A 57,671-nucleotide genomic window follows, 5' to 3' on the forward strand; every position below is an offset into this window, starting at 1 on the left:
ACCGTTGCCGTCACCGGGCCCGCCTTTCGTTCGCGACTGCGGGGCTCCGCTTCGCTGCACTCCTCGCGCTCACCGGGCCCGCCCTTCGTTCGCGACTGCGGGGCTCCGCTTCGCTGCACTCCTCGCGCTCACCGGGCCCGCCTTTCGTTCGCGACTGCGGGGCTCCGCTTCGCTGCACTCCTCGCGCTCACCGGTCCACCTCGATTTCCAGGCCCGACGGCAAAGGCGCCACGTCGTCGTCGTACGAACTCTCCTGCGCGCGGTCGACCTCGGCCTGCTCGTAGGCGGTCACCAGGTCGACGTACCCCGGCACGGTGGCCAACAACTCGTTGTGGGTGCCCCGGGCGACCACCCGTCCCTGCTCCACGTAGATGACCTCGTCGGCGAGCGCGATGGTGGCCCGGCGGTAGGCCACCACCAGGATCGACGCGGCCGGGACACCCGCCTCTGCGGTCGACGACCGCAGCCCCGCCAGGATGGCCGCCTCCACTCGAGGATCGACAGCGCTCGTCGCGTCGTCGAGCACCAGCAGGCGCGGCCGACCGGCAAGCGCGCGGGCCAGGGTGAGCCGCTGCCGCTGACCACCGGAGAGGGAGGTGCCCCGCTCGCCGACCATGGTGTCCAGACCGTCGGGGAGCGCGGCGACGAAGCCGTCCGCCTCGGCCAACCGCAGCGCCGCCCAGACCACCTCGTCGTCGACGCCGGGCCGGTCGAGGGCGATGTTGGCGCGGACCGTGTCGTCGAAGATGAAGGGCACCTGGGCGACCAGGGCCACCGTGCCGGCCAGCGACGCGGAGGTCAGCTCCCGCACGTCCACGCCGTCCAGGCACACCGTGCCGGAGTCCGGGTCGACGAGGCGCACCGCAAGCGACGTGATAGTCGACTTGCCGGCGCCGGTGGGCCCCACCAGGGCCACCGTCCGGCCGGACGGCACCGTGAAGCCGACCTCGCCGAGGACCTGCGCGCCGGGCGGGTGTGCCTCGGCCGGCGGGTAGGAGTAGTGCACGTCGGCGAAGCTGAGCGTGGCCGGGCCGGAGCCGGCCGCGGCGAGCACCCGCTGCCCGTACGGCATCTCGCCGGTCGCGTCGAGGACCCGGCGGACCCGGTCCCAGCCGGCGACGCTGCGCGGCAACTCGGCCAGCACCCAACCGATGGCCCGCACCGGAAAGGCGAGCACGGTGAAGAGGAATGCCACGCTGACCAGCTCCGTCACGCTGATCGCGCCCTGCCGCAGCCGGAACGCCCCGACCACCAGGACGGCGAGGGTGCCGAGGCTGGGCAGTGTCTCCAGCAGCGGGTCGAAGATGCCGCGCAGCCGGCCGACAGCGATCAGCGAGTCGCGCAGCTCACCGGCGCGGCCCGCGAACCGGGCGGTCTCCTGGGCCTCGCGGCCCATCGTCTTGACCACCAGGGCGCCGTCGAAGCTCTCGTGGGCGATCCCGCTGACCTCGGCGCGCAGGCGCTGCGCGCGGGCCTGCCGGGGGGCCATCCGGCGGGAATAGACGACGTTGAGCGCGAACAGCGCGGGGAAGACCGCGAGGCCGACCAGGGCGAGCGCCCAGTCGGTGGCGAACAGCGACACGATCGCGCCGACGAGCATCACCAGGGTGCCGACGGCGAACGGTAGCGGCGCGATCGGGTACCAGGCCGCTTCCACGTCGGAGTTGGCGTTCGACAGCAGGGTGCCGGTGGAGTTGCGGTGGTGCCAGGACAGCGGCAGCTCCAGGTAGCGACGGGTCACCCGGCGGCGGTAGGAGGCCTGGAGGCGGTACTGCATGTAGCCGGCGCCGAGTCGGCGGCCGAAGATGCCTGCCACCCGCAGCACGCTGATCCCGAACAACGCGGCCGCGGCCAGCGCCAGGGTGCCCGCGCCCACCTCGCCGCGTTCGATCGCCGGAAGCGCCACCTCGCCGATGACCGCCCCGACGACCCGGGCACTGACAATGATCATCCCGCCGAAGAGCACGCTGCCGACGACCGCCACCGCGAAGATGCGGGGCTGCTCCCGAATCGCCTGCCGCAGGACCCCCAGCCCTCGACTGAGAACGTCCCGACTTGTTGTGCTCGCCACGCTCTCCCCCGCCGTAAGCCGCAATTATCTCCCTCATCCTTACTGGTCGGGGCCAGCGCCGCCGACCCCGACCGGATATGTCGACCATCACGTGCCGGCCGGCGGTGTGCCGGGGACGTCCGCCGCCGCGCGCCGACGAGCCACCGGGCCTACGATCGGGCCATGCCGCGGTACGCCCGAGCCGAGCGCGAGGCGCTGGCCGACCTTCTCCTGGCCCTCGGGCCGACCGCCCCGACGATCAACGAGGGCTGGGCGACCCGTGACCTGGCCGCGCATCTGGTGCTGCGCGAGCGCCGTCCGGACGCGGCGGGTGGCATCGTGCTGCCGGCGCTGCGCGGCTACGCCGAGCGGGTCCGTCAGCGGCTCGCCGCACAGCCCTACCCCGAGTTGGTGGCGCAGGTGCGACGACCACCGCTGTGGAGCCCGGTCAGCAACCCGGTGACCGACGAGGTGGCCAACACGATGGAGTTCTTCATCCACCACGAGGACGTCCGGCGGGCCGTTTCCGGATGGCAACCGCGCGACCTGCCCACCGGTCTGCAGAGCGCGCTCTGGAAACGTGCCACCCCGATGGCCCGGCTGGCGTTGCGCCGTTTCGCCGCGGACCTCTTCGTGCAGGCGCCCGGCCACGGTGAGGTCTCCGTCGGTCGCGGTGGTGAGCGGCTGCGCCTGGTCGGCGCCCCCGCCGAGTTGGTGCTGTTCTTCTCCGGCCGGCAACGGGTGGCCCGGGTCCAGCTGAACGGTTCGGTGGAGGCGGCTCGTCAGCTGCGCGCCGCCCACCTGGGCATGTGACCGTGTGTGCGTAAACGGTCACGGAATAGCTGTGGAATTTCCCACACCCAGCGAAACACGCTGATACCTCCTCCCGTACGCTTCAGCGCGCCGCTCCGCGCCGGGCGGCACGAAGTGGGGGCGCACTGTGCGAAGTTTCGCGATCTCGGCGCTGCGGGAGCCCCCGTTTCCCACGGGGCGCCATGGCGCCACGGAGCAGGTGGCGAGCGAGAGCGTCGAGTGGGCGCGCGCATTCGGTCTGGTCGACTCCAGTCAACGGGTGCACCGCCTGGAACGGGCCGACGCCGCCGGGCTGGCCGGCCGCGCCTGCCCGGACGGCTCGGTGGAGGGGTTGCGGCTCCTCACCGACCTGATCAGCTGGCTCTTCGTGATGGACGACGCCTGCGACGAGGACGGTCTCGGCGCCGACCCGGTCCGACTCGGCCCGGCGATCAGCACCCTGCTCGACGTCCTCGACAAGTGCGGTGACCCGGACATCGTGCCGCCGGCCGTCGGGCCGCTCGGTGACGCGCTGCACGACCTCTGCCGCCGGACCCGGCTGCACGACCACGCGGCACTGCTGCTGCGGTTCGTCAGCCAGATGCGGGAGTACCTGTTGGCGCTGCTCTGGGAGGCCGGCAACCGGGAACGTCGGCGGGTACCCGAGTTCGCGGAGTACCTCCAGCTACGCCGGCACATCGGCGGCGTGCACCCCTGCCTCACCCTGACCGACCTGGCGTCGACGCGACCCTCCGGGCCGACCCAGCGGGCCGACCCGGGGCTTGTCGCCCTGGACCTGCTTGCGGTCGACCTGGTCTGCTGGTGCAACGACCTCTTCTCCTATGGCAAGGAGAGCAAGGCCGACCCGGACGCGCACAACCTGGTGACGGTGATCGCCCAGGACAGCGACGCCGACGAGGTGACCGCGCTGCGGAGTGCGGCGCACCGGTTCAACCAGGGGTTGGCGACGTACCTGGACGCCGAGGAGGCGCTGTTGGCCGCCGGTGACGACGGGATCCGTGCCGCGCTGAGCGCCAGGCGCAACTGGGTCCGGGCCACCTACGACTGGTCAGTGGTGGCTGCCCGGTACGCCTGATCGGCCGTACCTGTTGGTGGGATGGGGCCGCCGGACGATCACCAGGTCTAGCCGATGCACGGGGACAGGCAATACTCTTCGGTAACCATCATGACGTGACGACCGTCACGCCACCACCCCCGAAGGCGGCTACAGCGATGGCTCTCGATGTACCGTACCGCTCCATCCCGGACATGTTCCTCAAGCGCGTGGCGGCCACCCCCGACCGACACGCGTTCGCGTCCCCTAACCCCGACGACTCGGGGCCCGTCTGGCTGACCTGGGCGCAGGTCGGCCAGCGCGCCAGGGCGGTCGCCGCCGGCCTGCACGGCCTGGGCGTCGGCCAGGAGGACCCGGTCGCGATCCTCGCCAACACCCGGCTGGACTGGGTGATCGCCGACCTCGGCATCATGTGCGCCGGCGGCGCGACCACCACCGTCTACCCGACCACGGAGCCGGCCGACGCGACCTACATCATCGCCGACTCCGGGTCGAAGGTGCTGTTCGCGGAGAACCCGGCCCAGGCGGCGAAGATCGCCGGGGCGACCCTGCCCGCGCTCACCCACGTGGTGCTGCTCGACGGCGATGTCGACCCGAGCGCCGGGGTTGCGCAGTTGACGCTCGCCGACCTGGAGGAACGCGGTGCCCAGGCGCTTGCCGCCGAACCGGATCTGATCGACATGCTGGTGGCCGGCATCGGTCCGGACCACCTGGCCACCCTGATCTACACCTCCGGCACCACCGGCCAACCCAAGGGCGTCGAGCTGCTGCACGGCGGCTGGTGCTGGGAGGCCGTGGCACAGGCGGAGGTCGGGCTGCTGCGCGACGACGACCTGCAGTACCTGTGGCTACCGCTGGCCCACTCGTTCGGCAAGACCCTGCTGTGCGGCGCCATCCACGTCGGCCTGCCCACCTACGTCGACGGTCGGGTGGACAAGCTCGTCGACCTCCTCTCGGTCATCCGTCCGACGTTGATGTGCGGTGCGCCACGGGTGTTCGAGAAGGTCTACAACAAGGCCGTGACCACCGCTCAGGACGCGGGCGGCGCGAAGGCGAAGATCTTCGCCTGGGCCGTCGGCGTCGGCAAGGAGAAGGTCACCCTGGAGCAGGCCGGCAAGCCGGTGCCGGGCGGGCTGAAGCTGCGCTACGGACTGGCCGAGAAGCTGGTGTTCAGCAAGCTCCAGGCCCGTCTGGGTGGCCGGATGCGGGTGCTGGTGTCCGGCGCCGCACCGCTCAGCCCGGAGATCGCCACCTTCTTCGCCGCCGCGAACCTGCCGATCTCCGAGGGTTACGGCCTGACCGAGACCAGCGCCGGCAACTTCGTCAACCCCCCGGACGGGCTGCGGATCGGCACTGTGGGCCGGGCGATGGGCGACCTGGAGTGCACGATCGACACCGACGGCGAGATCCTGGTGCGCGGTCGACCGGTGATGCGCGGCTACCACAACCTGCCGGAGGAGACCGCCGCCTCGTTCACCGAGGACGGCTTCTTCCGCACCGGTGACATCGGCACCCTCGACGAGCAGGGCTACCTCCGCATCACCGACCGCAAGAAGGACCTGGTCAAGACCTCGGGCGGCAAGTACATCGCGCCGTCGCACATCGAGGGCATGTTCAAGGCCATCTGCCCGTACACCTCGCAGGCGGTCGTCGTCGGTCAGGCCCGCAACTTCTGCACGATGCTCGTCACCCTCGACCCGGACGCGATCCGGGGCTGGGTCGCCGGCGGGCCCCTCGAAGGGCGCAGCTACACCGAGATCGTCGCCTCGGCCGAGGCGCAGACCATGGTGGAGGAGTACGTCGCCCAGCTCAACGCCAAGCTCAACCGCTGGGAGACGATCAAGAAGGTGGCGATCCTGCCGCGCGACCTGACGATCGAGGACGGCGAGATCACCCCGTCGTTGAAGATCAAGCGGCGTGGCGTGGAGAGCAACTTCGCCGCCGAGATCGACAAGATGTACGCCGGCACCCTCGCCGAACTCTGACGCGTCGCCGGTGGCCCCGCGCCCGTTCGGGCGCGGGGCCACCGGCGTTCGTGGCCGGCGTGGCGCTCAGGCGATGACTGCCGTCTCGCGCCACCGCTGGTGGCCGGTCCGGTCCAGGTCGTAGCGGATCGCCGCGATCCGCCCGACGGCCTCCACGAGGTCCGCGGCGGGCAGGGTGAAGGGCAGCCGCAGGAAGCGCTCCAGGGTGCCGTCCAGGCCGAACCGGGGGCCGGGCGCCAGTCGTACGCCGACCTCCTCGGCGGCCCGGGCCAGGGCGCTCGAGACCGGGCCGTCCAACTCGGCCCAGAGCGTCACGCCGCCCCGGGGCACGGTGACCCGCCACTCCGGCAGTCGGTGCGCCAGCGCGCCGAGCAGTGCGTCACGCTGGACGGCCAACTGGACGCGGCGGTCGGCGACGATGGCCTTGGCGTCGGCGAGCAGGTGCACCGCGACCAGTTGGTCAAGCACCGGGCTGGCCATGTCGACCCCGACCCGCACGGCGGCCAGCCGCTGCACCTGCGGCGCGGACGCGCGCACCCAGCCGATCCGCAGCCCGCCCCAGAAGGGCTTGCTCATCCCCCCGATGCTGACCACCCGGCTGTGCCGGTCGTAGGTGGCGACCGGGGGTGGCACCTCGGTGCCGTCCATCGACAGGTCCACGAAGGACTCGTCGATGATCAGGTCGGTGCCGACCGCGTGTGCGGCGGCCACCACGTGCTCGCGCAGCGAGGCGGGCATCAGGTGCCCGGTCGGGTTCTGGAACTCCGGGATCAGGTAGGCCAGCTTGGGTCGGGTCTGCCGGAGACTGCCAAGCAGCAGGTCGGGTTCCCAGCCGGCGTCGGCGGCCAGACCGTGGGTGGTGATCCGGGCCCGCCGACCGGCAAGCGCGGCGAGGGCGTTGGGGTAGGTCGGGGACTCCACAAGCACGGTGCCGCCCGGGGTCAGGGCGAGCCGCAGCACCAGGTCCAGTGCGTGCTGGGTGCCGCTGGTGACCATGATCTGGTCGGCCGAGGTGGGCAGCCCTCGGGCGGTGTACGCGTCGGCCACCGCCTCGCGCAGCTCGATGATGCCGGTCGGGTGGTAACCGGCCCCGCTCAGGTAGCGGGGCAGGTCCTCGGTGGCGGCCTGGGCGGCCGACAGCAACTGCGGCGGGGCGGCCAGCGCCGCGACGCCGAGGTCGAGCATCTCCCGGTCGTCCAGCGGGGTCCACAGCCCGGTGCTGGCCACCCGGTGGTTGCCGGGCAGCATCGTCCAGCTGCCGGCGCCCCGACGACTGGCCAGGTGCCCGGTCTCGCGCAGGTGCCGGTAGGCGGCGGTGACGGTGGTCCGGCTGATCCGGAGCGCCTCGGCCAGCTCCCGCTCGGCCGGTAGGCGGACGCCGAGCGGCAGCCGGCCGTCGGCGAGCAGCCCGCGCACCGAGCCGGCGAGCGCGGCGTAGTCGGGGCTGCGTCGGCGGCCCGGCAGGGCATGCCACTGCCCGAGCAGACGGGCCAATTGGACGCCGCGCACCTGCCCGTTCATAGCCACTCCCTGGATATTGGCTTCTTCCTCAAGGAGGATTGGCACCTAGGGTGGCATGCATGGCACTGCTTGGCAATCTGCGGCACCGGCCGGTTCGGCGGTTGGTCCAGCTCTACCTCGGGCTCGCGCTCTACGGCGTCAGCATGGCCCTGATGATCCGCTCCCAGCTGGGCCTCGACCCGTGGGACGTGTTCCACCAGGGGCTCGCCAAGCTGACCGGGCTCTCCTTCGGCACCGTCACCATCGGCGTCGGCGCGCTGGTCCTGCTGCTCTGGATCCCGTTGCGGCAACGGCCCGGCCTCGGCACGGTCAGCAACGTCGTGGTGATCGGCCTGGTCGTCGATGCCACACTGGCCCTGCTGCCCCCGGGTGGCCCGCTCAGCGTCCGGATCGCGATGCTCGTCACCGGGATCGTCGCCAACGGCGCCGCCACCGCCCTCTACCTCGGCGCCCGGTTGGGGCCCGGCCCCCGCGACGGTCTGATGACCGGGTACGTGGCCCGCCGGCCCGGCCGGTCGATCCGGCTGGTGCGCACGGTCATCGAGGTCACCGTGCTGGCGCTGGGCGCGCTGCTCGGCGGCACGGTCGGCGTGGGCACCGTCGCGTACGCGTTGGCCATCGGTCCGTTGGCCCAGTTCTTCATCCCGCTGTTCGCCGTACCGGAGGGCGTTACGCCCGACAGCGCCGCACCCCCGCCCGGTAGCGCCGCACCGGCCACCCCCACCGGCTGAACCCTCACCGACCGTCTGCGAACCAGTACGTGGCGGTGGTGCCACGCACCGGTTCGCGGGTGGGTGTTCCCTTCCGCGACGCGCGCCGTCATCATCTGTGCATGGGGGAGAACGGTTGGCGCTGGAACGACGCCTGGATCTTCGTGTCGCTCGTGATCGCGAGCGGGGCAGGACGGCACCGTCGGTCGGCGACAAGTCGACGGCCGGAGGGTGTCCGCCTGACCGACGTGCTCTCCACCGCCGACCACCTCAACCACGCGATCCCGCAGCGACACGAGGTGGAGGCCGCCGTCCAGCGGCTGGTCGGCGCAGGGCTGGTGAGCGTCGCCGACGGCTGGTTCCGGATCACCGCCGAGGGTGAGCAGCTGTGGCGTACCCGCCCGCGCGCTGGCGTGGCGACCATGGTGGACACCGTGCAGGGTGTGTTGACCCGGCGGCACGCGCCCGGCAGCGCGGACTGGATCCTGGACGAGGCCGACCACGCGGCCGCCGTCCAGGAGTACGCGGTCCGTTCGATCCCCAGCCCACGCCGGTCACCGGAGGGGCACTCCGGCGAGCGCTGAGCGGCTCAGCGCACCGGGTGGCCGCTGCCTCGCAGCGCGTCCTTGACCTCGGCGACGGTCAGCTCGCCGAAGTGGAAGACGCTTGCGGCGAGCACCGCGTCCGCGCCCGCGCCGATCGCCGGCGGAAAGTGGGCCACCTCGCCGGCGCCGCCACTTGCCACCACCGGCACGTCCACCACCGCCCGCACCGCGGCGATCAGCTCCAGGTCGAAGCCCGCCTTGGTGCCGTCGGCGTCCATCGAGTTGAGCAGGATCTCGCCGGCGCCCAACTCGGCGCTCCGGGCCGCCCACCGCACGGCGTCCATGCCGGTGCCACGTCGACCGCCGTGGGTGGTGACCTCGAAGCCGCTCGGCGTCACGCCGCTCGGGGCCCGTCGGACGTCGAGGGAGAGCACGAGCACCTGCCGGCCGAACCGGTCGGCGATCTCGGCGATCAGCTCCGGACGGGCGATGGCGGCGGTGTTCACGCCGACCTTGTCCGCTCCGGCGCGCAGCAGCGTGTCCACGTCGGTGACCTGCCGGACGCCACCGCCGACGGTCAGCGGGATGAACACCGACTCGGCGGTGCGGCGCACTACGTCGAGCATGGTGCCCCGGTCGCTGGAGGACGCGGTGACGTCGAGGAAGGTCAGCTCGTCCGCACCGGCCCGGTCGTACGCGGCGGCCAACTCCACCGGGTCGCCGGCGTCCCGCAGGTCGAGGAAGTTGACCCCCTTGACCACCCGCCCGGCGTCCACGTCCAGACAGGGGATCACCCGTACCGCCACCGTCATGCCGCGAGCCTATCCTCCGCACGCGCGACGACGGCCGACCTGTGAGGCCGGCCACCGCCGCGCGTCGGATCGGGATTCACACCTTGACGAGCATCTTGCCGAGGTTGTCGCCGCGCAGCAGGCCGAGGAACGCGGCCGGGGCGTTCTCGATGCCGTCCACGATCGTCTCGTCGTAGGACAGCGTGCCCTCGCGCAGCCAGCCCGCGACGTCGCGGACGAACGCCGCCCGCACGTCGTTGTGGTCGTTGACCAGGAAGCCACGCAGGGTGAGCCGCTTGCCGATGACAAGCGCCAGGTTGCGCGGCCCGGCCGGCGGCTCGGTGGCGTTGTACTGCGCGATCATGCCGCAGATGGCGGCCCGTCCGTGCAGGTTCATGGCCGAGATCGCGGCTTCCAGGTGGTCGCCGCCGACGTTGTCGAAGTAGACGTCGACACCGTCCGGGGCGGCCTCCCGCAGCCCCTCACGGACCCCGTCGTGGTAGTCGAACGCCGCGTCGAAGCCGAGCGCCCGCAGCCGCTCGACCTTGGCCGGCGAGCCGGCGCTGCCGACCACCCGGCCGGCGCCCTTGAGCTTGGCGATCTGGCCGACCAGGCTGCCCACCGCGCCGGCCGCGGCGGAGACGAAGACCGTCTCGCCGGGCTTCATCGCGGCCACCTCGAGCAGCCCGGCGTACGCGGTCAGCCCGGTCATCCCGAGCACGCTCAGGTACGCGCTGACCGGGGCGACATCCGGGTCGACCGGACGGGCGGCGGTGGCGTCGAGCAGCGCGTACTCCCGCCAGCCCAGCCCGTGCAGGACGGTGGCGCCGACGGCGATCTCCGCTGCCTCGCTGGCCACCACCTCGCCGATCGCGCCACCGTCGAGCGGCGCGTCGAGCGCGAACGGCGCCACGTACGACTTGACGTCGTTCATCCGTCCGCGCATGTACGGGTCGACGGACATGTACTGGTTGCGGACCACGATCTGGCCCGGTCCCGGCGTCGGGACGTCGGTCTCGACGAGTCGGAAATTGTCGTCGGTGGGCCAGCCCTGGGGGCGGCTGGCCAGGTGGATCTCGCGGTTGCTGGTCACGGGGTGGTCGTCCTCTCGTCCGCGGATGGGGGGCTGCGCCGCGGTGTCAGGCGGGCAGGGTCTCGCGAACGGTGAGCGTGACGTCGATGTTGCCGCGGGTGGCGTTGGAGTACGGGCAGACCTGGTGGGCCTGCTCGACAAGCTGCTCGGCGGCCTCGCGGGGCACGGCCGGCAGGTCGACGACGAGTTGCACGGTGAGCCCGAAGCCGCCGCTGCCGTTCGGGCCGATGCCCACCTCGGCGCCGACCACGGAACCGGTCACGTCGGCCTTGGCTCGCCGGGCCACCAGGCGCAGCGCGCCGTGGAAGCAGGCCGCGTAGCCGGCGGCGAAGAGCTGCTCGGGGTTGGCCGCACCACCCGCGCCACCCATCTCCTTCGGCACGGCCAGGTCGAGCGTGAACGTGCCGTCGGAGGTCTCGACGTGGCCGTCCCGGCCGTCGCCGCTGGCGGTCGCGGACGCGGTGTAGAGAACCTGCATGATGGTCACTGCTCCTTCTGTCGGTGGATGGTGTCGGTGACCCGGGTGAGGGTGTCGCGCAGCGCGACAAGCTCACCGAGACCCAGCCCGGTCGCCTGCGCGATCCGCAACGGGACGTCGCAGAGCTGCTCGCGCAGCGCCCGGCCCTGCTCGGTGAGGCCGACCTCGACCCGCCGCTCGTCGCGGGCCGACCGCCGCCGCACCACCAGGCCCGCCCCCTCCAGCCGCTTGAGCAGCGGGGAGAGCGTGCCGGAGTCGAGTCGCAGCTCGGCACCCAACTCGGACACCGTGGGGGCGTCGTCGGGGCGCTCCCAGAGCACCAGCAGCGCCAGGTACTGCGGGTAGGTCAGCCCGACCTCGTCGAGGATCGGCCGGTAGACGTCGGTGAGTGCGCGCGACGCGGCGTAGAGCGCGAAGCACACCTGCCGGCGCAGCACCAGGTCATCGGTCACCGTTGAACCGTAGCCCACAATTAAGTTGTGCACAATCTAATCGAGCCGACCATGGCTCGGCCGGGCACACCTCAGCGATCGCCGAGGTACGCCTCCAACTCGACCTCGACCAGGTGCTCCGGGTCCAGCAGGCCGGCCACCACCACCAGGGTCGCCGCCGGCCGGACCGCACCGAAGACCACGTTGTGCGCCCGGCCCACCTCGTCGGCGTGCAACCGGTCCGTCACGTACATCCTGGTCCGGACCACGTCGCCCGGCTCCGCACCCACCTCGGCGAGCGCGGCCAGGCCGATCCGCAGTGCCTGCGCGGTCTGCGCGGCCGCGTCACCGACGTGCACCACCTGACCGTCCACCGTCGACGTGCAGCCCGCCGTGAAGGCCCGGTCACCGGCCCGGACCACCCGGGAGTAGCCGTAGTGCTGCTCCCACGGGCCGCCAGACCCCAGCCGGGTGACCGTCACGCCTCGGCCAGCGTCCGCAGCGCCTCGGCCACCGTGAAGGCACCCGCGTAGAGCGCCTTACCGGCGATCACGCCCTCCACCCCGACCGACTCCAGGGTCGCCAACGCCCGCAGGTCGTCCAACGTGGACACCCCGCCCGAGGCGATCACCGGCCGGTCGGTGCGGGCACACACCTCGCGCAGCAGATCCAGGTTCGGCCCGCGCATCGTGCCGTCCTTGGTGATGTCGGTGACCACGTACCGGCTCGCACCCGCCTTGTCCAGCCGCTCCAGCACCTCGTACAGGTCACCACCGTCCCGGGTCCACCCCCGCGCCGACAGGATCTGACCCCGCACGTCCAGCCCGATGGCCACCCGGTCGCCGTACTCCGCGACCACCCGGTCACACCAGACCGGGTCCTCCAGCGCGGCGGTGCCGATGTTCACCCGGGCCGCCCCGGTGCCCAGCGCCGCGCGCAACGACTCGTCGTCGCGGATGCCACCCGACAGCTCCACCTTCACGTCCAACTGGCGCACCACCTCCGCGAGCAGGTGCGCGTTGGTGCCCCGCCCGAACGCCGCGTCCAGGTCGACCAGGTGGATCCACTCCGCACCATCCTGCTGCCAGGCCAACGCGGCGTCCAACGGGTCGCCGTAGGTGCTCTCGCTCCCGAGAGCGCCCTGCACGAGCCGAACGGCCCGGCCGTCGGCGACATCCACGGCGGGCAACAGGGTCAGGCTCACAGTCTTCTCCTCGGTCAGGTACGACGGTCCAGGGCGATCACCACGATCGCCGGCAGTACGAGCAGCAACAGCACGATCAGCGCGATACGCAACGCCAGGCTGTCGACGAACGACCAGATCAGGATCAACGCCGCGCCGGTGAGCAGCACGATCGCGGCACGCTCACCCCGGGTGTGCCGGGCCAGCCGCCCGGAGCGCCCCCGCCGCAGCCGCGGCGTCAGGCCACGCACCACCGCGCGGCGGCGCTGCCGACGGGCGACCCGGCGCTGCCGGACCGCCCGCTCCCGGGCCTGCTCCGCCTCCCGCTCCGCCCGCCGGCGGGCGCGCTCCCGGCTCACCGCGACACCCGTCGGTCGGGCACCGCGCGACGACGCTCAGCCACCGTTGGACAACGTGGCGAGCCAGTTGCGCAACAGCGCGGCACCGGTGTCGGCGGACTTCTCCGGGTGGAACTGGGCCGCCGACAACGAGCCGCGTTCCACCGCCGCGACGAAGTCCGTGTCGTGGTGGGCGGTGGTCACCGTGGCGCCGGCGGCGGCAAGCGCCACCGGGTCGCCCATCGCGTACGAGTGGACGAAGTAGAACCGGCTCTGCTCCGCCAACCCGGCGAACAGCACCGACTCCCGGGGTGCCCGAACCGTGTTCCAGCCCATGTGCGGCAACCGGGTGGCCGCCAGTCGGGTCACCCCGCCGGGCAGCAGCCCCAACCCCTTGGTCACCACCCCGTGCTCGTCGCCGTGCTCGAAGAGCACCTGCATGCCCACGCAGATGCCGAGCACCGGCCGGCCAGCGGCCACCCGTTCGGCGATCACCGGGCCGGCGCCGAGCGCCTCGATCCCCGCCATGCACGCCGCGTACGCGCCCACACCCGGCACCACGAGACCGTCGGCGGCAGCCGCCGCGGCCAGGTCGTCGGTCACCCGCACATCCGCCCCGGCGGCGGCCAGCGCCCGCTCCGCCGAACGCAGGTTGCCCGAGCCGTAGTCGAGCACCACCACGTCACTCATGTCGCCACCCCGATCACCCGTTCTCCGGCAGCAGCCGCAGCAACCCGGCGGCCGTGGCGAGCACCGCGAGCGCCGCGGTGACCAGCACGGCCCCCTTCGGCGCGCCCTGCCGGTAGAGCGACCAGGTGCCACCCACGAGCACCCCGGCCAGGATCAGCAACAACGTCGGCAACGCGGCACCCATCAGAGCCCTCTTCCATTCGCGACTGCGGGGCTCCGCTGCGCTGCACTCCTCGCGCTCATCAGAGCGCGCCCTTCGTGCTCGGGATCGACCCGGCGGACCGCGGGTCGATGGAGGTGGCCTCGCGCAACGCGCGGGAGACCGCCTTGAACTGCGCCTCCACCACGTGGTGCGCGTCCGGGTGACCGCCCGGCCGGGCCGCCCGCAGCACGTCGACGTGCAGCGTGACCCGGGCCGCCTGACCGAAGGACTCCCAGATGTGCCGGGTCATGCTCGTCGCGTACACCGGCCCGATGTAGGGGGCGAGCACCGGCTCGTCGTGCACCACGTACGGCCGACCGGAGAGGTCCACCGCGGCCCGGACCAGCACCTCGTCCATCGGCACGGTCGCCGAACCGTACCGCCGGATGCCGGCCTTGTCGCCGAGCGCCTGGTCGAACGCCGCACCCAGGGCGAGCGCGGTGTCCTCGATCGTGTGGTGGGCGTCGATCTCCAGGTCACCCACGGTGCGCACGGTCAGGTCGAAGCCGCCGTGCCGGGCGATCTGGTGCAGCATGTGGTCGTAGAAGCCGACGCCGGTGCTGATCTCGGCGGCTCCGGTGCCGTCGAGGTCGATCTCGACGAGGACCTTGGTCTCCTTGGTGATCCGCTCCACCCGGGCGGTCCGACTCATCGCGAAGTCTCCATTGCAGAAAGAGCAGAAAGAAAGGCGTCGGTCTCGGCGGCGGTGCCGGCGGTCACCCGCAGCCAGCCCGGCAGGCCGACGTCACGGACCAGCACCCCCTGCGCCAGCAGGGCGTTCCAGACGACGCCCTGGTCGCCGCCCACCTCGAAGAGCACGAAGTTGGCGTCGCTGTCGGCGACCCGCAACCCCCGCTCGCGCAGCGTCGCCACGATCCGGTCCCGCTGCGCCATGATCGCGCTCACCGTACCGAGAAGGGCGTCGCGGTGGGCCACCGCCGCGCGCGCGGCGGCCTGGGTGAGCGCGGAGAGATGGTACGGCAAACGGACGAGCTGCACCGCGCGTACCACCGCCGGGTCGGCGGCCAGGTAACCCAGCCGGCCGCCGGCGAAGCCGAATGCCTTGCTCATCGTCCGGGTGACCACCAGCCGCGGGTGGCCGGGCAGCACCGCGAGGGCGCTGACCGTGCCGGGCCGGGCGAACTCGGCGTACGCCTCGTCGACGACCACCATGCCGGGCGCGACGTCGAGCACGGCGGCGATCACCGCCGGGTCCAGTGCCGTGCCGGTGGGGTTGTTCGGCGAGCAGAGGAAGACCACGTCCGGTCGGTGCTCGCGGACCTGGGCGACCGCGTCGTCGGCGGTCAACCCGAAGTCGACGCCGCGCTCGGCGGGCACCCACCGGGTGCCGGTGCCGAGGGCCAGCAGTGGGTGCATCGAGTACGCCGGAACGAAGCCGAGCGCGGTGCGCCCCGGCCCTCCGAACGCCTGGAGCAACTGCTGCTGGATCTCGTTGGAGCCGTTGGCCGCCCACACCTGGTCGACGGTGAGACCGTGCCCGAGGTATTCGGCCAGGTCGGCGCGGAGCGCCACCGCATCCCGGTCCGGGTAGCGGTTCAGCTCACGCAGCTCGGCCGCGAGCGCCTTGCCGATCGCCTCGACCACCGGCTCCGGCACCGGGTGGGAATTCTCGTTGGTGTTGAGCCGCACCGGCACATCCAGTTGCGGCGCCCCGTACGGTGACAGCCCGCGCAGGTCGTCCCGGATCGGCAGGTCCTCAAGACTGGTCACGCCGACCCTCCCGGGAAACGGGCCTGGACCGCCTGGCCGTGTGCGGGCAGGTCCTCGACGTTCGCCAGGGTGACCACGTGCGGCGCCACGTCCCGCAGCGCGGCCTCGGTGTACTCGATCAGGTGCACGCCGCGCAGGAACGACTGCACCGACAGCCCGGAGGAGTGCCGGGCGCAGCCGCCGGTGGGCAACACGTGGTTGGACCCCGCGCAGTAGTCGCCGAGCGACACCGGCGACCAGGCGCCCACGAAGATCGCCCCGGCGTTGCGAACCCGAAGCGCCCACTCCCGGGCGTCGGCCGTCTGGATCTCCAGGTGCTCGGCCGCGTACGCGTCGACCACCCGCAGCCCCGCCTCCAGGTCGTCGACGAGCACCACGCCGCTCTGCTCGCCGGTCAGCGCCGTGGTCACCCGATCGGCGTGCTTGGTCGCCGGCACCTGCCGGGCCAGCTCCGCCTCGACCGCCTCGACAAACGTCACCGACGGGGTGACAAGCACGCTCGCGGCGAGCGGGTCGTGCTCGGCCTGACTGATCAGGTCGGCGGCCACGTGCGCCGGGTCGGCCGTGTCGTCGGCCAGGATGGCGATCTCGGTCGGCCCGGCCTCGGCGTCGATGCCGACCACACCGCGCAGCAGCCGCTTGGCGGCGGTCACCCAGATGTTGCCCGGGCCGGTGATCAGGTCGACCGCGTCGCACCGCAGCTCACCCGCCGGGTCGACCGCCGCCCCGTACGCCAGCATCGCCACCGCCTGGGCCCCGCCCACGGCGTACACCTCGTCGACGCCGAGCAGCGCGCACGCGGCGAGCACCCGGGCGTCGGGCAGGCCGCCGTTGTCCTTCTGCGGCGGGCTGGCCACCACCAGCGACCGCACACCGGCCGCCTGGGCGGGCACCACGTTCATCACCACGGTCGACGGGTACATCGCCAGGCCGCCGGGCACGTAGAGGCCGACCCGGTCGACCGGCAGCCACCGCTCGGTGACCGTGCCGCCCGGCACCACCTGCGTGACGTGATCGGTGCGCCGCTGGTCGGCGTGCACGCGACGGGCCCGGGTGATCGACTCCAGCAGCGCGGCGCGCACGCCGGGGTCGAGCACCCCCTCGGCCTCGGTGATCGCCTCGACCGGCACCCGCAGCACCTCCGGGGAGATGCCACCGAACCGTTCGTTGGCCTCCCGGATCGCCGGGTACCCATGCTCACGGACCGCCTCCACCAGGGGCCGGATGCGCTCGACGGCGACGGACACGTCGAGCTGGGCACGGGGCAGCAGGCGGCGCGGGTCACCGAGACCGTCGCGCAGGTCGATCCGATTCAGCACCCTTGCGAGTCTAGGCGGCCGTCCCGACGTCCACCCGAGCCGCCCGTACGCCGGGACGGTGAGCCGGGCCACGCCCGGCGGGACGAGATTGGTTAGGCTCGACCATGTGACCGCACGGCTGCCGGTGTTCCCGCTCGCAACGGTGCTCTTTCCCGGCCTGGTGCTGCCGCTGCACATCTTCGAGGAGCGCTACCGGGCACTGGTCCGACACCTTGTCGACCTGCCCGAGGGCGCGCCGCGTGAGTTCGGCGTGGTGGCCATCCAGGCCGGCTGGGAGGTCGCGCCCGCAGGTCCGGGCGCGCGGGCGACGCCTGGCGTCGGCGAGGTCACGCTGCACGAGGTGGGCTGCACCGCCGAGCTGCGCCAGGTGACCGAGCTGGCCGACGGGGGTTTCGACATCGTCACGGTCGGCCGCCGTCGGTTCCGGATCGCCGAGGTCGACGACAGCGCGCAGCCCTACCTGACGGCCGACGTCGAGTGGCTGCCCGACCAGGGCGGCCCGGACGAGGTCGCCGACCTGCTGGCGGCCCGGGTGATCGCGGTGTTCCGGCAGTACCTCGGCCTGATCCGCTCCGACCCGGAGGAGATCTCCGAGCAGCTGCCGGAGGACCCGACAGTGCTCTCGCACCTGGTGGCGGCGACCGCCGCACTCACCGTCGACGACCGGCAACGGCTGCTGGCGATCGACGACACCGCCTCCCGGCTCCGCGCCGAGCTGCGGTTACTCAACCGCGAGGCGGCTCTGCTGCGTCAGGTGCGGGCGGTTCCGGTGCCGCTTGCGGAGTTGGCGTCCCCGCCGACACCCAACTGAACTCCCCCGGCTCGGGCTCCGGGCGCAGGCCCGGCCACCGTGACCAGCCCGCCAGCAGCGTGTACATGACCGCAGCCCCGAACGCCGGCAGCAGCAGGTTGCCGTGCGGCACCGGGAGCACACCGAGCAGCCAGTCCACCCCACCGGCCCGCAGGTCGGCGGGCTTGCTGAAGGCCTGCCCGGCCGGGGCGGTGGCCAGCAACCGGTCGAAGGTGGCCAGGCCGATCCGTCGCCCCACCTGCCAGGCCACCGGCGCGGCGACCAGGGTGCCGAGCACTGCGGCGAGCAGCCCGACCGGGCCGCGCCGCCGACGCAGCACGAACCACAGGGCGAGCGCCACGAGCAGCCCGAAGGCCAGCCCGAGCAGGCTGAACCACCCGTCGGCGGCGATCGGCTGCTCCGGTTGCGGCTCGGCGTAGATCGCCCCCTCGGCGGTCTTGAGCACCGGAGTGTCCGGCGCGAGCGCGGCCCAGAGCAGCCCGAGCGGCACACCGAGCGCGGCAAGCGCGAGCACGACGCCGAGCACCGTCGCCACGGCACGCCCCGGACGCCGCGGCTCGTCGAACCGAAGCTCCAGCACGCTTGCGTACGCCGCCGAGGCAGGCGGCTGGGCCGGGCCGGACCCGACCGGCGCGGCGTCGGCGACCGGGTCGACCCCCGGCGGTGTCGCGCCCGGGGTACGGGGTGGCGAGGGTTGGTCGGGCTCGTCGACGGCCCGCTCGGGATCGGGGTTGTCCGTGCTCACCCGATGATCCTCTCAGGCCCGTCGGGAGAGCGGGGCTCCGGTGGCGGCAGACCAGCTCACCGGGCGAACGGCTCCACCATCATCGCGGCGGCCCGCAGCCACGCCTGTCGGGTCTCCGGTTGGAGTTGGTGGTACTCGATCGACGACCCGGTCTCCAGCGCCGGGTCGTACGGCACCACTGCCACTCCCCGGGTACGGGTGGCGAAGTGCCGCTCCAGGTCGTCCTGGAGCGTCGAGCGCCCCGGCGTCGGGCAGGAGATGAGGGTGATCGCGTTGTCCGCCAACTCGCCCATGCCCTCCTCGTGCAGCAGGTCGAGCATCCAGTCCGCGCTGAACGCCGCGTCCTCGCGGGGCACCGTCGTCACCACCAGTTGGTCGGCGGCCTGCATCACGGTGCGCCAGTTGGGGCTCTCCACGTTGTTGCCGGTGTCCACACAGACCACGTCGTGGGTACGCCGCAGCAACTCCAGCACCCGCCGGACGGTGAACTGGTCCAGTCGTTGGGCGAAGCGCGGGCTCTCCTCGCCGGCCAGCACGTCGTACGAGCCGTCGGAGGCGTGCCGCAGGTAGTCGTCCAGCCGGTCCAGCAGAGTCGCGCCCTCCAGGATCTCGATCTGGGCCAGGTCGCTGATCAGGTGCCGGATGGTCCGGGCGTGCCGGGCGCTGCCGGCGCGCAGGCCGAGGGTGCCGCGCAGCTCGTTGTCGTCCCAGGCCAACACGCCCTTGCCGCGCACGCTGCCGACAGTCGCCGCGGCGAGCACGGTGGCGGTCGTCTTGTGCACCCCGCCCTTGGGGTTGGCGAAGGCGAACACCCGGGGTGTGCCCAGGTCGCGCTGGAGCACCCCGTTGGCGCGCTCCTGCTCCTGGTCGACGGAGTGCGGCCGCCACTCGACCCGGGCCGGGTAGGCACGTTCGGCGACCGCCGGGGCAGGTGGGGGCGGGGCGACCGGCGGCGGGGCGACCGGCGGCGCGGGCGGTGGGGCGACCGGCGGGAGCGCGGGAGCGGCAGCGGGATAGCCGGTCTCGGGCTGGTAGCCGGTCTCCAGCAACGCGTACCGCGACTCCACCGGCGGGTCGCCCGGCCGGTAGCCGTTGTCAAGCAACGCGTAGCGCGACGGGATCGGCTCGGGGCCACGTGGCGGCGGCTCGGGCTCGGCCCGGTAGCTCGGCTCGGCGCGGTAGTCCGGCTCGGCCCGGTAGCCGGGCGCGGCCCGGTAGTCCGGTTCGGCCCGGTAGCCCGGCTCGGCCCGGTAGCCGGGCTCCGCGCGGTAGTCCGGCTGCTCGGGCCGGTACGCCGGCTCGGCCCGGTAGTCCGGCTCGGCGCGGTAGCCCGGTTCGGTCCGGTACGCCGGCTCGGCGCGGTAGTCCGGCTCGGCACGATAGCCCGGCTCAGCCCGATAGGCGGGGTCGACCCGGTAGGTCGCCTCGGCGCGGTAGCCAGGCTCCGCGCCGTACGACAGGTCGGCCGGATGCCCGATGGCGGGTGCCCGCCCGGCGTAGCCGTTGGGGGCCGCACGCCGTGGCAGTGGGTCCGGTGGCGACTCGTCGGCGCGCCGGTCCGGTTCGGTCTGCTCCGCGCCGCGACCGCCCAACCGGGCACGGTCCAACAACGCACGCCACCGCGGCGCTGGTTCGGCCGGCCGGCCCCAGCCGGTCTCACTGCCCTCCACGGCCCGCCCTCCCAGCGCCATCGATCTCTGTCTGACAGGCTACGAACCCAACCCTATTCGGACCACACCTCGGAGCGCACACCAGCCGGTGCAGATCACGACGACGGCGATGGCGACGACTGCTCGGCGACGGTGGCGTCCGGCGAGGTCGTGACGCTCGGCGGCGCCGAGCCGGTGGGTTCCGGCGTCGACGGTTCGGGTGACGGAATCGTCACGACTGGTGCAGGTTCCGACGATTCGCCCACGGGTGCCGAGGGCGCCGGTGCGCTGATCACCGGCGCCGGCCGCTCGGCCTCGGTCGGTACCGGGGTCGGCCCGGTGTCGGCCGGCGGAACCACCACGTCACGCTGCTCCGGCAGGGGAGGTGTGAACACCGTGCGGTCCAGCCGGTACACCTCCGGGGCAGGGTCGACAGCCCGTACGTCCGGACGGGCCGCGACGCCGCGCAGCGCCACCGGCGTCGCGCGAACCACCGCCGCGTAGAGGCAGGCGCAGCCGGTGCGGTACGCGGCGGCCTCGGCGGCGGCCACCTCGGCACCGGTGACGTACTGCTCCCGAAGCTCCCGCTCGCCGACCCCGTCGCCGTCGACGGCGGCCGCCCTGGCCCGGTAGTCGGCGGCCTCCGTCTCCTTGCGGGCCGCCACCTGTGCCATCCCGGCGACCACGTCGTCGGGCACCCGCAGCGCGGGGATCTTGACGATCTCGGTCTGCCGGCCGGGCAGCGGAACCCGCCCGAAGACTGTCGACACCCCGACGTCGCCGAACACCGTCGCCAGCCGCTGCGGTGGCAGGTACGCGTCGAGCGTGACGAGCGCGTACGTGCCCTCGGCGGCCGGGGCGGACGCGGGCAGCGCGGCCAGGTCGGCGGCGGCCGACCGCAGGTAGCCGGGGACGGAGTCGCCGTCGACAACGCCGACCCGGGTCACCTCGCCGACTGTCCGGTCGCCCACCGGGGCGTCGTCGACGGCCCAGACGGCGGCTCCCAGCACCGCCGCCGCGGAGAGCACGGCGGCCCAACTGAGCACGCCGGACCGCGACGGCCGGTCGCCCAGCCGGGCCACGGCCCGGGTCAGCGGCGGCAGCAGCCGCTGGTCCAGTTGCCGCAGCAGGTTGCCGGCGCGCACGGGCGGGATCCCCTCTGTGAAGCGGTGTCGGGCGGTCGCCGCTCAGTCACGCAGGACCTGGAGCGCACGTTCCAGGTCGTCAGGGTAGTCGCTGACGAACCGGACCTCGTCCCCCGTTCGGGGATGCAAAAAGCTCAGTTCGCGGGCGTGCAGCCACTGTCGGGCCAGGCCGAGACGGGCCGAGAGGGTGGGGTCCGCGCCGTAGGTGAGGTCACCCACACACGGGTGCCGCAGGGTGGAGAAGTGCACCCGGATCTGGTGGGTCCGGCCGGTCTCCAGCCGGACGTCGACCAGGCTCGCCGCCGGGAACGCCTCCAGGGTGTCGTAGTGGGTGATGCTCGGCTTGCCACCGGAGACCACCGCCCACCGGTAGTCGTGCGTGGGGTGCCTGTCGATCGGTGCGTCGACGGTGCCCCGCAGCGGGTCCAGGTGACCCTGCACCACCGCGTGGTAGCCCTTGTCCACCTCGCGGTACTTGAACGCCCGCTTCAACGCCGTGTACGCCTGCTCGCTCTTGGCCACCACCATGATCCCGGTGGTGCCCACGTCGAGCCGGTGCACCACGCCCTGCCGCTCGGCGGCGCCGCTCGTGGAGATGCGGTGCCCGATCGCGGCGAGCGCGCCGATCACCGTAGGCCCGGTCCACCCCGGGCTCGGGTGCGCGGCCACCCCCACCGGCTTGTCGACCACGACGATGTCGTCGTCGGCGTAGACCACCCGCAGGCCGGGCACCGCCTGCGGCACCACGGTCGGCGGTGCGACCGGGGCCGGCAGCGTCACGTCCAGCCACGAGCCGGCCTTGACCTTGTGCGAGTTGGGCCGGGCGGCGCCGTCGACGAGCGCGTCGCCGCCGTCGACAAGGGCTGCGGCGGCGGTGCGGGAGAGCCCGAACAGGCGGGACACCGCCTGGTCCAGGCGCATGCCGTCGAGGCCGTCCGGAACCGGAAGGGAACGGTGGTCGCCGCCAGCGGCGAACGCGGAGGTCATGCCCGCTCCCGCTGCTCGGCACCGGGCGCGGCGTCGGTGGTGGTCGGGTCGCCGTCGCGCCCCGCCCGCCGCCCGTCACGCTGGCGGCCGGTCAGCTCCAACAGGACGGCCAGCAGCACGCCGCAGACGAGCGAGCTGTCGGCCAGGTTGAACACCGGCCAGACCTGACCGTACGGGTCGAAGAGGCTGATCATGTCGACCACGTGCCCGTGGAAGGGGGACGGCGCCCGGAAGATCCGGTCGACGAGGTTGCCCAACGCGCCGCCCAGCACGAGGCCGAGGGAGACCGCCCAGGGCAGCGAGCGCAGGCGCAGTGCCATCCAGACGATCCAGCCGACCACACCGATGGTGATCAGCGGGAAGACCCAGGTGTGGTCCGCGCCGATGCTCCAGGCCGCGCCGCTGTTGCGGGTCAGGCTCAGGTAGACGGCCCCGCCGAGGAGCCGGACCGGCTCCCGGTCGGTAAGCGCGGCGAGCGCGAGGTGCTTGGTGACCAGATCGGCCAGCAGGGCCACCAGGGCGACTCCGGCGAGCAGCGCGACGGCCCGGGGCCGGCGGGTGCCGCCGCCCGGGTCGGTGCGGCCGGGTTCGGCGGACGGTGCTGCGGTCATGCGCTCCCCATCGACAGTCTTGGCGGTGATCGCTCACCGTCTCATCGCCGCCGGGGAACGGACCTCAGCGCCGCTCCTCCAGCTGCTTGCACGTCACACACTGGGTGGCCGACGGGAAGGCGGCGAGGCGCTCGACCGGGATCGGGTTGCCGCACCGCTCGCACCAGCCGTAACCACCCTCGTCGAGGCGCTCCAGAGCGCGCTCCACCTGCGTGATCCGTTCCAGAATGCTGTTGGCGAGAGAGATCTCCTGCTCCCGCTCGAGCGTCTTGGTGCCCGTGTCGGCCTGGTCGTCCCCGGCCGAGTCGGTCAGCCGATCGCGCTGCAGCTCGGTGATCTCACTCAGCGTCTGATCGTACTCGGCGCGAAGCTCGTCCCGCCGCGCCGCCAGCGCCGCCCGGATCTTCTCGGTCTCCGCCGTGCTGCGGGTGGCCTTGACCACCGGCTTGCGCCCGGCGGTCCTGGTGTCGGCTGGCTTCGCCATGGGTCGCTCCCTCGGCCGGCGGAACCGCGCGGTCCGCGGTGCCTGGTCAGGGGACGCCACGCAGGGCGTCCCCTATGTACGAAAAGGGGCGCGCGGCGACGATGGCCGCGCACTCCGGAGATTGGCAAGAATACGGAACGTACAGGCGTGCGACAACGTGCCGCACCGTCGCACCGCCTAACAGCCCCTAGTCTGCCTAACTGGGGCAAAGGGAACGGTAGCAGATCAATTGACCACCTCATCCCCGTACTCACCAAACCATCGGGCCAGACGACCCCTCCGACTGACCGCCCGCAGCCGCCGTTCCGCGGCGTCGCGTACCCCGGCGGTCGCCACGATGAGCAGACTGTCGCCGGTCTTCAACCGGGTGTCCGGCGCGGGCACGAAGCCCACACCGTCGCGCAGCACCAGGGTCACCGACGCGCCGGGCGGAAGGCGCAACTCGTCCACGTGCACACCCGCCAGTCGCGAGCCCGGCGGCACCTCCACCTGGAGCAGGTCCGCCCGCATCCGCTCCAGCGGCGCGGTCTCCACGTGGATCTCGGCGGCCTCGGCCGGCGCGGTCACCCGCAACCGACGGGCGAACGGCCCCAACGTCCCGGTCTGCACCAGCGTGAAGATCACCACCAGCACGAACACCACGTCGAAGAGCCGCTCCGCGCCGGGCACCCGCTCGGAGAGCGGAATGGTGGCCAGCACGATCGGCACCGCCCCGCGTAGTCCGGCCCAGGACAGGAACGCCTGTTCGCGAAGGCCGACCCGGAACGGCGACGCCGAGACGGCCACCGACAGCGGCCGGGCCAGGAGCACCAGAGCCAGCCCGGCGACCACCGCGGGCAGCACCGCCGCGTCCAGCCGGCCCGGCGACGCCAGTAACCCGAGCAGCACGAACAACCCGATCTGGGCGAGCCAGGCCAACCCGTCCGCGAAGCCGAGGATCGCCTGCCGGTGCGACAGGCGGGCATTGCCCAGCAACACCCCGGCCACGTAGACGGCGAGGAAGCCCGAGGCGTGCAGCACCGCCCCCGCCGCGTACGCCAAGACGGTGATGCCCACCGCGGCGATCGGGTAGAGCCCGGCCGAGGGCAGCGCGGCCCGGCGCAACGCCCAGGTGCCGGCGAGGCCCGCTCCCACACCCACCGCCGCGCCGACGCCCAGCTCGTAGAGGACCAGCGCGACCTCGTAATACCACGGGTGCGACAGGCCCCGGTGGGACAGCAGCACCACCAGCAGCACCACCGGGGCGTCGTTCATCCCCGACTCGGCCTCAAGTGTCGCCACCAGCCGGGGTGGCAGCCGCAGTCGACGCAGGGTGGCGAAGACGGCCGCCGCGTCGGTGGACGAGAGGACCGCCCCGTAGAGCAGCGCCAACCGCCAGTCCAACCCCAACAGCAGGTGTACGGCCACGCCGACCACCACGATGCTGACGACCACCCCGACCGTGGAGAGCGCGGAGGCCAGCCCGAGCACCGGGCGCAGCGTGGTCCACCTGGCGGTGAGGCCGCCCTCCGCGATGATCACGATCAGCGCGCAGAACCCGAGGGTCCGGGTCAGCTCGACGTCGTCGAAGCGGATGCCCAGCCCGCCCTCGCCGATCGCCACGCCCAGCGCCAGGTAGACCAGGAGGCTGGGCACACCGAGCCGGGTGGAGAGTCGCACCGCGCCGACCGCGACCAGCAGCACCGCCGCACCGAGCAGCAGCGCGAGGTCCAGCCCGGGTGTCACGGCTGCCTTGCCCGGGCTGTCCTCACTCGGCGGATCCGTCGCGCAGTCGGCGCAGCAACTCGGGCATCTCCGGGCCGGGCCGATCGACGAGGAAGAGCTTGTCCCGGCTGGCCGCGCCGGTACGCAGGGACACCGCGGCCGGGCGGACACCCAACGCGCCGGCCAACGCCCGGCGGGCCGCCTCGGTGGCCCGACCGTCGACGGCCGGGTCGTGGACCGCGATCACGAGGGCGGGCCCGTGCGGGCCGTCGAAGCAGCCACCCACCCGGTCCCGGGAAGCGCCAGGCTTCACCCGTACCGCCACGGTGAGCGTGTCCTGTGCGGGCACCGGCGCCGCTTCAGATCGGCCGGGCGTCGGCGAGGAGAGCGGTCGCCGGCGCGCAGTGCGCGCACGGAGTGAAGCCGAGTTCGACGGCTTCGGCGACCGGCAACGTCTCGGGCTGCCAACCAACGAGGTGGGGGCAGGTGTCGAGGTGGTAACGCGGGCGACCGTCGACGACCTCGACGTCGTCGAGCAGTCGTGCGACCCGGGCCGCCTCGGCCGCCGTGATCTGCTGGGCGGCCGGCTCGTCGACCGCCGTCACCACCGGGTCGAACACGTCGTCGGTCGACGCCACGGCCGGCGACGCCGGGCTGACGGGTCGCGCACGCGAGGACGCCTCGTCCGCCGGAGTCACGCCCGGCGACGCCTCGTCGATCGGTGACACATGGTCGACCGGCGGTGCGGGTGGTTGCCGCCACCTGGCACCGCCGGTACCAAACGTCGTCGGCACGTGCTGGACCGGCACCTCCGGCTCGACCAGCGACGGTCCGTACGCGACACCCGGTGTGGCCTGGCTGGCCGTGCGGGGAGCGTCGGGTTGCCGCTGGTCGGACCGGCCGGGATCCGCCATGGCGCGGTTGGCGGCTGCCTGGCGGGCGCCCACCACCAACGCCACGGCGGCCAGCAGACTGGCCGCGATGGAGATGACCAACAAGAAGCTGGAGCCACCGGCCAGGCCGAGCACCAGTAGCACCACCGCGACGAGGATGAGCAACAGACTTGCGACTATCACGGCTCACCCCCGCCGCGTCGAACCGTCCAGGCGGAGCCGGCGACCGTCACCATGTGCGGAGAGCGATCGCCGGCCGGTGCTCAGCGGCCGGCTTCGAGAGCGCCGGAGCGCCCGCCGCCGCCGTACGAACCGGCGAGACCCGCTGCGGCCAGCCCGTTGCCGCCCGCGACCCGACCGGCTTCGGAGCGGGTCATCTCGGCCTCGAGCCCCTGGCCACGACCGTCGAGGTCACGCAGCTGGCTCTCCAGGTACGCCTTGAGCCGGGTGCGGTACTCGCGCTCGAACTGCTTGAGCTCCTCGATGTGCTTCTGCAGGGCCGTGCGCTTGGCGTCCAGGCCGCCCATGGCCTCCTGGTGCCGCTGGCGGGCGTCCCGCTCAAGGGCGTCAGCCTTCGCGCGCGCCTCCCGGGTCACCTCCTCGGCCTTGCTGCGAGCCTCGGAGAGCAGCTGGTCGGCCTCGCGACGAGCGTCGGACACGTGGTCGTCGGCGGTGCGCTGGGCCATCATCAGCACGCGCAGGGCCTGCTGCTCACCGTCACCGGTGACGCCGCCGGCCGGGCCGCCGGTCGCGCGGACCTGCTCCAGCTCGGCCTGCATCGCGCGGGCAGCCTGCTCGGCCGCCGACTTGTCGCGCTGCACCCGGTCCAGTTGGGCCTTGACGTCGTTGAGCTCCGCCGCCAGTCGGGCGTCGCCGCCGGGGCCTGCGGGGGCACCGCCACGGCCGCCGCGCTCCACCTGGGCGCGCAGCTCGTTGTTCTCCTCGATGAGACGGGCGAGCTCGCGCTCGACCTCATCGAGGAAGGCGTCGACCTCCTCCTCGTCATACCCCCGCTTGCCGATCGGCGGCTTTTTGAAGGCGACGTTGTGGACGTCGGCCGGGGTCAGCGGCATCGAAACTCCTCGGGTCAGTTGCGGCCGCGAAAGCGCGTCGGTCATCAGGCAGATGCCCTGATCGACGGCCCTAACACGAACTCCATCAGCACGAACAGGATAACCAGGAGCACAAGGGAGGCCAGGTCGATGCTCACGGTACCAATTCGCAGCGGAGGGATCACACGCCTCAACGCGTTGAGAGGGGGATCAGTGACGCTCCACACGGATTCCAATCCTGCCGATGCTCCACGCCCCGGTTGCCAGCGACGGCCGTACTGCAGGACGGCGCTCAACACGAACCGGGACAGAAGAAGAAGCAGGAAGACATAAAGGATCAGGTACAGCACTTGCAGTAAGATCGACAACACGGTCAGCGACGTCCCTTGGTCGGGCGGGGTCAACTCAGACTGAAAAAACCGCCCTCAGCGATCTTGGCCTTGTCCTCAGCGGTGACCTGGACGTTGGCCGGTGAGAGCAGGAACACCCGATTGGTCACGCGCTCGATCGTACCGCGCAGGCCGAACGCCAGCCCGGCGGCGAAGTCAACCAGACGGCGGGCATCCGCCTCATCCATCTCGGTGAGATTGATGATCACCGGGACCCCGTCGCGGAAGTGCTCGCCGATGGTGCGCGCCTCCCGGTAGGTGGTCGGGTGCAGCGTGGTGATCTGGTACCGCTGCTCCTCCTCCGGAAGGACCCGCTCGCGGGGCGTGACCTGCGGCGCGAGGGCCAGGTTGTCCCGGGTGTGGTAGGTCAGCGCACCGGAGGTCTCGCCCGCCGACGAGCGGGTGATCGACCGTACGCTGGACCGCTCGATCCGCTCCGGGCGCTCACCGTCACCGCGCTCGGACTCGCTCAACCGCCCACTCGGCCGCTCGGAGAGTCGACCCCGCCCACTGTCCCGCGGCCGGGGAGCCGGCGGCTCCTCGGCGTCGTCCTCGTCCTCGTCGGCGAACTCCTCGGCGTACCGGCTCTGCCGGTAACGCGAGTCGCGGTAGCCACCCTTGTCGTAGCCACCGTCGTCGTAGGCCCGCTCGTCGTCTTCTTCGACCAGACCGAGCCAGACCCCCGCCTTGCGCAGTGCACCCATCCCGCGCCCTTCCGTCCGCCGTGCGGCACGCGCCCCCGTGCCATGTCGCCCGTCGCGAGTGGACAACCATGCCCATCGGACCGGAACGGCAATCTCCCGGCGCGCGATTCGCGTCGCGCGCCACGACCCCCGACCAGGAGACGCCACCCCTGAAACAACACTGATGTAATTTGCTTGTCTCGCGGTCAGGCTACCGCAGCGTGGGACGCATTCCGAGCAACGCGCTACCGACGCGGACATGTGTCGCGCCGTAACGGATCGCGATGTCGAAATCTCCGCTCATACCCGCGGACAACGCGGTGGCTCCCGGATGGACGGCCCGAAACGCGTCGGCGACCTCCGCGAGTCGGGTGAACGCCCGCTCCGGTTCCCACCCCAGCGGAGCGACAGCCATCAGACCGACCAGACGCAGCCCCGGCGCGTCGGCCACCGCCTCGGCGACCGACTCCAACCCGGCGCCCGGATCCGCCGAGTCGGGCAGGGCCCCACCCCGGACCGCGTCCCCGTCGATGCTCACCTGGACCAGAGCGTCGAGCGGCACCTGCCGGTCGGCGGTCGCGGTGGCGAGCGCCCGAGCCAGCCGGACACTGTCGACGGAGTGCACCACGTCGGCGTAGCGGACCACCGAACGGGCCTTGTTGCGCTGCAACTGCCCGATGAAGTGCCAGCGGGGAGTCACCCCGGCGGCAGCCACCTCGGCGGCCTTGCCGGCTGCCTCCTGGTCGCGGTTCTCCCCCATGTCGGTCACCCCGAGCCCGGCCAGCGCCACCACGTCGCTGGCCGGATAGGTCTTCGTCACCGCGATCATCGTGACCTCGGCGCGGTCCCGGCCGGCCTGCGCGCAGGCGTCGTCGACCCGGGACCGCACCTGTGCCAGACCGGCCGCGAGTTCGGCGCGCCGATCCGGTCGTACCGTGGCTGAACTGTCGGTCATCGGGGGTGCTCAGGACCCGTTCTTGAGGAAGTCGGGAACGTCCACGTCGTCGAAGAGCACGCGACGCGGCGACTGGGCCGGAGCCGGGTTGGTGGCCGGCGTCGGCACCGGAGTGCTCTGCGGTGCCGGCTGGTTGGTGTTGGTCTTACGGGTCGGCTCGGCCGCCTTGTAGGCGGGCGTGCCACCGTCGAAGCCCGCCGCGATGACCGTCACCCGCACCTCGTCGCCGAGCGCGTCGTCGATGACCGCGCCGAAGATGATGTTGGCGTCCGGGTGGGCCGCGTCGGTGACCAGCTGGGCGGCGTCGTTGATCTCGAACAGACCCAGGTCGGAGCCGCCGGCGATGGAGAGCAGCACGCCGCGCGCGCCGTCCATGCTCTGCTCCAGCAGCGGGCTCGAGATGGCCGCCTCGGCCGCCTCGACCGCGCGGTTCTCGCCGCGGGCGCTGCCGATGCCCATCAACGCGCTGCCGGCGCCGCTCATCACGCTCTTGACGTCGGCGAAGTCCAGGTTGATCAGACCCGGGGTGGTGATCAGGTCGGTGATGCCCTGCACACCCGAGAGCAGCACCTGGTCGGCCGTGCGGAACGCGTCCATCATGCTGATGTTGCGGTCGCCCAGGGCCAGCAGCCGGTCGTTCGGGATCACGATCAGCGTGTCGCACTGGTTGCGAAGTTCGTCTATCCCGGTCTCGGCCTGCACCTGGCGGCGCTTGCCCTCGAACGAGAACGGCCGGGTCACCACACCGATGGTCAGTGCCCCGAGCTTGCGGGCGATGTTGGCCACCACGGGCGCGCCACCGGTGCCGGTGCCGCCGCCCTCGCCGCAGGTCACGAAGACCATGTCGGCGCCCTTGAGCACCTCCTCGATCTCGTCGCGGTGGTCCTCGGCGGCGTTCTTCCCGACGTCCGGGTTGGCCCCGGCCCCCAGGCCGCGGGTCAGCTCCCGGCCGACGTCGAGCTTGACGTCGGCGTCACTCATCAGCAGCGCCTGCGCATCGGTGTTGATCGCGATGAACTCGACGCCCTTGAGCCCAACCTCGATCATCCGGTTGACGGCGTTGACGCCGCCACCCCCGATGCCGACGACCTTGATGACCGCCAGGTAGTTGTGCGGAGGTGTCATCTCCGGTCCTTTCTTCGAGATTGGCTTCGACCGACCGGGTACGGCGTGGCCAGACCAGCGGCCGACGACAGCTGTCACCAGCGAGGATCAGGGGGGAACCCTCACCCTCTACTAGAGGCTTACAGTTATGTCAACCACTGAAGCTCTTCGGGGCAACGTAAGCGCCACCGCGCGATGAGCCAAGGACCCGGGCGGCGTGTCGCCGAGCGGAGCGCGAGGTCTCACGTTCGCGCACGCTCACCGGTCAACGAAAGGTCACCACGTCCGGGGCGCTCACGTCGATCCGATCGGTCTCCTCGTCGAGCAACGCGGTGGCCACCCGGGCCTTGTCCGTACCCCGGCTCGCGTCGCCCCAGACCACCGTCCGGTCCCCCCGCAACCGCAGGCTGATCCGGGCCAACCCCGCCACGTCCACGTCCACCAGCTCCGCGCGCAACTCCGGCGTCAGCGCGACGAGCACCTCCAGCCCCGCCCGGGTGCCCGGGTCGTCGGCGGCCGGGTGGGCCACCGTCACCTGCGGCAGCTCGGCCGGGCGTCGCTCCACCGTGCGGAACGCCACCCCGCTCCGGTCGATCAGGGCGAACGCCTCCCCCTGCGGCACCACCGCCACCGCGGTCCGTTCGGTCACCCGCACCACGAGCGCACCGGGCCAGTCCCGGGAGACCGTGGCCCGCTCCACCTCCGGCAGCGCGCCGACCCGTCGGGCGGCGGCGGCCAGGTCGACCCGGGCCAGCGGCACCCCGTCCGGAACGTCGACCGCGTCGTGCACCTGCACCGGAGTGATCAGGTCGGCGCCCTCCACGCGGACCTCGCGCACGCCGAACAGCCCGGTGCCGAGCACCGTCCAGGCAACCAGCCCGGCCACCGCGAGCAAACCGGCGGCCACCGCCCACGGCAGCGCCGCACGCATGCGGCGCTGCCGGGCACGGGCCATGAACCGGCGGGTCGAGGGCGGTACCGCGTCGCTGCCCGCCCGGACCAGCTGCCACCGCCGGGCCGGACCGCGGCGCGGGGCGCCACCGTCGGCGGCGCTGGTCCGCCCTCGGGCCGGGCCGGGACTCATCCGGCCGCGGGCGCCGAGCCGCCGGGCACGGCGGTGCCACCGAGAGCCGCGCCGTCGCCACCCGAGGTGGCCCCACCCGGCACCGGATCACCGATCGCCGGAGTGGTCGCCACCGGGTCGACGGTCGCGGTCGGCGCCGGGCCGGCCGGCCGCTCACCCAGGGCGGCAAGCAACTCGTCGCCCATCAGCGAGATCGGCGGGGCGCCCATGGTGACCACCACGTCCCCCGAGCGGGCGCGCCGGGCCACCTCGACCGGAGCCTGCTCCCAGGACTCCACGAAGACCTTGCGGTCGGCGGGCAGGTCCACCGCCGCGATCAGCGCCGCCGAGCCCTCGCCGGGCTGACGCAACTCACCCGGACCGAAGACCTCCAACAACACCACCTCGTCCGCGATGGCAAGCGCCTCGGCGATCTCCGCCTGGTTGTCGCGGGTGCGGTACAACCGGTACGGCTGGAAGACGACGATCAGGCGGCCGTCCCCGGCCACCTCGCGCAGCGTCTGCATCGCAAGCGTCATCGAGGTCGGGTGGTAGGCGTACTCGTCGTAGACCAGCACACCGTCCGCGACACCCTTGCGCTCGAAGCGCCGTCGCACACCCGGGAAGACCGCAAGCGCGGCCTCCGCCGCCTCCAGCGGCAACTCCAGCAGGTACGCGGTCAGCACCGCGGCGGCGCTGTTCAGCCCCATGTGCCGCCCCGGCACCGGCAGCCGGAACTCGCCAAGCGACCGGCCGTCGATCGCGGCCAGGTAGCGCACCCCCCGCGCGGAGGAGGCCATCTCGGACACCCGCAGGTCGGCGTCGGCCGCCTCGCCGTAGGTGAACACCCGTCGTCCCTCGGAACGCAGGCTCTCGGCAAGCCGCCGACCGCCCGGGTCGTCGGCGCAGGTGATGATGAACCCGTCCGGGTCGGTGAGGCGGGCGAACTCCACGAACGCCGCCTCCAGCGTCGCGTAGTCGCCGTAGGTGTTCAGGTGGTCCGCCTCGACGTTCGTGATGATCGAGACGTACGGGCGGTAGATGAGGAACGAGCGGTCGCTCTCGTCCGCCTCGACCACGAAGTGCTCGCCGGTGCCGTGGTGGGCGCCCGAGCCCACCTCGGAGATCTCCCCACCGATCACGAAGGACGGGTCCACACCGGCCTGCTGGAGCACCATCGTGACCATCGAGGTGGTGGTGGTCTTGCCGTGCGTGCCGGCGACGGCGACCGCCCGGCGGCCGGTCATCGCCGCGGCGAGCGCCTCCGAGCGGTGCAGCACCCGCAGGCCGCGCCGACGCGCCTCGACCAGCTCCAGGTGGTCCTGGGGAATGGCGGACGAGTAGACGACGGTGTCCACACCGTCGAGGTTCGTCACCTCGTGGCTGAGGTGGATGGTGCCGCCGAGCGCCCGCAGGCCGGCAAGCGAGGGCCACTCCCGCAGGTCGCTGCCGGAGACGCGGATGCCGCGGGTGAGCAGCAGCCGGGCCACGCCGAGCATGCCCACCCCACCCACGCCGATCAGGTGGACGACGCCCAGGTCCTCGGCGGTGAGCGTGCCGGCCGGGGTGAACTGGGCGGTCATCGGGCCACCGCCGCCAGCACGAAGGAGCGCAGTGCCTCGTCGCCGTCGCGCCGGCCGTACGACGCGGCGGCGGCACCCATCGTGTAGAGCCGCTGCGGGTCGCGGATGAGCGGGATGACGGTGCGCTCCAGCCAGTCCGGGGTGAGCTCCGCGTCGTCGACGAGCAGCCCTCCACCGGCCTCCACCACGGGCAGCGCGTTGCGCCGCTGCTCCTGGTTGCTGTGCGGGTACGGCACGTAGATCGTGGGCAGCCCGATCGCGGCGACCTCGGCGACGGTCATCGCCCCGCCCCGGGCCAGCATCAGGTCGGCCGCCGCGTAGCCCAGCTCCATCTCGGACAGGTACGGCAGTGTCACGTACGGCACCGGCAGGTCGGTGGGGATCGGCACCGGCTCGTTACGGGCGCCCATCACGTGCAGCACCTGCACGCCGTTGCGGGCCAACTCCTTGGCCGCCCCGGAGACCGCCAGGTTGATCGAACGGGCGCCGGACGAGCCGCCGGAGACGAAGAGCACCGGCAGGTCCGGACGGAGCCCGAAGTGGGCGCGGGCGGCGTTGCGCAGCGCGTACCGGTCCAGACCGGTGATGGCGCGCCGCAGCGGCACCCCGACCACCGTCGCGTCGCGCAGCGACTCGGCCTGGCTCGGCTGGTTCGGGAAGCCGACGGCGACGTTCTTGGTGAACTTCATGCCCAGCCGGTTGGCCACGCCCGGCGGCACGTTCACCTCGTGGATCACCATGGGCAGCTCGCGACGCCACGCGGCCAGGTAGGCCGGCACCGCGACGTACCCGCCGAAGCCGACGACCACGTCGGCCCGCACCTCGTCGATCACCTTGCCCGCGGCGCGCGCCGCGGTCCACATCCGGCCCGGGGTACGGACCAGGTTCATGTTGACCGACCGGGGCAGCTGGTACGCCGGGATCTGCCGCAGGTCGTAGCCCTGCGGCGGGATCAGGTCGTTCTCCATGCCCCGGGGTGTGCCGAGACAGGTGATCCGGACGCCGGGGTCGTGTCGGCGCAGGCAGTCGGCGAAGGCGAGCAGCGGGTAGACGTGCCCCCCGGTGCCACCTCCCGCGAGCACCACCGAACGCAGCGGACCCATCAGCGTCTCCTCTCGCTCGCCGTACCCCCGCGGGTTCGGTCCTGTCGGACCCCGCGCGGCGCGGCCTGGTCGTCATGGCGCCGCTCGCGGGACCGGGGCACGGACCCTCGGCCTGCGGGCGGCGTCGCCGGTCGGCGACGCCGGCCGGGAAGCGGCGGCAACGGGGCCCAGAGTAGTCGGACCCACCGGGCCGGCGGACGGGCATGCAGTGCTCTGGCCGCATCGGGTTCGGCGCGGGCGAAGGACGCCAGCATGCCGACGCCGGCCAACGTCACCACCAGGGCACTTCCACCGTCGGAGATGAACGGCAGCGGCAGGCCGGTGATCGGCAGCAACCCGACCACCCCTCCGATGTTGATCACGGCCTGGCTGACCAGCCAGGTGGTGACGGCGGTGGCGGCGAGCCGGCGGAACGGGTCGTCGACCCGCCGGGCGATCCGGAAACCGGTGTACGCGAGGACGGCGAAGAGGCTGAGCACCACGACGCACCCGATCACGCCCAGTTCCTCGGCGATGACCGCGAAGATGAAGTCGTTGTGCGCCTCGGGCAGCCAGTCCCACTTCAGGCTGCCCTTGCCCAGCCCGACACCGAACCAACCACCGTGCTCGATCGCCAGCCGCCCCTGGTAGAACTGGTAGCAGGGGTCGCCGCACTGCTCCGGCGGCGGTGGGTTGAGAAAGAGCGTCAGTCGTGCCAGGCGGTAGTTCTCCGCACCGCGCTCGCCGGAGCCGGCGCCCAGCGAGGCCACTGCGACGAGCAGCCCGACGCCGAGCAGACCGAGCACCGTCAGCGCGCCGAAGACCCGCATCCGCACGCCGGCGGCCCAGAGCAGACCCACCACAAGCGCCAGCAGGCAGAGCATCGTGCCGACGTCGTTGTAGCCGACGAGCACGAAGAGCAGGCCCATCACCGGGAAGAGCGGGGTGGCCAGTTCCCGCCACCAGCCCAGCGCGGCGCCCTTGCGGGCGATGAGGTGCGCGCCCCACAACACGAGCGCGAACTTCGCCAGCTCGGAGGGCTGCACCTGGATCCCACCGATGAACAGCCAGAGCAGCCGCGCCTCGATCGGCCCGACCCGGGCGGAGTCCTGGTCGGTCAGCCGGGCGTACGCGAGCAGCAGGTTGAGCAGCAGCAACAGCCCGATCGAGGTGAACAGCAGCGGACGGCCCAGCGAGCGGTAGGTGCTTGCCGGCAGGCGCTGACACACCCAGAACGCGCCGATGCCGATCACCGCGAAGATGGCCTGCTTGGTCACCGAGGCCGAGGCGTTGCCGTCCTCGGCGTAGTCCTTCACGCTCGTCGCCGAGAAGACCATCGTCAGCCCGATCAGCAGCAACAGACCGGCGCAGGACAGCAGCAGGTAGTAGGAGGTCAGCGGCCGGTCCAGCAGGCCGCGCAGCGCGGCGAGCCCGCCGGCCGCGTCGAACCCGCGCAGTGGTGTCGCCGCCACCGCCTCCGGCTCGCGTCCCGCCGGTCCCGGCTCGCGCGCTCCCGGGCCGGATTCGCGGGCCGCCGCGCCGGGCTCCGGGCCGCGCGCCCCGGCAGCCACCGGCGTACGCGCCGCGCCCGGTGACCGACGCGGCCGTCCGACTGTCCCGTCCTCGGTGCCGATTTCCTCCCCCACCCCGACATCATCACCGCTGAACACGCCCCACCGCCCCACAACGCCCCACCGGGCGTGTCGAACCCCCACCCCCGCCGGCCCCCGCGCGCTCCCCGCGCCGCTCCCGCGCCGCCCTCACGCGTCGATCTTGCACTTTCGGTGGCGACGAAACGCCCATCAGCGGACGTTCCGCCATGCGAAAGTGCAAGATCGGCGGGGCAGGGGGCAGGGAGGGCGGGAGGGTAGGGAGGGTAGGGAGGGCGGGGGCGGGGCGGGTCAGGTCATGTTGGCGAGGAACTCGCTGTAGAACAGGCCCAGGGCGATGGCCACGCCGATGCCGGCGATGATCCAGAAGCGCACCACGATGTTGACCTCGCTCCAGCCGGCCAGCTCGAAGTGGTGCTGGAGCGGAGACATCCGGAACACCCGTTTACCCGTGGTCTTGAAGGAGATGATCTGGATCACCACGGACATCGTGATGATCACGAAGAGCCCGCCGATGATCGGCAGCAGCAGGATGGTCCGGGTGGACATCGCCATGCCGGCGATCAGGCCGCCCAGCCCCAGCGCACCGGTGTCGCCCATGAAGATCCGTGCCGGGGAGGTGTTCCACCAGAGGAAGCCCACACAGGCCCCGGCCGCGGCCCCGGCTATCAGCGCGATCTCCAACGGGTCGCGGACCTCGTAGCAGTACGGCTGGGTGTAGCTCGGGTCGGCGCACCAGTGCCGGTACTGCCAGAACGCGATGAGCGCGTACGCGGCGAGCACCATCACCGACGCGCCGGTGGCCAGACCGTCCAGGCCGTCGGTGAGGTTGACGCCGTTCGTCGCGGCCATCACCACGAAGATGAAGATGATCACCGCGCCGACCTTGCTGACCTCCAGGAAGTCGATGTCCCGGATGAAGCTCAGCGTGGTGCTACCCACCGTCTGGGTGTTCGTCGCCCGACCCGTCGCGTCGGTCATCGTGCTCGGGAACCACAGGGCGATCACCCCGAAGACGGCGCCGACCAGGATCTGCCCGAGCAACTTGCCGCGCTTGTTCAGCCCGGCGCTGTTGCGCTTGCGCACCTTGAGGAAGTCGTCGAGGAAACCCACCGCACCGGAGAAGACCATCAGCCCCAGCAGCACCAGCGCCGTGATTGTCGGTTCCACCTGCGCGATCTGCTGGTCCGGCAGGGTGGTCAGGGCGAGGTGCCCGGCCACGTACGCGATCACCGTGGCCAGGATGAAGACCACGCCGCCCATCGTGGGCGTGCCCTTCTTGCCCTGGTGCATGGCCGGGCCGTCGGACCGGATCGGCTGACCGGCCTTGAGCCGGGTGAACACCTTGATCGCGATCGGGGTGCAGAACAGCGAGACGAGGAACGCCACCCCGATGGCGACGATGACCGCCCTCATCGGGTGGGCTCCCCGGCGGCGTCGGCGCGCAGGGCGTCGGCCACCTCCCAGGTCCGGTACCGGGAACCCTTGACCAGGACGACGTCACCCGGTCGTAGCTCGCTCCGCAGCACCTCGACGGCCGCCGCCTGATCGGTGAGCAGCACCGACTCTCCTCCCCAGTTTGCTACCGCTGTCGCGCCTTCGTGGATCGGCGCGGCCGGCTCACCCACCACGAGCAGCCGGTCGACGCCCAGTTCGGCCGCGAGTTGGCCGACCTCGGCGTGGCCGTCGTACTCGAACGGGCCCAGCTCGGCCATGTAACCAAGCACCGCGACGGTACGCCGTCCCTGGCCCATGCTCGCCAGCGCCCGCACCGCGACGGCCATCGAGGCCGGGTTGGCGTTGTACGAGTCGTCGATCACGGTCACCCCGTCGGGGCGGTCGAAGACGTCCATCCGGCGGGTCGAGACCAGCCCCAGCTCGCCGAGGGCCGTGGCCAGCTCGGCCAGCGGCATGCCCAGCTCCCGGGCCACCGCTGCCGCCGCGAGGGTGTTCCAGACCTGGTGGCGGCCGGCCAGCCGGAGCCGCACCGGCGCGCGCCCCTCCGGGGTGACAAGGGTGTACGACGGGTGCCCCCGCTCGTCGAGTGTGACGTCCTCGGCGCGCACGTCGGCGTCGGGCGCCTCGCCGTAGCGCACCACCCGGGCCTGCGTACGGCTCGCCATCGCGTCCACCCGCGGGTCGTCGGCGTTCAGCACGGCCAGCCCGTCCGGCGGCAGCGCCTCGACCAGCTCTCCCTTGGCCACGGCGATGGTGTCCTGCGAGCCGAACTCACCGATGTGCGAGGTGCCGACGTTGAGCACCACGGAGATCCGGGGCGGCACCAGCTCGCACAGGTACCGCACGTGCCCGACCCCGCGTGCGCCCTTCTCCATCACCAGGTAGCGGGTGTCCGGGTCGGCCTGCAGGGCGGTGTACGGGTGCCCCAGCTCGTTGTTGAACGAGCCGGGCGGCGCCACCGTGGCCCCGAGCCGGGAGGTCAGCTGACCGATCAGGTCCTTGGTGGTGGTCTTGCCGGACGAGCCGGTCACGCCGATCACGGTCAGCTCGGGCAGCCGGTCCACCGCGGCGCGGGCCAGCCGGCCCAGCGCGGTCAGCGCGTCGTCGACGAGCACCATCGGCACCCCGCGCACCTCGCGGCTGCCGAGCACCGCCACCGCGCCGGCCTGGATCGCCGTCACCGCGTAGTCGTGCCCGTCGACCTTCTCCCCGGGGAAGGCCACGAAGAGCGAACCGGGCCCCACCTTGCGCGAGTCGAACTCCACCGACCCGGTGACGGTTGCGGTCGGGTCGGCGGCCACCAGCCGCCCGTCGACGGCGGCGGCCACCTCGGCCAGGCTCAGCGCGATCACCGCTGACCCGCCAGGTCCCCGAAGCGGGCCCGCAGCGCCTCGGCCAGCTCGACGCTGTCGTCGAACGGAAGCACCTCGCCCGCCACCTCCTGGCCCCGCTCGTGGCCCTTGCCGAGCAGCGCGACGACGTCGCCCGGCTCGGCCAGCCGGACCGCCTCGTCGATCGCGGCGCGGCGGCCCGCCACCTCGATGATCCGGGCGGCCGTGCCGGCCCGGTACGCCCCGGCGAGCACCTCGGCGCGGATCTCCGCCGGATCCTCGGTACGCGGGTTGTCGTCGGTCACCAGCACCACGTCGGCCCCCTCCGCCGCGGCGGCGCCCATCACCGGCCGCTTGCCCCGGTCCCGGTCCCCGCCGGCGCCGATCACACAGATCAGTCGGCCGGCGCTCAGCTCACGCAGCGCGGCCAACGCGGCCACGATCGCGTCCGACTTGTGCGCGTAGTCGACCACCCCGCGCACCGGGGCGGCGACGTCGACAAGTTGCAGGCGACCGGGCACGCCACCGCAGGCGGCCACGCCGTCCGCCGCGGTCGCCGGGTCCACCCCGGCGCCGACGAGCGTGGCGATGGCCAGCAGCGCGTTGGCCACGTTGTGCCGGCCGGGCAGCGCGACACCGGCGGACAGGGCCACGCCGTTCGGGCCGTGCGCGGTGAACCGCTGGGCGTACCCCTCGCCGCTCACACCGTCGGCCCACCACGTCGCGCCCTGGTCACCGGCCGCCGAGTAGGTGACGGTGGTCGGCTTGAGCAGCGGCTTCAACGCCAGGTCGTCGTGGTTGAGCACCTCGACCGCGCAGCGCCCGTCGAAGAGCTGGGCCTTCGCGGCGAAGTAGTCGTCGCTGTCGGCGTGGAAGTCCAGGTGGTCCGAGCCGAAGTTGGTGTAACCGCCGACGGCGAACCGCACCCCGCCAACCCGGCCCATGGCCAGCGCGTGGCTGGAGACCTCCATCACCACGGCGGTGACCCCACGCTCGCGGGCGGTGGCAAGCATGGCGTGCAGGTCGGTCGCCTCGGGGGTGGTACGCACACTGTCGATCACCAGATCACCGAGCCGGGTCTCCACGGTCCCGACCAGCCCGGTGGTGTGCCCGGCGGCCCGCAGCCCCGACTCGATCAGGTACGCGGTGGACGTCTTACCCGCGGTGCCGGTCACCCCGATCACGGTGAGACCGGCGGTCGGGTCGCCGTACACGGCCGAGGCCAGCTCGCCGAGCACGGCACGCGGGTCGGGCACCACCAGGGCGGGCAGGCCGGTCTGGGCCGCCAGCTCCGCACCCGCCGGGTCGGTCAGCAGGGCCACGGCACCCGCCTCGGCGGCACCGGCGGCGAACTCCGCACCGTGCCGACGGGCGCCGGGCAGCGCCGCGTACAGGTCGCCGGAGCGAACCTCCTGGCTGGCGTGGGTGACCCCGGTGACGACCACGTCGGCGGCGTCCGCCGGAAGGTCGACGGCGAGCCGGACGGCGAGATCACCGAGCCGGACTCCGGTCACGGTACGTGGACGTGGATTGCCGGGCACGGCGTCAGACCCTACCCGGTCGTCCGGTTCCGGCCGCACAGCCGCCCCGGTGGTTCGTCGGCACTCACCGATGATGTCCCGCCATCGCTGCTCAGCGCGGATAGACCACGAACTTGGGCGCGGATCCGCTTGCGGACGGCGGCACCCGGTAGTGACGCAGAGTGAACTGCATCATGTCCCGGAACGCTGGGTTGGCGATCGCCGCGCCCCCGCCGTTGGGCGCGTACACGAACACCGCGATCACGTAGCGGGGGTTCTCGGCGGGGGCCATGCCGATGAAGGACGACACCTTGTCGGTCTCTATCTTGCCGTTGACCAGGCGCGATCCGGTGCCGGTCTTGCCGGCGACCCGGTAGCCGGGGACCGCGGCGGTGACGCCGGTGGCGCCGTCGACGGTGGTGACCGCCTCCAGCATGGTGCGCAGCGCCGCCGCGTTCTGCGGGCTGAGCACCGACCGGGTCACCGGCGCCGGCGCGGGGGTGCGCTTGCCGTCCGGGCCGATCACCTCCTTGACCAGGTGCGGCTGCACGTACGTCCCGTTGTTGGCGATTGCGGCGTACGCGGCGGCCATCTGCAACGGCGTGGCGTCGACACTGTGCCCGATCGGCACCGACCCGCGCGACGATCCGCTCCACTCGTCGGCCGGCAGCAGTCGGCCGCTGGCCTCCCCGGGCATCCCCTCGCCGGTGGGCTTGCCCAGCCCGAACCGCTTCTGGTAGTCGATCAACCGGTCCCGGCCGAGCTTCTCGGCGATGGTGATGGTGCCGACGTTCGACGAGAAGGCGAGCATCCCCGGCACGCTCATCCGCTTGCCGTTGGCCGGATGGGTGTCGGAGAACCAGGTGTCGCCCATCTTGATGTTGTTGGCGATGGGCAACGTGGTGTCCGGCGTGATCACGCCCTCCTGCAACGCCGCGCCGTAGGTGATCGCCTTGTGCACCGAGCCGGGGTCGACCACGAAGCTGGTCGCGGCGTCCTCCCGGGCGACCGGGTCGCTCGGCGTCGGCTTCGCCGCGTTGTACGTCGGGTTGCTGGCCTGGGCCAGCACCGCGCCGGACGGAATCTCGATGATCACCGCCGCGCCGGTGCCGCCCGGCGCCTTGGCCATGCCCACGCTCAGGATCTGCTGGGTTCGGAACTGCAGGTCGCGGTTGAGGGTGAGAGCAAGCGAACTGCCCGGCTTGGCGACCGTAGTCCGGCTGTAACCGCCCGGAATCGGCGCGGCGAGGTCGCCGAGGCCGGCCTCGTACACCCGCTTGCCGTCCTGACCGGCGAGCACGTCGTCGTAGCGGGCCTCCAGCCCCTCCAACCCGTCCATGTCCTGGCTGGTGAAGCCGATCAGGTTGGCCGCCAGGTCACCGCCCGGCACCTCACGGCGCTCGTCGCGGTGCACCCCGATGCCGGACAACTCCAGCGCCTGCACCCGCTTGGCGGTCGGGATCTCCACCCCCCGCGCCAGATAGGCGAACGTGGACTCCTTGCCGTTCTCCAGCCGGCGAGGCTTCATCAGCTCGACGAGCTTCGACACCGGGATGGCGAGGAGCGGGGACAGCGCCTTGGCGACGGCGGCCGGGTCCTTCACCTCGGTCGGGTCGGCGTACACGTACCGCGCCTCGACACTGCGGGCCAGCGGCGCGCCGGTGCTGTCGTAGATCGCGCCGCGCGGCGCCGGCAGCTCGACCGTGCGGAGCCGGTCGGCGATGCCGCCCCCGGCGTACGCCGGGGCGTCGACCGCCTGGAGGAAGACCAACCGGATCCCGATGGCGGCGAACAGGGTCAGCGCGAGCACGGTGCCCAGCCGCAGCCGCAGCCGCGAGTCCGCGAGCTTCGGCGGGCGTCGTGGCTTGCGCGACGGCCGCCGGGCCGCCGGCCGGTCGCCGCGCCGCGGCGCGCGGGGCGTGGTCCGGCGACGCGGCGGCGGCTCGTCCCCGACCGGGCCACGAGGGGTACGCGGCGCGACGGTGCGCACCACCCCACCGCGGCCTGCGGCCGGAGCGTCGCGCCGGCCGGCCCGGGCGGCGGCCCGGCCGCCGTCGAGCACCTGCAACGCCGGGCGGAACGGGTCACCGGACCGGGTGCTACGCGGCGTACGCCGCTGCTCGGCGCCCTGCCCGCGCGCCGGCGTGCCGCGCTCCTCACGGACAGTGCGCCCCCTGGGGGTGTACGCCCGAGCGCCGGAGATGCCCCCGACACCCGGCTCCCCGGAGCGCGGCTCGCCCTCGGCAGGCCGGGCGTCACGTGCAGAACCGCGCCGGGACCCCGTAGGGTCCCGGCGCGGCTCGTCCGACCTTGGTGGCACCGGTCAGCCTCCCGCACCCTGGCTGGTCACCGACGGCTGACCGCTCGCCGGCTGCGGCACCTCGAGGGTCTTGCCGTCCGGCATCCGGATGTAACCCGGTTCGCCGCCGTCGACCAGGCCCAGCCGCTTCGCCTCGGCGGTCAGGTTGCCCGGCGCCTCGGCGTCGGCGATCTGCTTGTCCAGTTGCTGCTTCTCCAGGTCCAGTCGGGCCTGCTGCTGCTGCAACCGCTCCAGCCGGAACGCGTTCTCATTGATCTTGGTGTTGACCGCCAGGATGCCCAGCACCCCACCGACCACCAGCACCACGATCAGTGCCGCGAACGGCGCCCGCGGCACCGAGATCGGCGGCGGCGGCGCCACCCGCAGCCGCGGCGGCCGGGCGCCGGTCGCGCTGGCGGCCTTCTCGACCGGGCGGAGCGCAGCGGTGCCCTGAGTCGGGAACTCGCGCGCCCCCCGGGCGCGAGTCTCCCCCTGCCGGTTCGCTCGATCGATGCGTGACGTACCGTTACCGAGGCGCGGAGCCCGCTCCGCCGCGATCCGGCCCCCCGACCGCGGTGCGCGCTGGCCGCCGCCGGTGACGTCCCGGCGGTCGCGCTTGTCAATGCTCATGTCCCTCCCCCTCAACATCCGTCCCTCTAGCCGTCCCGGTGCCCCTGACCCCCCACGGATCAGGCGGACCCCGTGCCCGGTTGGTGCATTCCCTTCACCCGTCGGCGAGACCGTTCGCGGTCGGTCCGCCCAAGCTCAGTCGCGTTCGGGTCGAGTCGCTCCGCGGCCCGCAGCCGCACCGAGGCGGCGCGCGGGTTCGCGGCGACCTCCGCCTCCCCGGGTAGTTCGGCGCCCCGGCTGAGCAGCCGGAACGTCGGACCGGACCCGGGAAGCTCGACCGGGAGGTCGATCGGGCCCTTACTGCGGACCCGATCCGTGAGGGCCGCCTTGGTGAGCCTGTCCTCCAACGAGTGATAGGACAGGACCACCATGCGACCACCCACGGTCAGTGCGTCGAGCGCGGATGGCAACGCTGTCTCCAGCGCTGCCAGCTCTCTGTTTACCTCGATCCGTAAAGCCTGAAACGTTCTCTTTGCCGGGTGCCCACCCGTTCGTCGGGCTGGTGCCGGAATGGAGTCCCGTACCAGCTCCGCGAGCAGCGCGGACGAGGTGATCCGGGCCTGCTCCCGCTGCCGGATGATCGCCGAGGCGATCCGACCGGCGAACTTCTCCTCGCCGTACACCCGCAGCACCCGGGCCAGGTCCGGATGCGCGTACGTGTTGACCACCTCTTCGGCGGTCACCCCCCGGGTCTGGTCCATCCGCATGTCCAGTGGAGCGTCCTGGGCGTACGCGAACCCGCGGTCGGGCGCGTCCAACTGCAACGAGGAGACACCCAGGTCGAACAGGATGCCGTCGATGGCCGGGTAGCCCAGCCGATCCAGAACATCCGGCAACTCGTCGTAGACCGCGTGCTCCAGGTGCACCCGATCGGCGAACCGGGTCAGTCGGACCCGCGCGTGAGCGAGCGCCTCGGTGTCCCGGTCGAGCCCGATCAGGACCGTCTCCGGATGCGCCTCGAGCACCGCCTCCGCGTGCCCGGCCAGACCGAGCGTCGCGTCGACGTAGATCGTCCGGCCGCCTCGACCCAGCGCGGGGGCCAGCAGCTCGAGACACCGCTCGAGCAGCACCGGCACATGCGTGCCGCGCAACTCCCCCATGATGACCCCCACTGGTTGAAACGTCCGTTCTTCTCGTGCGCCTGTCGTCGGACGGCGCTGCCGTCGTACCGCCAGATCCCCATCCGCTCCCGCCTGACACCGGACCGTCGCCCAATGACTGGATCGTGCGCCTGGCACCGGGGAAGTGATGCCAGGAACTCGAAAGCGGCTGGAGATCTCGCAGTACGTCGGGCGCCGTTACCGCCCTACAGACCGCCGGGCAGCACCCCCTCCTCGATGTCGGCGAAGTCGTCTTCGCTCTCCGCGAGGTAGGTCTCCCAGGCGACCTTGTCCCAGATCTCCACCCGCGTGCTCGCGCCGATGACGACCAACTCGCGGTCCAGCGCGGCGTAGGCCCGCAGGTGGGCTGGAATGGTCACCCGACCCTGCTTGTCCGGGACCTCGTCGTGCGCGCTGGCGAAGAAGACCCGGCTGTAGGCCCGGGCCGCCTTGTGTGTCATCGGCTGCGCGCGCAACTGCTCCGCGATCCGCTGGAACTCAGGGGTCGGGAAGACGTAGAGGCAGCGCTCCTGCCCTTTCGTGACCACGACACCCCCCGCCAGCTCATCCCGGAACTTGGCCGGAAGGATCAACCGGCCCTTTTCGTCCAGGCGCGGAGTGTGGGTGCCGAGAAACACCGGCCCAACCCCCTCGCCCTTGAACGGCGTTCGCGGCGCCGCTGACCCCCCGGGCCGGTGAGCCCTCCCGGCCTCACCATTGGTCCCCACTCTACTCCACTTCCCTCCACCCGCAACCAAATCCGCCCGCGTGGCGCGCCCAACTCGAGAGCAAAACCGCACGTCACAAGGGGTGGAGCGGAGTGGAGGGCGCCCGGCGCCCCTCGGCGTGGTCCGCTTTCCGACATAGATCGACTCCGTCCGGGGGACACCGACCCGTCCGCCCGCGCAGCCACCACGGCCGAACGGTTCACCGTCGGCGGCGATCTGGCGAGCCCGGCGGTCCGGTAACCTCGCTCGCGTGACGGACGCGAAAATGCCCCTACGGGCCAAGGTGGCCAGCTCCGTGTCACGGACCGCCGCGGCGCTCTCCCGGGCGGCCGGCCGTGGCGACGGTTCGGTGATCGGCGGGTGGATCGGCCTGAAGATCGACCCGGACCTGCTGGCCCACCTGTCGGCCGGGCGCGCGATCGCGCTCGTCTCCGGCACCAACGGCAAGACCACCACCACCCGGTTGACCTCCGCCGCGGTCGGCGTGCTCGGCCGGGTCGCCACCAACTCGTTCGGCGCCAACATGCCCAGCGGGCACACCTCGGCGCTGGCCAAGGCCGGCAGCACCCCGTACGCGGTGCTGGAGGTCGACGAGCACTACCTGGCCCAGGTGTTGGAGGCGACCGAGCCGCACGTGGTCGCGCTGCTCAACCTCTCCCGCGACCAGCTCGACCGCGCCAAGGAGGTCGCCATGATGGCGCAGCTCTGGCGCGCGGCGCTGGTCCGGCACACCGACGTACGGGTGGTGGCGAACGCCGACGACCCGCTTGTGGTGTGGGCCGCCACCCCGCCGGGCGACCCCGCCCGGGGCATCAACCCGCCGCACGTGACGTGGTTCAGCGCCGGTCAGCGCTGGCACGACGACTCCTGGGTCTGCCCGGAGTGCGGCTCCACGATCCAGCGCTCCGGCGAGCAGTGGTGGTGCACCGGCTGCCCGCTGCGCCGACCGGAGCCGCACTGGGTGGTCGAGGACGAGGGCGTTCTCGACCCCACCGGGGCCTGGCACAAGGTCTCCCTGCAGCTGCCCGGCAAGGTCAACCTCGGCAACGCGGCGACCGCGCTGGCGGTGGCCGCCGAGTTCGGCGTCCGCCCGGTCGACGCCGTGTCCCGCCTCGGCATCGTCACCTCGGTGGCCGGCCGCTACGCGCAGGTCGACAAGGACGGACGCAACATCCGGCTGCTGCTGGCCAAGAACCCGGCCAGTTGGCTGGAGGCGTTCGACATGGCCGACAACGCGCCGACCCTGCTCTCGATCAACGCGCGCGACCCCGACGGCCTGGACACCTCCTGGCTCTACGACGTCGACTTCGCCCCGCTCCGTGGTCGGCAGGTGTTGATCACCGGCGACCGGGCATACGACCTGGCGGTCCGGCTGGACGTCAACGACGTGCCGTTCCAGCACGTCCGCACGTTCGACGACGCGCTCCGGTCGGTCCCGCCCGGGCGGCTGGAGGTCATCGCGAACTACACCGCGTTCCAGGACATCCGAGCGGAGTTGGACCGTGTCATCTGAGAGTCTGCGCATCGTCTGGATCTACCCCGACCTGCTCTCCACCTACGGAGACCGGGGCAACGCCCTGATCCTCGCCCGGCGGGCCCGTCAGCGCGGGATGCCCGTCGAGGTGCTGGAGGTCCGCTCCGACGAGCGGCTGCCCGCGACCGCCGACATCTATCTGGTCGGCGGCGGTGAGGACGGCCCGCAGGCGCTCGGCGCCCAGCGGCTACTCGCCGACGGTGGCCTGCACCGCGCGGTCGCCCAGGGCTCGGTCGTGTTCGGTGTGTGCGCCGGCTACCAACTGCTCGGCACCTCGTTCTTCGCCAAGGGCGTGCAGTGCCGCGGGCTGGAACTGCTCGACCTTCAGTCCGACCGGGGCGACAGCCGGGCCGTGGGCGAGTTGGCCGGCGAGATCGACCCCCGGCTGGGCCTGCCTCCGCTCACCGGTTTCGAGAACCACGGCGGCCGCACCCACCTCGGTCCGGAGGTCTCCCCGCTGGCCCGGGTCACCGCTGGGGTGGGCAACGACGGCGCCACCGAGGGCGCGTGGCGCGGCAAGCTGCTGGGCACCTACTCGCACGGGCCGGCGCTGGCTCGCAACCCGGCCCTGGCCGACCTGTTGCTGCGCTGGGCCACCGGGGCACACCAGCTCCCGCCGCTCGACGACACCTGGTCGGACCGGCTGCGCAACGAGCGCCGTTCCGCGGTGACCGCCGCCCGGGCATGATCCGTGCCGTCCGGCGGCTGCTCCGGCAGCCGTCGGCCGCCCGCTTCGCCCTGCTCGTGCTGCTGATCGGCGCGTGTGGGCTCCTGCTGCTCCTGGTGCCCCGCCCGGATCCGGCGCAGCTGCCGCTGGTCGCCGACCGGCTGGGTGACCTCGCTCCGGTGGCGGCGATCCTGGCCGGTGCGCTGCTGCTGGTTGCGCTCGTGCCCCGGACCTTCATCACGCTGGCAGCGGGCGCGATCTTCGGCCCCCTGGAGGGTGCCGCGTACGCCCTGGGCGCCGCACTCGTGGCCGCCGCGATCGGGTTCACCGTCGGCCGGCTGCTCGGCCGGGAGTTCGTAGCCGCTCGGGTCCGGGGCCGGCTGGCCCGCCTCGACGGTTGGTTCGCCCGGCAGAGCGTGCTCGGCGTGGTCACCGTCCGACTGCTGCCGATCGCCGGCTTCGGGCTGGTCAGCTACGGGTACGGCACGACCGGCGCGCGCGTGCTGCCCTTCCTGGCCGGCAGCGTGATCGCGTCCGCGCCGACCGCCTTCGGCTACGCGGCGATCGGCGCGGCGGTCAGCTCCCCCGGTCACGTCAACTGGTACGCCGCCGCTCCGGCCAGCCTCGGCCTGATCGCCAGCCTGGTACTCGTCCACCAGTGGTGGCGCGCCGAACGCCGCCGCCGCTCCACCCCGGCCTAGCGCCCCCACCCCCGCCGCCCGCGCCCGCGCCCGCCGCCCGCCGATCTTGCACTTTGTGTCCCGACAAACCCTGACACAGGGGGCGGAACGTCAACCGAAACTGCAAGATCGGCGGGGCGGGACGGGGCGGGGCGGGGCGGGACCGGGACGGGGTGGGTCAGGGGCGCGCGGGGGTTAGGCGACGACGGAGACCATTCGGCCCTTGACGACGATGACCTTGCGGGGCTCCTTGCCGGCCAGGGTCGCCGCCACCGCGTCCAGGGCGGCCGCGCGGACGGTCTCCTCGGAGGCGTCGGCGGAGACCTCGACACGGCCACGGACCTTGCCGTTGACCTGCACCGGGTAGGTCACCGTGTCGGCCACCAGCAGCGCCGGGTCGGCGGTCGGGAAGTCCGCGTACGTCAGCGAGGTGTCGTGACCCAGCTTGCGCCACAGCTCCTCGGCCAGGTGCGGGGCGAACGGCGCCACCATCAGCACCAGCGGCTCGGCCACCTCGCGGGGTGTGGCCGCCAGCCCGGTCAGCCCGTTGGTCAGCTGGATCAGCTTGGCGATCGCGGTGTTGAACCGGATGCCGTCCATGTCGCCACGGACCCCGTCGATCACCGTGTGCAGCAGCCGACGGGTCGCCTCGTCGGCCGGGTCCTCGGTGACCCGCAGCGCGCCGGTCTGCTCGTCGACGACGGCGCGCCACACCCGCTGCAGGAACCGGTACGAGCCGACCACCGCCCTGGTCTCCCAGGGGCGGGACACCTCCAGCGGGCCCATCGACATCTCGTACACCCGGAAGGTGTCCGCGCCGTAGGCGGCGCACATCTCGTCGGGGGTCACCACGTTCTTCAGCGACTTACCCATCTTGCCGTACTCGCGGTTGACCGCCAGGTCGCCCAGGTAGTAGGCGCCGTCGCGCTCGAAGACCTCCTCGGCCTGCACGTAGCTGCCGCGCGAGTCGGTGTACGCGTACGCCTGGATCATGCCCTGGTTGAACAGCTTGCGGAACGGCTCGAACGACGACACGTGCCCCAGGTCGAACAGCACCTTGTGCCAGAACCGCGCGTACAGCAGGTGCAGCACGGCGTGCTCGGCGCCACCGACGTACAGGTCGGTGCCCCCGCAGTCACCGTCACCGTTCGGGCCCATCCAGTACCGCTCGTTCTCGGCGTCGACGAACCGGTCGCTGTTGGTCGGGTCCAGGTAGCGCAGCTCGTACCAGCAGGAGCCGGCCCACTGCGGCATCACGTTGGTCTCGCGGGTGTAGCGTTTCGGCCCGTCGCCCAGGTCCAGTTCGACCTCGACCCAGTCGCGCCGCCGCGACAGCGGGGTCTCCGGGTTGCTGTCGGCGTCGTCGGCGTCGAACGTCTTCGGGGAGAAGTCGTCCACCTCCGGCAGCTCGACCGGCAGCATCTTCTCCGGCAGGGCGATGGCCGCGCCGGTCTCGTCGTAGACGATCGGGAACGGCTCACCCCAGTACCGCTGGCGGGAGAACAGCCAGTCGCGCAGCCGGTAGGTCACGGCGCCGGTGCCGTGCCCGTTCGCCTCCAGCCAGGAGATGATCGCCGCCTTGGCGTCGGCGACCCCCAGGCCGTTCAGGTCCAGGCCGCGCTCGGGCGCGGCGCTGTTGATCGCCGGGCCGTCACCGGTGTACGCCTTACCGTCGAAGCCCTCGGACGGCTGCACGGTACGTACGATCGGCAGCTCGAAGACCTCGGCGAACGCCCAGTCCCGCTCGTCCTGCGCCGGCACCGCCATGATCGCGCCGGTGCCGTAGCCGGCCAGCACGTAGTCGGCGATGAAGATCGGGATCTGCCCGCCGGTGACCGGGTTGGTGGCGTACGCGCCGATGAAGACGCCGGTCTTCTCCTTACTGTCGGACTGCCGCTCGACGTCGGTCTTGGCGGCCGCCGCCTTGCGGTACGCCTCGACGGCCTCCCGGGGGTTGGCGTGCCCGCCGGTCCAGGTGGCGTTCGCGCCGTCCGGCCAGGCGGCCGGCGCCAGCGCGTCGACCAGTTCGTGCTCGGGCGCCAGCACCATGTAGGTGGCGCCGAAGACGGTGTCCGGACGGGTCGTGAACACCCGCACCGGCTCCGCGATGGTCGGGAAGTCGATGTGGGCGCCGGTGGAGCGACCGATCCAGTTGCGTTGCATCAGCTTGATCGGCTCGGGCCAGTCCAGGCTGTCCAGGTCGTCCAGCAGCCGGTCACCGTACGCGGTGATCCGCATCATCCACTGCTTCAGGTTGCGCTTGAAGACCGGGAAGTTGCCGCGCTCGGACCGGCCGTCGGCGGTGACCTCCTCGTTGGCCAGCACGGTGCCCAGCCCCGGGCACCAGTTCACCGGCGCCTGCGAGACGTACGCCAGGCGGTGGTCGTCGACGACCTGGCGGCGCTCGGCGACGCTCAGCTCGGCCCAGGCCCGGCCGTCCGGGGTCTGCCGGTTACCGCCCTCGAACTCGGCGATCAGCTCGGCGATCGGGCGGGCCCGGCCGGCATCGCGGTCGTACCAGGAGTTGAAGATCTGCAGGAAGATCCACTGGGTCCAGCGGTAGAAGTCGGTGTCGATGGTGGCCACCGAGCGACGCTCGTCGTGCGCCAGCCCCAGCCGGCGCAGCTGCGCCTTGTATCGCTCGATGTTCGCCACCGTGGTGGTCCGCGGGTGGGTGCCGGTCTGCACCGCGTACTGCTCGGCGGGCAGGCCGAACGCGTCGAAGCCCATCGCGTGCAGCACGTTACGACCGGCCATCCGCTGGTAGCGGGCGTAGCAGTCGGTGCCGATGTAGCCCAGCGGGTGGCCGACGTGCAGTCCCGCCCCGGAGGGGTACGGGAACATGTCCAGCACGTACAGCTTCTCCGCGCCGGCGCGCGGGTGGGTCGGGTTGGCCAGCGGGCCGGTCGGGTTCGGTGCGTGGAAGGTGCCCTCGCGCGCCCAGGTGTCCTGCCAACGAATCTCGATCTCGTCGGCCAGGGCCGCGGTGTACCGGAACGGGGGAATGTCGCCCGCCGGTGCGGCTGCCTCACTCATCGTCTCTCCTCGCTTCGCTTCGCTTCGTCTCGGCACCACCGGGCCGGGCCGGCGGAGGGCACAAAAAAGCCCCTCGCGCAGGAGGGGCCGCCGTGCTGTCGCTGCGTTCAGCGCATCAGCACGGCCCGGTAAGAAGCAGGAAGACTCCGGCCATGCGCGCAGTGTACCTCTTCCACGGTGTGCCTCGCCGGCCCCCGGGCGGTGTGGAACCGGTTCCCCCGAGCTGGCGAATATCGGTGCGTAACCGACGGACTACCTGCGGGGGTCGGCGATAACGACAAACATGGTTAGCCTGAGAGACTAGTGAGATTCCTGCGGCAAACGAGGCTCGACGTCGCGAACCCAACGGCGGGTCCAGGTGCTCTCGACAGAGCTGCCGTGACGGCGACGAGGAGGAGGCCCGTGACACAACAGACCTGGGACGAGGTGGGCGGCCTGTTGCCGCACGACGAGTTCCGCGCCGCCAGTGAGGCCATCGTGGCCAACATCGAGCAGGTCATCGAGGGTAAGACCGCCACCGTGCGGCTCGCCCTGGCCGTCCTGCTCGCCGAGGGTCACCTCCTTATCGAAGACGTCCCGGGTGTCGGCAAGACCAAGCTGGCCAAGGCCCTCGCGCGGTCCATCGATTGCACCGTGCGGCGCATCCAGTTCACCCCCGACCTGCTGCCCAGCGACGTCACCGGGGTCAGCGTCTACAACCAGGAGACGCACGACTTCGAGTTCCGCCCCGGCGCCGTCTTCGCCAACCTGGTCGTCGGCGACGAGATCAACCGGGCCTCGCCGAAGACCCAGTCGGCGTTGCTGGAGTGCATGGAGGAGCGGCAGGTCACCGTCGACGGGGTGACGTACCAGCTCCAGACCCCGTTCATGGTGATCGCCACCCAGAACCCGATCGAGATGGAGGGGACCTACCCGCTGCCGGAGGCGCAGCGCGACCGGTTCACCGCCCGCATCGCCATGGGTTACCCGGACTCCAACGCCGAGCTGGCCATGCTCGACGGGCACGGCGCCACCGACCCGCTGCACGAGCTGCGCGCGGTCTCCGACGCGGCAATCGTCAGGCAGCTCATCGCCACCGTGCGGCAGGTGCACGTCGCGGACGCGGTCAAGCAGTACGCGATCGATCTGGTCACCGCCACCCGCGAGGCCCCCGACCTGCGGCTCGGCGCGTCCCCCCGGGCGACCCTGCAACTGCTGCGCACCGCGCGGGCGGTCGCCGCCCTGGAGGGCCGCGACTACGTCCTCCCCGACGACCTCCAGGCCCTGGCGGTGCCGGTGCTCGCCCACCGGATCATCCCGACCGCCGACGCGCAGCTCGCCCGACGCACCACCGACGCGATCGTCTCCGAGCTGGTGCACCGCCTGCCGCTGCCGCACGACCGGCAGCGCAACCCGTACGACACCCGGCCCGCCACCGGAAACGGCCGCGCGCCCTACGAGCCGCGGAGGCCATGACGTGCGTGCCGGGCTACGCGGGCTGACCACCCGCGGGCGGTCCTTCCTCGCCGCTGCGGTCGCGGCGGCGATCTCGGCCGGCATCCTCGGTGAGAAGGACCTGCTCCGGGTGGCTGTGCTGTTGGCCATCCTGCCGCTGTTGGCCGCCGCGTACGTCGGGCGGAGCCGTTACAAGCTGGCCTGCAACCGTTCACTGGACCCGCACCGGGTTCCGGTCGGAGCCAACTCCCGGGTGGTCCTGCGTCTGCAGAACCTCTCCCGGTTGCCGACCGGCACCCTGCTCCTGGAGGACCGGCTGCCCTACGCGCTGGGCAGCCGGCCCCGGGTGGTGTTGGAGCGGCTCGGCGCGCACCAGGCCAGCTCCGTGGCGTACACCGTGCGGGCCGACGTGCGCGGCCGCTACGACGTGGGCCCGCTGGTGGTCCGGATGACCGACCCGTTCGGCCTCTGCGAGCTGACCCGCTCCTTCCCCAGCACCGACCACCTGACGGTCATCCCGCAGGTCACTCCGCTGCCGTCGGTCCGGCTCCCCGGGGAGTACGCGGGCAGCGGCGACAGCCGCGCCCGCTCGGTGGCGGTGCACGGCGAGGACGACGCGGCGACCCGGGAATACCGGCGCGGCGACGACCTGCGCCGGGTGCACTGGAAGTCCACCGCCCGCACCGGCGAGCTGATGGTGCGCCGCGAGGAACAACCGTGGGAGAGCCGGGCCACCGTCGTCCTGGACACCAGGGCGTACGGCCACCGCGGCGAGGGGCCGACGGCCAGCTTCGAGTGGTCGGTCTCGGCCGCCGCGAGCATCGCCGTCCACCTGCGGCAGGCCGGTTACAAGATGCGCTTGGTCACCGGCTCGGGGGCGGATGTCGACGCCTCGGAGGCCGGCGGGGACGGCGCGCTGCTCGACCACCTCGCCGAGGTCCGGCTGGATCAGCGCGCCGAGGTCACCGACCTCGTGCAGCGGGTCCGCCAACGCGCCGACGGCGGGCTGATCATCGGCCTGTTCGGCACGGTGAGCGTGGCCGAGGCGGAGTTGCTGGCCGGCCTGCGGGGCAACGGCGCCACCTGCGTCGGCTTCCTGCTGAACAGCTCCTCCTGGCTCAGCCTGCCGGAGAAGGCCCGGGCCGAGGCGGAGCACGCCCACGCCGCCGCCGTCCTCGCCATGGTGCAGAGTGGCTGGCGGGTGGTCGGCGTCGACCACGGGGGCCGGCTACCGGCGCTGTGGCCGCAGGTCGGCCGGGGCGCCCAGGGGTTCGCCCTGCGGGCCGCGCTGGCCGAGACGGTCGCTGGCGGTGTGCGATGAACGGAAGGCTCCCCTCATGATCAGCAGTCGGAACATCGGCGTGGTGGCGGCCGCGGCCACGCTGCTGGCCGCCGCGCCGCTGTCGGCCATCTTCCAGGGCTGGACGTGGTTGATCGAGTCCATCATCGCGGTCGCCGTGGTGGCCGGGGTGGCGGCGTTGACCCGGCTCGCGCGGGCCCCGCTGTGGGCTCAGGTGCTGGGCATGCTTGCCGGTCTGGTGCTCGCCCTGACCTGGTTGTTCCCGAGCGGCGAGGAGCTGCTCGGGGTCCTGCCCACCCCGGGCACGTTGGCGTACTTCGGCGATCTGCTCGCCGGGTCCATGCAGGACATGCGCTCGTACGGGGTCGAGGTCCCGGACACGGACCCGCTGCTGTTCATCGCCGTCCTCGGCATCGGCGGGGTCGCCGTGCTCGTGGACGTCCTGGCCGTGGGGCTGCGCCGGCCCGCACTGGCGGGGCTGCCGATGCTCGCCATCTACTCGGTGCCGGTCGCCGTCTACGTGGACAGCGTCCCCGCGGTGCCGTTCGTGGTGGGCGCCGCCGGTTACCTCTGGCTGCTGGTCACCGACAACGTCGACCGGGTACGCCGCTTCGGACGCCGGTTCACCGGTGACGGCCGCGACGTCGACGTGTGGGAGGCCTCCCCCCTGGCGTCCGCGGGCCGCCGGCTCGCGGTGGTCGGGGTGGCCCTGGCGGTGGTGCTGCCGCTTGCGGTTCCCGGGATGACCGGCGGCCTGCTCGACTCGCTCAGCCGAGGGTCGGGCAACGGCACCGGCAACGGCACCGGCTCGGGCACCTCGGGTCGGATCGACCTGTTCGCCTCGCTCGCCGGCCAGCTCAACCAGTCCCAGGTGGCCGACCTCGTCAAGGTGAAGACGTCCGAGCCGAACCCGTTCTACCTGCGCTACGCGGTCGCCGACGAGCTGCGCCCCAATGGCTTCCAGGCGCGCAACCCGAGCGGCCCGTCCGTCAACCAGGACCTGCCGAACCCGGCCGACCGTGCCGGCCGAGGCGTGCAGCAGACCACCTACCAGGCGACCGTCGAGGTCACCAAGAGCCTGAGCATGTCGCTGATGCCGGTGTACGCCGAGCCGACCCGCACCGACAACCTCAGCGACAACTGGCTCTACGACGCCAACCAGCAGGTCGTCTTCTCCAACCGGGAGAACTCCCGGGGTCGGAAGTACTCCTTCGACTACGTCCGTTCGACCTTCACACCCGGCGCCTTGCGGGCCGCGCCGTCACTGCCGTCCGAACACCCCGTACGCCGACAGATGACCGCCACCCCCGCGCCGGTGCCCGAGGTGGAGGAGCTGGTCCAGGGGCTGATCCAGGGCAAGCGCACCGACTACGACAAGGTGTTGGCGATCTACCAGCACTTCTCGGCCGACAACGGATTCAAGTACCGGCTGAGCACCGAGAGCGGCAGCAGCGGTCAGGACATCGTCAACTTCCTGACCAACAAGGTCGGCTACTGCCAGCAGTACGCCGCCTCGATGGCCTGGCTGGTCCGCGCGGCCGGCATCCCGGCCCGGGTCGCGTTCGGGTTCACCAACGGCAGCAAGCGCGACGGCGACACCTTCACGCTGACCAACCTTAACCTGCACGCCTGGACCGAGGTCTACTTCGACGGGGCCGGTTGGGTGCCGTTCGACGCCACCCCGGCGTACGGGGTGCCCGGCTCCACCCGGTCCGCCTGGGCACCGGACACTGACGCTCCCGAGCCGTCCAGCCCGGACACCGGCGCCTCGGACACGCCGAGCGGCCCGGAGGCTACGGCCGGGCCGGCCGGCCCGGACAACGCCGACCGGGACACCGACGAAGGGCTCGCCCTCGGCGGGACGACACCGACCGAGCAGCGGCCGGTCTGGCCCTGGTGGGCAGCGGGCCTGGTGGTGCTGCTGGCACTGCTCGCGGTGCCCGCACTGCGCCGGATGGCGCTGCGCCGCCGACGGGGCGGCCGCGTGGCGGCTGGGGCGATGGCCACCGCCAGGGTCGACGACGACAGCGCGCCGGGAACGCGCCCGGTCCTGGTGGTGGGCGCGGACGCCAACCGGGCCCGCGCGGACGCACACGCCGCCTGGGCGGAGCTGCTCGACACGCTCGTCGACTTCCGGGTCCCCGTCGATCCGACCGAGACGCCCAGGGCGACCGCGGACCGGCTGGTCCGGGACGCCCTCGACGACGACAACGCGGTCGGGTCGGCGCGGCTGCTCGGCCGGGCGGAGGAGCGGGCCCGCTACGCCCGGGATCCACTGACCGGTGAGCCGTTGCTACCGGCTCTACGCGCGGTCCGTGGAGCGCTCGCCACCCGGGCAGACCGACGCACCCGCCTCCTCGCCGCCGCCCTGCCGCCCTCGGTGCTCCTACGGTGGCGTACCGCCCTGGCGGACACCTCCAGCCGGATGGTGGGGCTCACCGCGCAGGCCCGGTACCGACTCCTGCGCTGGAGCCCTCGACGGCTGCTGGCCGACCGAACCGCTCGCTAACCAACCCCCAACCCGCTCACCCCACCCGCCACCACCCACGATCACTTGATGGTGAGTAGTTGCAGACAGCTCCTGGCAACTGCTCACCATCAAGTGATCACGGGCGTCATGGGGTGGCGACACCGGTCGAGCACAGCGCAACGATGTCGGGGCGAGGCCGACGAGCGGTGGACCCGACGAACGGCATGATCGACTCAACTCCAGGAAAGTCGGGGTGAACTCGGTCCCGGGACACCGCGACTTCACTGCACCACTGGGCAAGCGCCGCTACCGGACCACCAAGGTCGTGCTCGATCCAGGAAAGAGGCCCCTCCCCCCTCGCCCGATGCCACTACTTCCAGGATCGAGCACGATCATGCGGGAGAGGGGCCACGGGCCGAGCACGATCAGGCGAGAGGGCGCAGGGCACGGCGCTGGGCGCAGGGCAGGGCAGGGCGCGCGGAACGGGGTGAGGGCGTGCGGATACGACGGAGGTCGCCGGGGGCCTGTGCCCGGCGACCGCTCGTCGCGGCGTGTGGCCCGCCTCAGCGGCGGGACCGGCTCAGCGGTGCCCCTCCGGGCGCTGCCGCCACCTGTCCTCCATGCGGTCCAGGATCGACGACCGGCGACCGGACCGGCCACCGCCGCGGGGACGACGACGACTCGTCGTGCCGCCCACCACGTGCAGGTCGGGTGACTGCGCCCGCCGGTGCGACTGCACCGCGAACGCGGCCGACGCCAGCATGACGACGAAGCCCGCCACCGCCAGTGGTGGAGTCTTGATCACCGCGCCATAGACCAGTAGAGCCAAGCCAGCGATGATGACGCCGGCGGCGACGAGCAGGCGACGCCGCGCATGGAAGCGCGGATCGCTGGCGCGCACGGCCGAGGCGAATTTGGGGTCCTCGGCAAGCGACCGCTCGATCTGCTCGAACAGCCGCTGCTCGTGCTCCGAGAGCGGCACGGCACTCCTCCCCGGTCACGTTGGTCGGGCCCACTCGGGCCGACAGACCGTGGCAGCCAACCGGCTGCTTACCCGCAAGTCTACGAGGGGGGTCGCGCGTCGGAAAGCGGGACGACCTATGGGCGGGGTGGATTTTCGTTTCGGCGGGCGTCAGGGTCGCCCATCAGACTGGCCGGACCTATGACGGACCGCCCGAAACGGGCAGCAGCGGCGTCCGCGGCAGCTTCCGCCTCGCGCCAGCCGCGCTCCGGCGCGCCGAGGGTGAGTTGCCGGGGGGCGCCCTGCGCCGACGCGAGCCCTTCCACCCGGACACCGACGAGTCGGATCCGTTCGCCGGGGTCCAAGGCGGTGTAGAGCGCCCAGACCGTGTCGAACATCTCGCGGGCGGTGTCGGTGGGAACGTCGAGGGTGCGAGATCGGTTGACGGTGCGGAAGTTGGCCAGCCGGACCTTGAGGGAGACGGTGCGCCCGACCTGACCGGAACCGCGCAGCCGGACGCCGACCTTCGCGCTGAGCGCCAGTAACGCGCGGCGGATCTCCAGCGGGTCGGCCACGTCGACGTCGAAGGTCACCTCGGCGCCGATGGACTTGTCGACGTGCTCGGGGCTGACCCCGCGCGGGTCGCGACCCCAGGCCAACTCGTGCAGGTGCGCTGCCGAGGCGGCACCGACGGCTCGGCGGAGCATGCCCACCGGCGCCTCGGCGAGGTCGCCGACGGTGCTCAGGCCGAGCCGGCGCAGCGCCTCGGCCGCGCGCTCCCCCACCCCCCACAGGGCGTCCACCGGCAGCGGGTGCAGGAAGTCGAGCACCTGTGCCGGCGGCACGACGAGCAGGCCGTCCGGCTTGGCCCGGGTGGAACCCAGCTTCGCCACGAACTTGGTCGGCGCCACCCCGACCGAGCAGGTCAGCGCCTGCTCGTCGGCGACCCGGCGACGGATCAGCCGGGCGATGGTGGCCGGGGAGCCGAAGAGCCGACGGGCCCCGGTCACGTCGAGGAAAGCCTCGTCGAGGGAGAGCG

Annotated in this window: 53 protein-coding genes and 1 pseudogene (1 of these 54 running past the window's edge); 12 read left to right on the forward strand and 42 right to left on the reverse strand. The window is 72.5% G+C overall.

The features are described from left to right. Window positions 1–187 precede the first annotated feature (187 nt). Window positions 188–2,071, reverse strand: a complete 1,884-nt coding sequence (locus ACWER9_RS15460; protein ID WP_452302454.1) for an ABC transporter ATP-binding protein — start codon at window positions 2,069–2,071, stop codon at window positions 188–190. A gap of 162 nt (window positions 2,072–2,233) precedes the next feature. Here ACWER9_RS15460 and ACWER9_RS15465 point away from each other — a divergent pair, with 162 nt between their 5' ends. The 3 genes from ACWER9_RS15465 to ACWER9_RS15475 all read left to right on the forward strand — a co-directional run bounded on the left by ACWER9_RS15465 (window position 2,234) and on the right by ACWER9_RS15475 (window position 5,902). Further along, the gene (locus tag ACWER9_RS15465) at window positions 2,234–2,863 is read left to right on the forward strand and encodes a TIGR03085 family metal-binding protein (protein WP_452302455.1); all 630 of its coding nucleotides are present in this window, start codon (window positions 2,234–2,236) and stop codon (window positions 2,861–2,863) included. Window positions 2,864–3,062: 199 nt separating this feature from the next. Next, window positions 3,063–3,938, forward strand: coding sequence for a terpene synthase family protein (locus ACWER9_RS15470; protein ID WP_452302456.1), 876 nt, complete (start codon window positions 3,063–3,065; stop codon window positions 3,936–3,938). 137 nt (window positions 3,939–4,075) lie between these two features. Further along, window positions 4,076–5,902, forward strand: coding sequence for an AMP-dependent synthetase/ligase (locus ACWER9_RS15475; RefSeq protein ID WP_452302457.1), 1,827 nt, complete (start codon window positions 4,076–4,078; stop codon window positions 5,900–5,902). Window positions 5,903–5,968: 66 nt separating this feature from the next. Here the strand turns inward: ACWER9_RS15475 and yczR are convergent, their stop codons facing one another. Next, the gene (yczR, locus tag ACWER9_RS15480; protein WP_452302458.1) at window positions 5,969–7,423 is read right to left on the reverse strand and encodes a MocR-like transcription factor YczR; all 1,455 of its coding nucleotides are present in this window, start codon (window positions 7,421–7,423) and stop codon (window positions 5,969–5,971) included. A gap of 59 nt (window positions 7,424–7,482) precedes the next feature. Here yczR and yczE point away from each other — a divergent pair, with 59 nt between their 5' ends. Beyond that, entirely contained in the window at window positions 7,483–8,154 is a 672-nt protein-coding gene (gene yczE / locus ACWER9_RS15485; RefSeq protein WP_452302459.1) for a membrane protein YczE, read from the forward strand. 101 nt (window positions 8,155–8,255) lie between these two features. Then, entirely contained in the window at window positions 8,256–8,717 is a 462-nt protein-coding gene (locus ACWER9_RS15490; RefSeq protein WP_196924558.1) for a hypothetical protein, read from the forward strand. A 5-nt stretch (window positions 8,718–8,722) separates the two neighbouring features. Here the strand turns inward: ACWER9_RS15490 and hisF are convergent, their stop codons facing one another. The 12 genes from hisF to hisD form a co-directional block, all read right to left on the reverse strand. Beyond that, a complete protein-coding gene (gene hisF / locus ACWER9_RS15495) occupies window positions 8,723–9,490 on the reverse strand; it encodes an imidazole glycerol phosphate synthase subunit HisF (RefSeq protein ID WP_452302460.1) in 768 nt (255 codons plus the stop codon). A 76-nt stretch (window positions 9,491–9,566) separates the two neighbouring features. Continuing rightward, window positions 9,567–10,562 (reverse strand): NADP-dependent oxidoreductase, encoded by a 996-nt coding sequence (locus ACWER9_RS15500; RefSeq protein ID WP_452302461.1) that lies wholly within the window; start codon window positions 10,560–10,562, stop codon window positions 9,567–9,569. Window positions 10,563–10,608: 46 nt separating this feature from the next. Next, window positions 10,609–11,040 (reverse strand): organic hydroperoxide resistance protein, encoded by a 432-nt coding sequence (locus tag ACWER9_RS15505; RefSeq protein WP_433321067.1) that lies wholly within the window; start codon window positions 11,038–11,040, stop codon window positions 10,609–10,611. Window positions 11,041–11,045: 5 nt separating this feature from the next. After that, on the reverse strand, window positions 11,046–11,492 hold the full coding sequence (locus ACWER9_RS15510) for a MarR family winged helix-turn-helix transcriptional regulator (RefSeq protein ID WP_452302462.1): 447 nt from the start codon (window positions 11,490–11,492) through the stop codon (window positions 11,046–11,048). Window positions 11,493–11,563: 71 nt separating this feature from the next. After that, a complete protein-coding gene (locus ACWER9_RS15515) occupies window positions 11,564–11,953 on the reverse strand; it encodes a RidA family protein (RefSeq protein WP_452302463.1) in 390 nt (129 codons plus the stop codon). After that, on the reverse strand, window positions 11,950–12,675 hold the full coding sequence (priA, locus tag ACWER9_RS15520; RefSeq protein WP_452302464.1) for a bifunctional 1-(5-phosphoribosyl)-5-((5-phosphoribosylamino)methylideneamino)imidazole-4-carboxamide isomerase/phosphoribosylanthranilate isomerase PriA: 726 nt from the start codon (window positions 12,673–12,675) through the stop codon (window positions 11,950–11,952). Before priA ends, ACWER9_RS15515 begins: the two co-directional genes overlap by 4 nt. A gap of 14 nt (window positions 12,676–12,689) precedes the next feature. Then, window positions 12,690–13,013 (reverse strand): hypothetical protein, encoded by a 324-nt coding sequence (locus ACWER9_RS15525; RefSeq protein WP_452302465.1) that lies wholly within the window; start codon window positions 13,011–13,013, stop codon window positions 12,690–12,692. Between the two features lie 36 nt (window positions 13,014–13,049). Continuing rightward, complete coding sequence (gene hisH / locus ACWER9_RS15530; RefSeq protein ID WP_452302466.1) at window positions 13,050–13,682, reverse strand: imidazole glycerol phosphate synthase subunit HisH; 633 nt, start codon at window positions 13,680–13,682, stop codon at window positions 13,050–13,052. Window positions 13,683–13,695: 13 nt separating this feature from the next. Further along, window positions 13,696–13,866 carry a hypothetical protein gene (locus tag ACWER9_RS15535; protein ID WP_452302467.1) on the reverse strand — a complete coding sequence of 57 codons (171 nt, stop codon included), beginning with the start codon at window positions 13,864–13,866 and terminating at the stop codon, window positions 13,696–13,698. A 58-nt stretch (window positions 13,867–13,924) separates the two neighbouring features. Further along, window positions 13,925–14,536 carry an imidazoleglycerol-phosphate dehydratase HisB gene (gene hisB / locus ACWER9_RS15540; protein WP_366608757.1) on the reverse strand — a complete coding sequence of 204 codons (612 nt, stop codon included), beginning with the start codon at window positions 14,534–14,536 and terminating at the stop codon, window positions 13,925–13,927. Next, entirely contained in the window at window positions 14,533–15,615 is a 1,083-nt protein-coding gene (locus ACWER9_RS15545) for a histidinol-phosphate transaminase (RefSeq protein WP_452302468.1), read from the reverse strand. Before ACWER9_RS15545 ends, hisB begins: the two co-directional genes overlap by 4 nt. Beyond that, window positions 15,612–16,934, reverse strand: coding sequence for a histidinol dehydrogenase (gene hisD, locus ACWER9_RS15550; protein ID WP_452302469.1), 1,323 nt, complete (start codon window positions 16,932–16,934; stop codon window positions 15,612–15,614). The genes ACWER9_RS15545 and hisD overlap by 4 nt, the downstream gene beginning before the upstream one ends. 106 nt (window positions 16,935–17,040) lie before the next feature. Between hisD and ACWER9_RS15555 the strand changes: the two genes are divergently transcribed. Continuing rightward, entirely contained in the window at window positions 17,041–17,745 is a 705-nt protein-coding gene (locus ACWER9_RS15555; RefSeq protein ID WP_452302470.1) for an LON peptidase substrate-binding domain-containing protein, read from the forward strand. On the opposite strand, the gene ACWER9_RS15560 is transcribed toward ACWER9_RS15555, so the two are convergent. From ACWER9_RS15560 to mraZ, 25 genes and pseudogenes are all read right to left on the reverse strand, one after another. After that, a complete protein-coding gene (locus ACWER9_RS15560; RefSeq protein ID WP_452302471.1) occupies window positions 17,660–18,490 on the reverse strand; it encodes a DUF2567 domain-containing protein in 831 nt (276 codons plus the stop codon). The two genes, ACWER9_RS15555 and ACWER9_RS15560, sit on opposite strands and share 86 nt — an antisense overlap. Before the next feature lie 56 nt (window positions 18,491–18,546). Then, window positions 18,547–20,181, reverse strand: a complete 1,635-nt coding sequence (locus ACWER9_RS15565; protein WP_452302472.1) for an AAA family ATPase — start codon at window positions 20,179–20,181, stop codon at window positions 18,547–18,549. A gap of 74 nt (window positions 20,182–20,255) precedes the next feature. Then, window positions 20,256–21,284, reverse strand: a complete 1,029-nt coding sequence (locus ACWER9_RS15570; RefSeq protein ID WP_452302473.1) for a hypothetical protein — start codon at window positions 21,282–21,284, stop codon at window positions 20,256–20,258. Between the two features lie 42 nt (window positions 21,285–21,326). After that, window positions 21,327–22,271, reverse strand: a complete 945-nt coding sequence (locus ACWER9_RS15575; protein WP_452302474.1) for an RluA family pseudouridine synthase — start codon at window positions 22,269–22,271, stop codon at window positions 21,327–21,329. Beyond that, window positions 22,268–22,882, reverse strand: a complete 615-nt coding sequence (gene lspA / locus ACWER9_RS15580; protein WP_452302475.1) for a signal peptidase II — start codon at window positions 22,880–22,882, stop codon at window positions 22,268–22,270. Before lspA ends, ACWER9_RS15575 begins: the two co-directional genes overlap by 4 nt. A gap of 64 nt (window positions 22,883–22,946) precedes the next feature. Next, window positions 22,947–23,366: a TraR/DksA family transcriptional regulator gene (locus ACWER9_RS15585; RefSeq protein ID WP_357251079.1), complete on the reverse strand. Its 420-nt coding sequence runs from the start codon at window positions 23,364–23,366 to the stop codon at window positions 22,947–22,949. 225 nt (window positions 23,367–23,591) lie between these two features. Then, the gene (locus ACWER9_RS15590; RefSeq protein ID WP_452302476.1) at window positions 23,592–25,091 is read right to left on the reverse strand and encodes a potassium/proton antiporter; all 1,500 of its coding nucleotides are present in this window, start codon (window positions 25,089–25,091) and stop codon (window positions 23,592–23,594) included. A 22-nt stretch (window positions 25,092–25,113) separates the two neighbouring features. Next, window positions 25,114–25,419, reverse strand: a complete 306-nt coding sequence (locus tag ACWER9_RS15595) for a DUF167 domain-containing protein (protein ID WP_452302477.1) — start codon at window positions 25,417–25,419, stop codon at window positions 25,114–25,116. Between the two features lie 10 nt (window positions 25,420–25,429). Next, a complete protein-coding gene (locus ACWER9_RS15600) occupies window positions 25,430–26,146 on the reverse strand; it encodes a hypothetical protein (RefSeq protein WP_452302478.1) in 717 nt (238 codons plus the stop codon). Window positions 26,147–26,226: 80 nt separating this feature from the next. After that, on the reverse strand, window positions 26,227–27,036 hold the full coding sequence (locus ACWER9_RS15605; protein WP_036411965.1) for a DivIVA domain-containing protein: 810 nt from the start codon (window positions 27,034–27,036) through the stop codon (window positions 26,227–26,229). Between the two features lie 44 nt (window positions 27,037–27,080). After that, window positions 27,081–27,386 carry a YggT family protein gene (locus tag ACWER9_RS15610; protein ID WP_030334503.1) on the reverse strand — a complete coding sequence of 102 codons (306 nt, stop codon included), beginning with the start codon at window positions 27,384–27,386 and terminating at the stop codon, window positions 27,081–27,083. Window positions 27,387–27,415: 29 nt separating this feature from the next. Continuing rightward, window positions 27,416–28,108, reverse strand: coding sequence for a cell division protein SepF (locus ACWER9_RS15615; protein WP_452302479.1), 693 nt, complete (start codon window positions 28,106–28,108; stop codon window positions 27,416–27,418). Between the two features lie 190 nt (window positions 28,109–28,298). Next, window positions 28,299–29,042 (reverse strand): YggS family pyridoxal phosphate-dependent enzyme, encoded by a 744-nt coding sequence (locus ACWER9_RS15620; protein ID WP_452302480.1) that lies wholly within the window; start codon window positions 29,040–29,042, stop codon window positions 28,299–28,301. A 9-nt stretch (window positions 29,043–29,051) separates the two neighbouring features. Continuing rightward, window positions 29,052–30,167, reverse strand: coding sequence for a cell division protein FtsZ (gene ftsZ, locus ACWER9_RS15625; RefSeq protein WP_452302481.1), 1,116 nt, complete (start codon window positions 30,165–30,167; stop codon window positions 29,052–29,054). Between the two features lie 244 nt (window positions 30,168–30,411). Then, window positions 30,412–31,230: a cell division protein FtsQ/DivIB gene (locus ACWER9_RS15630; RefSeq protein ID WP_452302482.1), complete on the reverse strand. Its 819-nt coding sequence runs from the start codon at window positions 31,228–31,230 to the stop codon at window positions 30,412–30,414. After that, window positions 31,227–32,792, reverse strand: a complete 1,566-nt coding sequence (gene murC, locus ACWER9_RS15635) for a UDP-N-acetylmuramate--L-alanine ligase (protein WP_452302483.1) — start codon at window positions 32,790–32,792, stop codon at window positions 31,227–31,229. Before murC ends, ACWER9_RS15630 begins: the two co-directional genes overlap by 4 nt. After that, window positions 32,789–33,895, reverse strand: a complete 1,107-nt coding sequence (gene murG / locus ACWER9_RS15640) for an undecaprenyldiphospho-muramoylpentapeptide beta-N-acetylglucosaminyltransferase (RefSeq protein ID WP_196918907.1) — start codon at window positions 33,893–33,895, stop codon at window positions 32,789–32,791. Before murG ends, murC begins: the two co-directional genes overlap by 4 nt. Further along, on the reverse strand, window positions 33,895–35,346 hold the full coding sequence (locus ACWER9_RS15645) for an FtsW/RodA/SpoVE family cell cycle protein (protein WP_452302518.1): 1,452 nt from the start codon (window positions 35,344–35,346) through the stop codon (window positions 33,895–33,897). Before ACWER9_RS15645 ends, murG begins: the two co-directional genes overlap by 1 nt. A gap of 429 nt (window positions 35,347–35,775) precedes the next feature. Beyond that, entirely contained in the window at window positions 35,776–36,900 is a 1,125-nt protein-coding gene (gene mraY / locus ACWER9_RS15650) for a phospho-N-acetylmuramoyl-pentapeptide-transferase (RefSeq protein WP_452302484.1), read from the reverse strand. After that, window positions 36,897–38,294 (reverse strand): UDP-N-acetylmuramoyl-tripeptide--D-alanyl-D-alanine ligase, encoded by a 1,398-nt coding sequence (locus tag ACWER9_RS15655; RefSeq protein ID WP_452302485.1) that lies wholly within the window; start codon window positions 38,292–38,294, stop codon window positions 36,897–36,899. Before ACWER9_RS15655 ends, mraY begins: the two co-directional genes overlap by 4 nt. Then, entirely contained in the window at window positions 38,291–39,853 is a 1,563-nt protein-coding gene (locus tag ACWER9_RS15660; RefSeq protein WP_452302486.1) for a UDP-N-acetylmuramoyl-L-alanyl-D-glutamate--2,6-diaminopimelate ligase, read from the reverse strand. Before ACWER9_RS15660 ends, ACWER9_RS15655 begins: the two co-directional genes overlap by 4 nt. Before the next feature lie 52 nt (window positions 39,854–39,905). Continuing rightward, the gene (locus ACWER9_RS15665) at window positions 39,906–42,113 is read right to left on the reverse strand and encodes a peptidoglycan D,D-transpeptidase FtsI family protein (protein WP_452302487.1); all 2,208 of its coding nucleotides are present in this window, start codon (window positions 42,111–42,113) and stop codon (window positions 39,906–39,908) included. A 3-nt stretch (window positions 42,114–42,116) separates the two neighbouring features. Beyond that, window positions 42,117–42,722, reverse strand: a complete 606-nt coding sequence (locus ACWER9_RS15670; protein WP_452302488.1) for a hypothetical protein — start codon at window positions 42,720–42,722, stop codon at window positions 42,117–42,119. Then, window positions 42,712–43,822, reverse strand: a pseudogene (gene rsmH, locus ACWER9_RS15675) (16S rRNA (cytosine(1402)-N(4))-methyltransferase RsmH). Before rsmH ends, ACWER9_RS15670 begins: the two are co-directional and overlap by 11 nt. Before the next feature lie 206 nt (window positions 43,823–44,028). After that, window positions 44,029–44,460: a division/cell wall cluster transcriptional repressor MraZ gene (mraZ, locus tag ACWER9_RS15680; protein ID WP_030488958.1), complete on the reverse strand. Its 432-nt coding sequence runs from the start codon at window positions 44,458–44,460 to the stop codon at window positions 44,029–44,031. Between the two features lie 355 nt (window positions 44,461–44,815). Here mraZ and ACWER9_RS15685 point away from each other — a divergent pair, with 355 nt between their 5' ends. From ACWER9_RS15685 to ACWER9_RS15695, 3 genes are read left to right on the forward strand one after another with little or no spacing between them, the layout of a single operon-like run. Beyond that, entirely contained in the window at window positions 44,816–46,063 is a 1,248-nt protein-coding gene (locus ACWER9_RS15685) for a MurT ligase domain-containing protein (protein ID WP_355423350.1), read from the forward strand. Then, the gene (locus ACWER9_RS15690; protein WP_452302489.1) at window positions 46,053–46,772 is read left to right on the forward strand and encodes a type 1 glutamine amidotransferase; all 720 of its coding nucleotides are present in this window, start codon (window positions 46,053–46,055) and stop codon (window positions 46,770–46,772) included. The genes ACWER9_RS15685 and ACWER9_RS15690 overlap by 11 nt, the downstream gene beginning before the upstream one ends. Beyond that, the gene (locus ACWER9_RS15695) at window positions 46,769–47,452 is read left to right on the forward strand and encodes a TVP38/TMEM64 family protein (RefSeq protein WP_452302490.1); all 684 of its coding nucleotides are present in this window, start codon (window positions 46,769–46,771) and stop codon (window positions 47,450–47,452) included. The genes ACWER9_RS15690 and ACWER9_RS15695 overlap by 4 nt, the downstream gene beginning before the upstream one ends. A 174-nt stretch (window positions 47,453–47,626) precedes the next feature. Here ACWER9_RS15695 and leuS read toward each other — a convergent pair whose 3' ends face one another. Beyond that, window positions 47,627–50,467, reverse strand: coding sequence for a leucine--tRNA ligase (gene leuS / locus ACWER9_RS15700; protein WP_452302491.1), 2,841 nt, complete (start codon window positions 50,465–50,467; stop codon window positions 47,627–47,629). A gap of 402 nt (window positions 50,468–50,869) precedes the next feature. Between leuS and ACWER9_RS15705 the strand changes: the two genes are divergently transcribed. Genes ACWER9_RS15705 through ACWER9_RS15715 form a run of 3 tightly spaced genes read left to right on the forward strand, consistent with a single transcriptional unit; the run spans window position 50,870 to window position 55,710 of the window. Next, on the forward strand, window positions 50,870–51,922 hold the full coding sequence (locus ACWER9_RS15705; protein ID WP_030334536.1) for an AAA family ATPase: 1,053 nt from the start codon (window positions 50,870–50,872) through the stop codon (window positions 51,920–51,922). Between the two features lies 1 nt (window position 51,923). Further along, the gene (locus ACWER9_RS15710; RefSeq protein WP_452302492.1) at window positions 51,924–53,222 is read left to right on the forward strand and encodes a DUF58 domain-containing protein; all 1,299 of its coding nucleotides are present in this window, start codon (window positions 51,924–51,926) and stop codon (window positions 53,220–53,222) included. A gap of 16 nt (window positions 53,223–53,238) precedes the next feature. Beyond that, window positions 53,239–55,710: a transglutaminase TgpA family protein gene (locus ACWER9_RS15715; protein ID WP_452302493.1), complete on the forward strand. Its 2,472-nt coding sequence runs from the start codon at window positions 53,239–53,241 to the stop codon at window positions 55,708–55,710. Between the two features lie 541 nt (window positions 55,711–56,251). Here ACWER9_RS15715 and ACWER9_RS15720 read toward each other — a convergent pair. Further along, the gene (locus ACWER9_RS15720; RefSeq protein ID WP_124817678.1) at window positions 56,252–56,653 is read right to left on the reverse strand and encodes a DUF3040 domain-containing protein; all 402 of its coding nucleotides are present in this window, start codon (window positions 56,651–56,653) and stop codon (window positions 56,252–56,254) included. A 116-nt stretch (window positions 56,654–56,769) separates the two neighbouring features. After that, a protein-coding gene (locus ACWER9_RS15725) for a DNA polymerase IV (RefSeq protein WP_452302494.1) crosses the window boundary here: on the reverse strand, window positions 56,770–57,671 show its 3' portion. Its footprint extends 358 nt past the window's final position; the window shows 902 of its 1,260 coding nt (coding positions 359–1,260); its start codon lies off the right edge, out of view; its stop codon occupies window positions 56,770–56,772.

Source organism: Micromonospora sp. NPDC003944 (assembly GCF_053605225.1).

What these genes read in the sequence shown, in the direction of transcription:
- ACWER9_RS15465 (WP_452302455.1), top strand. Translation starts at nt 2,234, where the DNA reads ATGCCGCGGTACGCCCGAGCCGAGCGCGAGGCGCTGGCCGACCTTCTC.
- ACWER9_RS15475 (WP_452302457.1), top strand. Translation starts at nt 4,076, where the DNA reads ATGGCTCTCGATGTACCGTACCGCTCCATCCCGGACATGTTCCTCAAG.
- yczR (WP_452302458.1), bottom strand. Translation starts at nt 7,423, where the DNA reads ATGAACGGGCAGGTGCGCGGCGTCCAATTGGCCCGTCTGCTCGGGCAG.
- yczE (WP_452302459.1), top strand. Translation starts at nt 7,483, where the DNA reads ATGGCACTGCTTGGCAATCTGCGGCACCGGCCGGTTCGGCGGTTGGTC.
- ACWER9_RS15490 (WP_196924558.1), top strand. Translation starts at nt 8,256, where the DNA reads ATGGGGGAGAACGGTTGGCGCTGGAACGACGCCTGGATCTTCGTGTCG.
- hisF (WP_452302460.1), bottom strand. Translation starts at nt 9,490, where the DNA reads ATGACGGTGGCGGTACGGGTGATCCCCTGTCTGGACGTGGACGCCGGG.
- ACWER9_RS15505 (WP_433321067.1), bottom strand. Translation starts at nt 11,040, where the DNA reads ATGCAGGTTCTCTACACCGCGTCCGCGACCGCCAGCGGCGACGGCCGG.
- hisH (WP_452302466.1), bottom strand. Translation starts at nt 13,682, where the DNA reads ATGAGTGACGTGGTGGTGCTCGACTACGGCTCGGGCAACCTGCGTTCG.
- ACWER9_RS15535 (WP_452302467.1), bottom strand. Translation starts at nt 13,866, where the DNA reads ATGGGTGCCGCGTTGCCGACGTTGTTGCTGATCCTGGCCGGGGTGCTC.
- hisB (WP_366608757.1), bottom strand. Translation starts at nt 14,536, where the DNA reads ATGAGTCGGACCGCCCGGGTGGAGCGGATCACCAAGGAGACCAAGGTC.
- ACWER9_RS15565 (WP_452302472.1), bottom strand. Translation starts at nt 20,181, where the DNA reads ATGGCGCTGGGAGGGCGGGCCGTGGAGGGCAGTGAGACCGGCTGGGGC.
- ACWER9_RS15575 (WP_452302474.1), bottom strand. Translation starts at nt 22,271, where the DNA reads ATGACCTCCGCGTTCGCCGCTGGCGGCGACCACCGTTCCCTTCCGGTT.
- lspA (WP_452302475.1), bottom strand. Translation starts at nt 22,882, where the DNA reads ATGACCGCAGCACCGTCCGCCGAACCCGGCCGCACCGACCCGGGCGGC.
- ACWER9_RS15585 (WP_357251079.1), bottom strand. Translation starts at nt 23,366, where the DNA reads ATGGCGAAGCCAGCCGACACCAGGACCGCCGGGCGCAAGCCGGTGGTC.
- ACWER9_RS15605 (WP_036411965.1), bottom strand. Translation starts at nt 27,036, where the DNA reads ATGCCGCTGACCCCGGCCGACGTCCACAACGTCGCCTTCAAAAAGCCG.
- ACWER9_RS15615 (WP_452302479.1), bottom strand. Translation starts at nt 28,108, where the DNA reads ATGGGTGCACTGCGCAAGGCGGGGGTCTGGCTCGGTCTGGTCGAAGAA.
- ACWER9_RS15620 (WP_452302480.1), bottom strand. Translation starts at nt 29,042, where the DNA reads ATGACCGACAGTTCAGCCACGGTACGACCGGATCGGCGCGCCGAACTC.
- ftsZ (WP_452302481.1), bottom strand. Translation starts at nt 30,167, where the DNA reads ATGACACCTCCGCACAACTACCTGGCGGTCATCAAGGTCGTCGGCATC.
- ACWER9_RS15630 (WP_452302482.1), bottom strand. Translation starts at nt 31,230, where the DNA reads ATGAGTCCCGGCCCGGCCCGAGGGCGGACCAGCGCCGCCGACGGTGGC.
- murC (WP_452302483.1), bottom strand. Translation starts at nt 32,792, where the DNA reads ATGACCGCCCAGTTCACCCCGGCCGGCACGCTCACCGCCGAGGACCTG.
- murG (WP_196918907.1), bottom strand. Translation starts at nt 33,895, where the DNA reads ATGGGTCCGCTGCGTTCGGTGGTGCTCGCGGGAGGTGGCACCGGGGGG.
- mraY (WP_452302484.1), bottom strand. Translation starts at nt 36,900, where the DNA reads ATGAGGGCGGTCATCGTCGCCATCGGGGTGGCGTTCCTCGTCTCGCTG.
- ACWER9_RS15670 (WP_452302488.1), bottom strand. Translation starts at nt 42,722, where the DNA reads ATGAGCATTGACAAGCGCGACCGCCGGGACGTCACCGGCGGCGGCCAG.
- ACWER9_RS15685 (WP_355423350.1), top strand. Translation starts at nt 44,816, where the DNA reads ATGCCCCTACGGGCCAAGGTGGCCAGCTCCGTGTCACGGACCGCCGCG.
- ACWER9_RS15695 (WP_452302490.1), top strand. Translation starts at nt 46,769, where the DNA reads ATGATCCGTGCCGTCCGGCGGCTGCTCCGGCAGCCGTCGGCCGCCCGC.
- leuS (WP_452302491.1), bottom strand. Translation starts at nt 50,467, where the DNA reads ATGAGTGAGGCAGCCGCACCGGCGGGCGACATTCCCCCGTTCCGGTAC.
- ACWER9_RS15715 (WP_452302493.1), top strand. Translation starts at nt 53,239, where the DNA reads ATGATCAGCAGTCGGAACATCGGCGTGGTGGCGGCCGCGGCCACGCTG.